This window comes from Campylobacter concisus (assembly GCF_902460705.1).
GTDB classification, from domain to species: domain Bacteria; phylum Campylobacterota; class Campylobacteria; order Campylobacterales; family Campylobacteraceae; genus Campylobacter_A; species Campylobacter_A concisus_Z.
In genome coordinates this window covers 561,872-615,768 of record NZ_CABPUP010000001.1, presented here as the reverse complement: position 1 = coordinate 615,768, position 53,897 = coordinate 561,872, and the positions used below count along the sequence as shown (strand labels likewise).

Annotated in this window: 50 protein-coding genes; 45 read left to right on the top strand and 5 right to left on the bottom strand. The window is 39.5% G+C overall.

All coding sequences use genetic code 11. The features are described from left to right. The 3 genes from F3G75_RS09275 to mraY all read right to left on the bottom strand — a co-directional run. A partial coding sequence (locus F3G75_RS09275; protein ID WP_188115378.1) for a hypothetical protein occupies positions 1 to 1,703 on the bottom strand: 1,703 nt, incomplete at its 3' end. Positions 1,704 to 1,847: 144 nt separating this feature from the next. Next, on the bottom strand, positions 1,848 to 3,065 hold the full coding sequence (gene murD / locus F3G75_RS02995; RefSeq protein WP_149716502.1) for a UDP-N-acetylmuramoyl-L-alanine--D-glutamate ligase: 1,218 nt from the start codon (positions 3,063 to 3,065) through the stop codon (positions 1,848 to 1,850). A gap of 8 nt (positions 3,066 to 3,073) precedes the next feature. Then, positions 3,074 to 4,138: a phospho-N-acetylmuramoyl-pentapeptide-transferase gene (gene mraY, locus F3G75_RS02990; protein ID WP_149716501.1), complete on the bottom strand. Its 1,065-nt coding sequence runs from the start codon at positions 4,136 to 4,138 to the stop codon at positions 3,074 to 3,076. Positions 4,139 to 4,217: 79 nt separating this feature from the next. On the opposite strand from mraY, the gene gpmI reads away from it, so the two are divergent. From gpmI to argS, 6 genes are read left to right on the top strand one after another with little or no spacing between them, the layout of a single operon-like run. Further along, positions 4,218 to 5,681, top strand: coding sequence for a 2,3-bisphosphoglycerate-independent phosphoglycerate mutase (gpmI, locus tag F3G75_RS02985; protein WP_149716500.1), 1,464 nt, complete (start codon positions 4,218 to 4,220; stop codon positions 5,679 to 5,681). Between the two features lie 4 nt (positions 5,682 to 5,685). After that, entirely contained in the window at positions 5,686 to 6,447 is a 762-nt protein-coding gene (fliR, locus tag F3G75_RS02980; protein ID WP_149716499.1) for a flagellar biosynthetic protein FliR, read from the top strand. A 57-nt stretch (positions 6,448 to 6,504) separates the two neighbouring features. Further along, positions 6,505 to 7,947 (top strand): Highly acidic protein, encoded by a 1,443-nt coding sequence (locus F3G75_RS02975; protein ID WP_149716498.1) that lies wholly within the window; start codon positions 6,505 to 6,507, stop codon positions 7,945 to 7,947. Further along, the gene (gene gmk / locus F3G75_RS02970; RefSeq protein WP_054197076.1) at positions 7,948 to 8,559 is read left to right on the top strand and encodes a guanylate kinase; all 612 of its coding nucleotides are present in this window, start codon (positions 7,948 to 7,950) and stop codon (positions 8,557 to 8,559) included. It abuts the gene before it with no gap. A 50-nt stretch (positions 8,560 to 8,609) separates the two neighbouring features. Next, complete coding sequence (tatA, locus tag F3G75_RS02965; protein ID WP_103648773.1) at positions 8,610 to 8,831, top strand: twin-arginine translocase TatA/TatE family subunit; 222 nt, start codon at positions 8,610 to 8,612, stop codon at positions 8,829 to 8,831. A gap of 9 nt (positions 8,832 to 8,840) precedes the next feature. Beyond that, a complete protein-coding gene (gene argS, locus F3G75_RS02960; RefSeq protein WP_149716497.1) occupies positions 8,841 to 10,424 on the top strand; it encodes an arginine--tRNA ligase in 1,584 nt (527 codons plus the stop codon). Between the two features lie 91 nt (positions 10,425 to 10,515). Here argS and F3G75_RS02955 read toward each other — a convergent pair whose 3' ends face one another. Continuing rightward, positions 10,516 to 11,451 (bottom strand): sugar transferase, encoded by a 936-nt coding sequence (locus F3G75_RS02955; protein WP_149716496.1) that lies wholly within the window; start codon positions 11,449 to 11,451, stop codon positions 10,516 to 10,518. A gap of 103 nt (positions 11,452 to 11,554) precedes the next feature. Here F3G75_RS02955 and F3G75_RS02950 point away from each other — a divergent pair, with 103 nt between their 5' ends. Then, a complete protein-coding gene (locus tag F3G75_RS02950; protein ID WP_149716495.1) occupies positions 11,555 to 12,538 on the top strand; it encodes a YeiH family protein in 984 nt (327 codons plus the stop codon). On the opposite strand, the gene nadD is transcribed toward F3G75_RS02950, so the two are convergent. Next, positions 12,522 to 13,403 carry a nicotinate (nicotinamide) nucleotide adenylyltransferase gene (nadD, locus tag F3G75_RS02945; protein WP_149716494.1) on the bottom strand — a complete coding sequence of 294 codons (882 nt, stop codon included), beginning with the start codon at positions 13,401 to 13,403 and terminating at the stop codon, positions 12,522 to 12,524. The genes F3G75_RS02950 and nadD overlap by 17 nt on opposite strands. Positions 13,404 to 13,482: 79 nt before the next feature. Between nadD and gap the strand changes: the two genes are divergently transcribed. The 38 genes from gap (at position 13,483) to F3G75_RS02760 (ending at position 53,680) form a co-directional block, all read left to right on the top strand. Then, positions 13,483 to 14,481 (top strand): type I glyceraldehyde-3-phosphate dehydrogenase, encoded by a 999-nt coding sequence (gene gap / locus F3G75_RS02940; RefSeq protein ID WP_149716493.1) that lies wholly within the window; start codon positions 13,483 to 13,485, stop codon positions 14,479 to 14,481. Positions 14,482 to 14,497: 16 nt separating this feature from the next. Further along, the gene (locus F3G75_RS02935) at positions 14,498 to 15,700 is read left to right on the top strand and encodes a phosphoglycerate kinase (RefSeq protein ID WP_149716492.1); all 1,203 of its coding nucleotides are present in this window, start codon (positions 14,498 to 14,500) and stop codon (positions 15,698 to 15,700) included. Then, positions 15,697 to 16,374 (top strand): triose-phosphate isomerase, encoded by a 678-nt coding sequence (locus F3G75_RS02930; protein WP_149716491.1) that lies wholly within the window; start codon positions 15,697 to 15,699, stop codon positions 16,372 to 16,374. Before F3G75_RS02935 ends, F3G75_RS02930 begins: the two co-directional genes overlap by 4 nt. Before the next feature lie 250 nt (positions 16,375 to 16,624). Then, positions 16,625 to 17,443, top strand: coding sequence for an enoyl-ACP reductase FabI (fabI, locus tag F3G75_RS02925; protein WP_149716490.1), 819 nt, complete (start codon positions 16,625 to 16,627; stop codon positions 17,441 to 17,443). Positions 17,444 to 17,640: 197 nt separating this feature from the next. Then, positions 17,641 to 17,808: a DUF2625 family protein gene (locus F3G75_RS09395; RefSeq protein ID WP_307774188.1), complete on the top strand. Its 168-nt coding sequence runs from the start codon at positions 17,641 to 17,643 to the stop codon at positions 17,806 to 17,808. Positions 17,809 to 17,878: 70 nt separating this feature from the next. Beyond that, positions 17,879 to 18,034 (top strand): hypothetical protein, encoded by a 156-nt coding sequence (locus F3G75_RS09390; protein WP_223154433.1) that lies wholly within the window; start codon positions 17,879 to 17,881, stop codon positions 18,032 to 18,034. 555 nt (positions 18,035 to 18,589) lie between these two features. Continuing rightward, positions 18,590 to 20,605 carry a TonB-dependent receptor domain-containing protein gene (locus tag F3G75_RS02915; RefSeq protein WP_149716489.1) on the top strand — a complete coding sequence of 672 codons (2,016 nt, stop codon included), beginning with the start codon at positions 18,590 to 18,592 and terminating at the stop codon, positions 20,603 to 20,605. 128 nt (positions 20,606 to 20,733) lie between these two features. Then, on the top strand, positions 20,734 to 22,080 hold the full coding sequence (locus tag F3G75_RS02910) for an FAD-dependent oxidoreductase (protein WP_149716488.1): 1,347 nt from the start codon (positions 20,734 to 20,736) through the stop codon (positions 22,078 to 22,080). A gap of 37 nt (positions 22,081 to 22,117) precedes the next feature. Beyond that, on the top strand, positions 22,118 to 22,795 hold the full coding sequence (locus F3G75_RS02905; protein ID WP_149716487.1) for a DUF4272 domain-containing protein: 678 nt from the start codon (positions 22,118 to 22,120) through the stop codon (positions 22,793 to 22,795). A gap of 45 nt (positions 22,796 to 22,840) precedes the next feature. Then, complete coding sequence (locus tag F3G75_RS02900; protein WP_149716486.1) at positions 22,841 to 23,899, top strand: NAD-dependent epimerase; 1,059 nt, start codon at positions 22,841 to 22,843, stop codon at positions 23,897 to 23,899. 9 nt (positions 23,900 to 23,908) lie between these two features. Next, positions 23,909 to 24,487 (top strand): DNA-3-methyladenine glycosylase I, encoded by a 579-nt coding sequence (locus F3G75_RS02895; protein ID WP_149716485.1) that lies wholly within the window; start codon positions 23,909 to 23,911, stop codon positions 24,485 to 24,487. Further along, on the top strand, positions 24,487 to 25,335 hold the full coding sequence (locus F3G75_RS02890; protein ID WP_149716640.1) for a DNA ligase: 849 nt from the start codon (positions 24,487 to 24,489) through the stop codon (positions 25,333 to 25,335). The genes F3G75_RS02895 and F3G75_RS02890 overlap by 1 nt, the downstream gene beginning before the upstream one ends. Before the next feature lie 80 nt (positions 25,336 to 25,415). Continuing rightward, entirely contained in the window at positions 25,416 to 26,399 is a 984-nt protein-coding gene (gene galE, locus F3G75_RS02885; RefSeq protein ID WP_149716484.1) for a UDP-glucose 4-epimerase GalE, read from the top strand. A gap of 8 nt (positions 26,400 to 26,407) precedes the next feature. Next, the gene (locus tag F3G75_RS02880; protein WP_149716483.1) at positions 26,408 to 27,730 is read left to right on the top strand and encodes a UDP-glucose dehydrogenase family protein; all 1,323 of its coding nucleotides are present in this window, start codon (positions 26,408 to 26,410) and stop codon (positions 27,728 to 27,730) included. Further along, positions 27,727 to 28,170, top strand: a complete 444-nt coding sequence (locus F3G75_RS02875; protein ID WP_149716482.1) for an ecotin family protein — start codon at positions 27,727 to 27,729, stop codon at positions 28,168 to 28,170. The genes F3G75_RS02880 and F3G75_RS02875 overlap by 4 nt, the downstream gene beginning before the upstream one ends. Continuing rightward, positions 28,167 to 29,399, top strand: a complete 1,233-nt coding sequence (locus tag F3G75_RS02870) for a nucleotide sugar dehydrogenase (protein ID WP_149716481.1) — start codon at positions 28,167 to 28,169, stop codon at positions 29,397 to 29,399. The genes F3G75_RS02875 and F3G75_RS02870 overlap by 4 nt, the downstream gene beginning before the upstream one ends. An 8-nt stretch (positions 29,400 to 29,407) precedes the next feature. Next, the gene (locus F3G75_RS02865; protein ID WP_149716480.1) at positions 29,408 to 31,534 is read left to right on the top strand and encodes an STT3 domain-containing protein; all 2,127 of its coding nucleotides are present in this window, start codon (positions 29,408 to 29,410) and stop codon (positions 31,532 to 31,534) included. Next, on the top strand, positions 31,534 to 33,051 hold the full coding sequence (locus F3G75_RS02860) for an MATE family efflux transporter (protein ID WP_149716479.1): 1,518 nt from the start codon (positions 31,534 to 31,536) through the stop codon (positions 33,049 to 33,051). Before F3G75_RS02865 ends, F3G75_RS02860 begins: the two co-directional genes overlap by 1 nt. After that, complete coding sequence (locus F3G75_RS02855) at positions 33,052 to 33,813, top strand: glycosyltransferase family 25 protein (protein WP_149716478.1); 762 nt, start codon at positions 33,052 to 33,054, stop codon at positions 33,811 to 33,813. Beyond that, positions 33,814 to 34,746, top strand: coding sequence for a glycosyltransferase family 2 protein (locus tag F3G75_RS02850; protein ID WP_149716477.1), 933 nt, complete (start codon positions 33,814 to 33,816; stop codon positions 34,744 to 34,746). Next, positions 34,743 to 35,801, top strand: a complete 1,059-nt coding sequence (locus tag F3G75_RS02845; RefSeq protein ID WP_149716476.1) for a glycosyltransferase — start codon at positions 34,743 to 34,745, stop codon at positions 35,799 to 35,801. Before F3G75_RS02850 ends, F3G75_RS02845 begins: the two co-directional genes overlap by 4 nt. After that, on the top strand, positions 35,798 to 36,841 hold the full coding sequence (locus F3G75_RS02840) for a glycosyltransferase (RefSeq protein WP_149716475.1): 1,044 nt from the start codon (positions 35,798 to 35,800) through the stop codon (positions 36,839 to 36,841). Before F3G75_RS02845 ends, F3G75_RS02840 begins: the two co-directional genes overlap by 4 nt. Further along, on the top strand, positions 36,838 to 37,962 hold the full coding sequence (gene pglJ, locus F3G75_RS02835; RefSeq protein ID WP_149716474.1) for an N-acetylgalactosamine-N,N'-diacetylbacillosaminyl-diphospho-undecaprenol 4-alpha-N-acetylgalactosaminyltransferase: 1,125 nt from the start codon (positions 36,838 to 36,840) through the stop codon (positions 37,960 to 37,962). Before F3G75_RS02840 ends, pglJ begins: the two co-directional genes overlap by 4 nt. Further along, a complete protein-coding gene (locus F3G75_RS02830; RefSeq protein WP_149716473.1) occupies positions 37,955 to 40,054 on the top strand; it encodes an STT3 domain-containing protein in 2,100 nt (699 codons plus the stop codon). Before pglJ ends, F3G75_RS02830 begins: the two co-directional genes overlap by 8 nt. A 2-nt stretch (positions 40,055 to 40,056) precedes the next feature. Beyond that, positions 40,057 to 41,172 (top strand): N,N'-diacetylbacillosaminyl-diphospho-undecaprenol alpha-1,3-N-acetylgalactosaminyltransferase, encoded by a 1,116-nt coding sequence (gene pglA, locus F3G75_RS02825; protein ID WP_149716472.1) that lies wholly within the window; start codon positions 40,057 to 40,059, stop codon positions 41,170 to 41,172. After that, positions 41,165 to 41,770 carry an undecaprenyl phosphate N,N'-diacetylbacillosamine 1-phosphate transferase gene (pglC, locus tag F3G75_RS02820; RefSeq protein WP_021091777.1) on the top strand — a complete coding sequence of 202 codons (606 nt, stop codon included), beginning with the start codon at positions 41,165 to 41,167 and terminating at the stop codon, positions 41,768 to 41,770. Before pglA ends, pglC begins: the two co-directional genes overlap by 8 nt. Further along, positions 41,757 to 42,347 carry a UDP-N-acetylbacillosamine N-acetyltransferase gene (gene pglD / locus F3G75_RS02815; protein ID WP_149716471.1) on the top strand — a complete coding sequence of 197 codons (591 nt, stop codon included), beginning with the start codon at positions 41,757 to 41,759 and terminating at the stop codon, positions 42,345 to 42,347. Before pglC ends, pglD begins: the two co-directional genes overlap by 14 nt. 48 nt (positions 42,348 to 42,395) lie before the next feature. Further along, entirely contained in the window at positions 42,396 to 43,487 is a 1,092-nt protein-coding gene (gene pglE, locus F3G75_RS02810) for a UDP-N-acetylbacillosamine transaminase (protein ID WP_149716470.1), read from the top strand. Beyond that, entirely contained in the window at positions 43,488 to 45,269 is a 1,782-nt protein-coding gene (gene pglF / locus F3G75_RS02805) for a UDP-N-acetylglucosamine 4,6-dehydratase (configuration-retaining) (RefSeq protein WP_149716469.1), read from the top strand. 2 nt (positions 45,270 to 45,271) lie between these two features. Next, positions 45,272 to 46,168, top strand: a complete 897-nt coding sequence (locus tag F3G75_RS02800) for a PDC sensor domain-containing protein (RefSeq protein ID WP_149716468.1) — start codon at positions 45,272 to 45,274, stop codon at positions 46,166 to 46,168. Next, complete coding sequence (hisH, locus tag F3G75_RS02795; RefSeq protein WP_149716467.1) at positions 46,165 to 46,776, top strand: imidazole glycerol phosphate synthase subunit HisH; 612 nt, start codon at positions 46,165 to 46,167, stop codon at positions 46,774 to 46,776. Before F3G75_RS02800 ends, hisH begins: the two co-directional genes overlap by 4 nt. After that, positions 46,776 to 47,486, top strand: coding sequence for a 1-(5-phosphoribosyl)-5-[(5-phosphoribosylamino)methylideneamino]imidazole-4-carboxamide isomerase (gene hisA, locus F3G75_RS02790; RefSeq protein WP_087579121.1), 711 nt, complete (start codon positions 46,776 to 46,778; stop codon positions 47,484 to 47,486). Before hisH ends, hisA begins: the two co-directional genes overlap by 1 nt. A 63-nt stretch (positions 47,487 to 47,549) precedes the next feature. Beyond that, entirely contained in the window at positions 47,550 to 47,915 is a 366-nt protein-coding gene (locus F3G75_RS02785) for a chemotaxis response regulator CheY (protein ID WP_002939933.1), read from the top strand. Beyond that, positions 47,915 to 48,748 (top strand): 50S ribosomal protein L11 methyltransferase, encoded by an 834-nt coding sequence (locus F3G75_RS02780; RefSeq protein ID WP_149716466.1) that lies wholly within the window; start codon positions 47,915 to 47,917, stop codon positions 48,746 to 48,748. Before F3G75_RS02785 ends, F3G75_RS02780 begins: the two co-directional genes overlap by 1 nt. Then, complete coding sequence (gene ftsH, locus F3G75_RS02775; RefSeq protein ID WP_149716465.1) at positions 48,741 to 50,666, top strand: ATP-dependent zinc metalloprotease FtsH; 1,926 nt, start codon at positions 48,741 to 48,743, stop codon at positions 50,664 to 50,666. Before F3G75_RS02780 ends, ftsH begins: the two co-directional genes overlap by 8 nt. Before the next feature lie 2 nt (positions 50,667 to 50,668). Further along, on the top strand, positions 50,669 to 51,295 hold the full coding sequence (locus tag F3G75_RS02770; protein WP_149716464.1) for a phosphatidylserine decarboxylase: 627 nt from the start codon (positions 50,669 to 50,671) through the stop codon (positions 51,293 to 51,295). Continuing rightward, positions 51,288 to 52,019 carry a CDP-diacylglycerol--serine O-phosphatidyltransferase gene (gene pssA, locus F3G75_RS02765; protein WP_072594435.1) on the top strand — a complete coding sequence of 244 codons (732 nt, stop codon included), beginning with the start codon at positions 51,288 to 51,290 and terminating at the stop codon, positions 52,017 to 52,019. The genes F3G75_RS02770 and pssA overlap by 8 nt, the downstream gene beginning before the upstream one ends. A 146-nt stretch (positions 52,020 to 52,165) precedes the next feature. Next, complete coding sequence (locus tag F3G75_RS02760; RefSeq protein WP_107824507.1) at positions 52,166 to 53,680, top strand: 2-isopropylmalate synthase; 1,515 nt, start codon at positions 52,166 to 52,168, stop codon at positions 53,678 to 53,680. Positions 53,681 to 53,897 lie beyond the last annotated feature (217 nt).

Sequence of the window (53,897 nt, the reverse complement as noted above, 5' to 3'; positions counted from 1 at the left end):
CTTTTATCAAAGCAGTGATGAAGATATATCTTATCTATATCTTCACTTGCCTTACCATCTTCGTTTTCAATGATGAGATTGTTTATTGTAAGAGTAAGACCTGAACTTGATGCTGATGTAGGCACTACATTATTACCATGTGCTAGACGAAGCTTTATATCAAACATAGCCGAGTCTTTATCATCTCTTAGGGTAAAGTTATTCTCTTTGGCAAAATTTAATAAAGAGAAATTTAGGTGTTTGTTTTTGGACGTTTGGTCTTCAAAGTACTTCATGCTTATAACGCCATCTTCTAGTTTATACTCTATATCATCGCTATTTTGCTTTATACTAGTAAAGGTAGCACCATTTATCTTATCTTCTTCATTTTTGTTTTCTTGATAGAGCATTACCGTATCTTTGCTCTTTGCATTTTTAAATTTTATCTCTTCATTTTTACTATCTTCATAAGAGTTAAATTTAAAGTCAGTAAGTATTAGCTCGCATAAATTTACCTTGCCATAGTTTGGCCTACTAGAATTTAGCTCTTTTGGATTTAGCTCACTGCAATCAAATGGAGTCTGACTAGCTAGTACAACGGTAAATTCGCTCTTTTTAGGCTGAAAGACTCTAATAGGAGTTGTCATCTTCCTTGGGCATAGCAAGAGTATATTTTCTTGTTTGTAAAATTCCTCCTCTCTTTGCCTTAAGAGCTTATTTATTCTTGAAGTGTTTGAAGCATTTGAGCTGATTAAATTTACGCAGTATATGTTTTCAAGGCTAAAGGTCTTTGTACTTTGAGTGCTTAATAAAGAATTTATCTTTGTAACAAATAGCTGAAATAATGCCTCACATTTTGATGTATCTGGTGCGTTTAAATTTGATCTATTTTCTTGAAGCTTCATAAATTCTAAATGAGTGACGTTTTGGATAATCTCTTTATTGTTTTGATTTTTTGATTTATATTTTGCTTTGGATATATTTAAATGACTAAAAACATCTATGCACTCGGCAAAATTAACATTTTGCTCATCGCTTTCATAAAGCCCAAACTGATTTGAAATTTTTTCTCGCAAAAGAGATGTTTTATTGCTTGCCTCATCGCTAAAGCTCTCATATGCTAGCCAAAACCAGGCCTTAAAACGATTTTTGCTTTTGATGTAGCTTGCTAGGGATGGATCAATATTGCTTTTCTTGCTGATATAAAGAAGTGCTAAAAGCGCGACATGCTCTCTTGAAATTTGGTTATTTTGTGTATCTGAAGTAAGTGAAAGGGCTTGTAAATTTTTAAGTGGAGAGTTGTTTAATTTTTGATTTATCTCTTGGATTAGCGGCGTAAGCTTTTGCTCCAAGATGGCATTTAGCTGATCTTCCGAGCTAAATTCAAACTCAGGTAAAGTATCGGCACCTCCAGACTTTGCATAAGCCCCTTTTGCGGCATCATTTATCTTTTTAAAAAGTTCATCTGTGTCTATCTTTTCTATGGTAGTCTTACTTGTGGTGTTAGCAATAGTTTGCTTGATATCTTTTATGACTTTGTCTTTGTTGTTTTTATAAATTTGAGCACAAATAAGTTCTATATCATCTTTTAGGCTAAAGCCATATCCAATAAGTAGTTTGTTGTTAGATATAAATGGTCTGCTTATGTCATTGTCATATGAAAATTTTATAATATCTATTAAATTTCTTTTAAAATTTACATCATTTCTGGGCGTTAGAGGCATTAAACTTCCTTGGAAATTTTTGCTAAATATTAGCACAAACTTAAAAAGTATTCAACAATAAAACTTTATAGTAAAAATTTATGTCAAAAACACAAATTTGCATGTTTTTATTTTTGACAAGGCTACTTAAAAGGGCTTGTAAATTTAAAGCGCCTTTATAAACTCTTTAAATTTATCGCCTCGCTCGGCATAGCTCTTAAACTGATCAAGACTTGCAGCTGCCGGGCTTAGAAGCGCTATCTCGCTAGTCTTTAGCTCTTTATTTATCTCATTGACAGCATTTTGTAAAAAATCGCATTTTAAAGCCGGTATGCCAAATTTAGTCGCTAATTTCATGAGTTTGTCACTATTTGAGCCAATGGCGTAAATTTTTACTCTTAAACTCTTTAAGTCTTCAAAAAGTGGCGTCATATCAACACCCTTATCATCGCCACCAAGTATTAGATGTATGAAATGATCTTTGTAGCGTTTAACAGCTTGTATGCTCGCGTCTATGTTAGTCGCTTTTGTGTCATTGACCCAGACTCTGCCATTTTTATCATTAAATTCTTCGAGCTTGTTTGCTTCTATAACAAATGTATTTAAAAGCTCCACGTCGCAGTGGTCAAATAAAATTTTCTCCACTGCAAGTGCTAGCAGTGCATCAAGCAAAAATGGCGTTTTGAAATTTATATCATCTACGCTTACACCGCAAAATTTAGCCAGATCGCTCTCGTCTTTGTAAGCGATCACTTTTGCTCTTGTTGGCGTATTGGCGTAAATTTCAGGTACGATTGCCACGCTACTTTCACTCATGCTAACAAGTGGCTTTAGCTTAGCCTTTTCGTATTCGCTCATATTGCCATGCCAGCTTAGATGGTCTGGAGTGATCGGCAAAAGCACATAGATGCCAGGTGTAGCGCGGTTTGTGTAGTGCAGGGTAAATGAGCTAGTCTCAAGTATCCAAATTTTAGCGTGCGGATCTAAATTTGCTAGTGCGATACCAACATTACCGCCCATTACCGAGCCCTTGCTCTCTAGCAAATGCTGCGTCATCTTTGTGGTCGTAGTCTTGCCGTTTGTGCCGCTTATCCAGACGTTAAATGGCAAATGTGCCTTATAAATTTCATAAAAATAGTCATATTCGCTAACTAAATTTTTAGCTTTTTTAATAAGCTCGTGGTGAGGCGGAATGCCCGGGCTTGTTATCTCTAGACCGCTTTTTGCTGGATCAAATTCGCTAACTGGCAAAAGAGCATTGCCAAACTCATCTTTTGAAATTTCACTAAATTTATCATCATAGATATCCCAAAGGCCGTCCTTTATGAAATTTTTAGCGATCGCCTTTATCGTGCCACCGTAGCCAAATAGTGATTTTCTCATGGCTTTCCTTATCTGATCTTTAGCGCAGTTAGTGCGATTAGGTTTGCTAAAAGCGCGATGATCCAAAAGCGCACGATGATCTTATTTTCAGCCCAGCCCTTTATCTCAAAATGGTGATGTATAGGCGCCATGAGAAAAATTCTGCGTTTGAAAATTTTAAAGCTGCCTACCTGCAGAATGACGCTTAGGGTCTCAACAACAAATATAAGGCCGATGATGATGAGTAAGATTTCATTTTTGGTCGCAACGCCCATAAAACCGATATATGCTCCAACGCTTAAGCTACCGCTATCGCCCATAAAGACTTCGGCTGGATGGCAGTTAAACCATAAAAAGCCTATCAATGAGCCAATTAGGGCTGAAGAGACAACAACGCTTTCGCCAACGCCTATGATCTTTGGCAAGAGCAAATATGAGCTAAAGACAGCGTGTCCGCAGATGTAAGCAAAAACACCAAGTGTTAAAAGTGAAAATATCGATGGCACAGTAGCTAGCCCGTCAAGCCCGTCTGTTAAATTTACTGAATTTGAAGCAGCGACTATGACCAGTGTCCAAAAGAAAATGGCAAAAATTTTTAAATCTAAAATAGGTTGCTTAAAAAAAGGTAGATAAAACTCGGTGCTAAGCTCGTGACTTGCATATAAAAAAACAGAAATTACAAAGGCTATTAAAAACTGAAAAAAAAGCTTTGCTTTTGGGCTTAGGCCAGCGTGATTTTTGGCACCTAAAATTTTGCTGTAATCATCCTTGTAACCAAGCAGCGTAAAGCCAACTAGGCAAAAGAGCGATATTAAGACAAATGCGTTATCAAGCCTTGCGCAAATTATCGTGGAAAGTACGGCTGTGAAGACAAAGACAAGTCCGCCCATGGTCGGCGTTTTGGCCTTTTTTTGGTGAGTTTGCGGGGCAAGCTCGTAGATAGGCTGGGCGGCGTTTTTTGCCTTTGCCCAAGCGATAAATTTGGGCATCAAATAAGTTGTGAGCGCAAAAGCGATGAAAAAAGCGATACCAGCACGAACGGTGATGTATTGAAAGATATTAAAATTTAAAATTTCATAGATATAGTAAAACATGAGAGCCTTTATTTTTAAAAAAAGCAATTTTAGTATAATGGCCTTAAAAATTATCTAAAATTAAGGATAAATTTTCAAAATGAGTCAAAAAACTATTTTAATAATAACTGATGGTATTGGATTTAATAAAAGCGGTAAATTTAACGCATTTGAGGCGGCTAAAAAGCCAAATTACGAGAAATTTTTTAAAGAAATTCCAAACTCGCTCATAAAAACCTCTGGAAACGCTGTGGGACTACCTGAAGGGCAGATGGGAAACAGCGAAGTAGGGCACATGTGCATAGGAAGTGGGCGAGTTTTGTATCAAAATTTGGTCAAAATTTCACGCAGCTTCGCTGACGGCTCGATATCAGAAAATGAAGCCCTAAAAGCTCTTTTTAAAAAGTGTAAAAAAATTCACGTCATAGGGCTTTATAGCGATGGCGGCGTGCACTCACATATGGAGCATTTTGATGGCATGTGCGAGCTTGCTAGCAAAAATGGCTGCGAGGTTTTTGCCCACGCTATCACCGATGGACGCGACGTTAGCCCAAATAGTGGTATAAATTTTATAAAAAGTTTGGAAGCTAAATTTAAGGTAGCTACCGTTTGTGGGAGATTTTATGCGATGGATAGAGATAAACGCTGGGAGCGCGTAAAAGAAGCCTATGATAGCTTGGTAAATGGAGCAAATTTAAGCAGCTTATCGCCTAGCGAATATCTACAAAAAAGCTACGATGAGGGCGTGACAGATGAGTTTGTAAAGCCAGTAAGCTTTAATGGCTTTAAAGGCATAGGCGAAGATGACGGCGTGATCGTAATAAATTTTAGAAATGATAGAGCAAGAGAAATTTGCCAGGCTCTGGGCGAAGAGAAATTTAGCGAGTTTGAGCGACCTTTTGCTATCAAAAATCTAATTACTATGACCGAATACGACGCAAATTTTAAATTTGAAGTGCTCTTTAAAAATGAAAAGATAAAAAACACCTTAAGCGAGGTTATAGCAGCGGCTGGATTAAGGCAGCTTCATACGGCTGAGACTGAAAAATACGCCCATGTAACATTTTTCTTTAACGGCGGTATCGAGGAGTTAGCCAGCAACGAAACGAGGGTGCTCATCCCTAGCCCAAAGGTTAAAACCTACGACGAGAAGCCAGAGATGAGCGCAGCAGAAGTTTGCAAAGCCGTGCTAAAAGGTATGGATGACGAGCAAGACTTCATCGTGGTAAATTTCGCAAATGGCGATATGGTGGGGCACACTGGCAACTATGAGGCCGCAATCAAAGCAGTAGAGGCAGTAGATACGGCTCTTGGAGAAATTTACACTAAAGCAAAAGAGAAAAACTACGCAATGATCATCACGAGCGATCACGGAAACTGCGAAGAGATGCGCGATAGCAGTGGTGAGCTACTGACAAACCACACGACCTACGACGTCTTTTGTTTTGTGATGGCTGATGGCGTAAAAAAAGTAAAAAACGGCGGTCTAAACAATATTGCTCCTAGTGTTTTAAAGATTATGGGGCTTGAAATCCCAGCTGAGATGGACGAGGCGTTAATATAAAATAATGGAGCTAGTCGAGTTTTTTGGAGCTGATAAAGTCATAATCTTTATGCTCCTTTTTGCACGTCTTAGTGGGCTTATCGTATTTTTTCCATTCTTTTCTCACAATCAAATCCCGCTTAGCGTAAAAACTTTGCTAGTTTTTGCTCTTTGTATTGTGCTTTTTCCATTATCTCACGCTCATGAGCATGCTATAAATTTTTTGATCATGGAAATTTTAAGTGAGGCTATGCTCGGACTTTGCGCTGGGCTTTTGCTAAATATCGTTTTTGCAATACTTCAAATGGCTGGCGAGCAGATCTCGATGATTATGGGTTTTTCGATGGCTTCAGTGCTTGATCCACAAACCGGTACAAATTCACCAGTGATCGCAAATATTTTAAATTTTATCGCGCTTCTTGCATTTTTGATGCTTGATGGGCACCATTTAATATTACAGTTTTATTCCATTTCACTTTCTGCTATACCGCTTGGAGATTTTTATCCAAGGAGTGGTGTGATGAGCTACACCCTAAAGCTTTTTGGCAATCTTTTTATGTTTGGATTTGTTCTAGCTTTTCCTATTATTGCGCTTTCTATACTTTCGGATGCTATTTTTGGCATGCTTATGAAAACTATGCCACAATTTAACCTATTGGTCGTTGGTTATCCTATTAAGGTAAGTATTGGCTTTTCGGTTTTGATAGCTATTTTAGCTGGCATTATAAAAATCATAACTGATATGATGGTGCAGATTTTAAACGATATGCCAGCACTATTTTTTTAAGTAAATAGCAATGAAATTTATCATAGAATACAGCCTCAAGCTCTTCAAGGAGGGATCATGAAAGTTGCACTTGTAAACAAAAACCCAGCAGTTTCTCGCCTTATAACGTTAAGTTTAAATAAGCTAGGCATAGAATATAGCGAATTTGACGATATTAATAGTGTTGGAGATCAATTTGATTATATTATCATCGATAGTGATATGGATAGCAGTGATGTTAATTTAAATCAAAAGATAATGTATCTAGCACCTAGAGGCGGTGAGAAGCCTGACTTTGCCGATGTTGTGCTTGAAAAGCCCTTTTTACCAACAGAATTTATTAGTTTGTTTGAACAAAACAAAGATACTGACAATGATAAAGAACTTGAGCTTGGACTAGATGAGTCTGCAGATTTTAATGACTTTGACGAAAGTAATAAAAACTTTGATGATTTAGAAAATTTTGAGCTTCCAGAAATTGATATGGGTCTTGAAAATTTAGCAAAAGAAGATGATGAGGCAGATAAATTTGATAATGAGGCTTTAGATGATGAGTTTTTAAAAGAGGAGCTAAGTGAACTAGAGACCGAGGATTTAAAGGATAAAGATATCAGTTTTAATGAAACAGACACTGAACTCATAGATGATGATATTATAAATGACATAGCTAGCAAATATATGGCTGATTCAGAAGATATAGATAAATCCTTAGAACAAAATAATGAGCCGCCTATGGTAAAAGAAGAGCATAGCAACGACTTTGATGAGCTTAGTTCGCTTGTGGATGAGATAGATGATATGGGCGAGAGCGACTTGGCAGATGAAGAGGCTAAAAACGAACTTGATAAAATGGTCGAGCAAAATTCTCAAAATTTAGAAACTACCGAGCTTAATGAAGAATTTGTAGATGATATAAGCCAAAGTAAAAAAGAGCTCAGCGAGATTGAGTCTTTGGATAAAGAGCTAAACGAAGAAGCTAGTGAAGATAGTGAAAATTTTGATGAGCTAGAGACTAATTTTGGTAGTGATGAAAATTTTGAGCCTGAAAGCAGCGAGGCAAATTTGATAGATGAAGCTAGTCAAAATTTAGAGGAAGATATAGATGAAGAATCTACTAAAGAAGCAGAGGAAATTTCTTTGGGCGAAGATATAAACCTTGAAAAAGAGCCAACTAAAGAATATCATGAAGAAATTTCTGAAGAAGTCCTTGCTCAAGAAGATCTAGGCATGGTAGATGAGGTATTTGAGGAAGAAAATTTTAAAGAAGAGACGTTGGGTAGCCCAAATTTTGATGTAGTATCTATTGAAGAAATAGATGAAAGTACGATGCAAGCAGCATTTGGATTAAATAATGCACCACAAACTAGCTCATGCGATGAAACAAAAATCGATGCTGACTATAAAGAAGAGCTAACCAAAAAGATCACAAAACATGTCCATGAGTCGTTAAATGAAAGCTCGCTAAGAGATGTGCTAAAAGATATGAACATAAAGATAAATATAAGTTTTGAGGAAAAGTAGTTGCAAGGACAAATTTTAGTAGTTTCTGGGCCTAGCGGAAGTGGGAAAAGTACGCTTTTGGGCCGTCTTTTAAAGGAAGAGAAGGATCTTTATTTTTCTATTTCAAGCACGACAAGGGCAAAAAGAGAAGGTGAAGTCGATGGAGTGGATTACTATTTTATAAAAGAAGATGAGTTTAAAAGTGGCATAGAAAAGGGCGAATTTTTAGAATGGGCGCAGGTGCATAAAAACTATTATGGAACGAGTCTAAAGCCTGTTTTGGCAGCACTTGAGGCTGGTAAGATAGTGATATTTGACATCGACGTGCAAGGCTTTCACATCGCACTTGAAAAATTTAGAAGCTACATAACCTCAGTTTTTATCACGACTGCAAATAAAAAAGAGCTTAAAAAACGCTTAAAAAACCGCGGAACTGATAGCGACGAAACGATAGAAAATCGCCTAATGAACGCAGTTGGTGAGATGGAGCACATCTTAGAATATGATTATTTTTTGGTAAATGATGACATTGAAAAGAGTTATAAAGGCCTAAAATCAATTCTTAGAGCGATGAGGCTAAAAAGCACGAAAATAGACTTAAGACGCGTTATTGATGAGTGGATAGATTGCTAGAAATTCAGGAATTTATGATAAGATTTTGAAAAATTTATTGAGGAGAAAAAATGGGTTCTTTTAGTATTGGTCACTGGCTAGTTGTTTTAGCGATTATTGTTTTACTTTTTGGAGCGAAGAAGATCCCAGAACTTGCAAAAGGACTAGGCAAAGGCATAAAGACTTTTAAAGCCGAGATGGAAGATACAATACCTGAAAAAAGTGAGAAAGTCGAGCATAAAGAAGAGAATGCCGATAGTCAAAAAATAGAAGAAACAACTAAAAACGCATAGGTTTTAGAGTTGAAAAATAAAATAAAAGCTGAAATTTCAAAGATTTTAGAGCATGAATTTGTGCTTGAAAAGCCAAAAGATAAAAATTTAGCCCACTATGCAACGCCACTTTTTAGCCTAGCAAAGGAGCTAAGAAAGTCGCCAGCCGTGATAGCTAGCGAGTTTGCCGATAAATTTAGTGATAGCAAAATAGTTGAAGCTAGTGCAGTAAATGGCTACTTAAATTTCAAGCTAAAAAGCGAGTTTTTAGATGAAATTTCAAGGCAAATTTTGCTAGATAGCGAAAATTTTGCAAAAGAAGATGCGAAAAAAGATAGCTATTTAATAGAATACATAAGTGCAAATCCAACTGGACCACTTCACATCGGACACGTTAGAGGCGCAGTTTATGGCGATACTTTGGCAAGACTTGGTAAAAGACTTGGCTATGCTATCTCGACAGAATACTATATAAACGATGCTGGTAATCAAATCGACCTACTTGGCACTTCGATATCGCTTGCGGCAAAAGAGCAGCTTTTCAACGAAAGCGTCGTCTATCCAGAGAAATACTACAGAGGCGATTATATTTTAGATATTGCTAGGCTTGCAAATGAGAAATTTGGCAAGGAAATTTTTTATGACGAGAGCAGAAACCTTGAGCTTGCCGAGTTTGGCAAGGATATCGTGCTTGAAATCATTAAAAAAGATTTAGCAGATGTTGGGATATTCATAGAGAGCTGGGCTAGTGAGAAGGCTCTTTATGACGGCCTAGAGCCAACTATAAACAAGCTAAAACGCTCAAATCAAATGTATGAAAAAGAGGGTACTACTTATATCGCTTCAACCACGCTTGGCGATGATAACGATAGGGTCGTAGTTAGAAATGACGGCAGACCAACATATCTAGCTGGCGACATTATCTATCATAATGCTAAATTTGAGAAAAATTTCGATCACTACATAAACATTTGGGGTGCAGATCACCATGGATATATCGCAAGGCTAAAGGCTGCGATAAATTTCCTTGGATACGATGAAAACAAGCTTGAAGTGATACTTATGCAGATGGTTAGCCTGCTAAAAGATGGCAAGCCATACAAGATGAGCAAGCGTGCTGGTAATGCTGTACTGATGAGCGATATCGTAAGTGAGATCGGTGCTGAGGCGCTTAGATTTATCTTTATAAGCAAGGCAAATACGAGTAGTTTGGAATTTGATGTGGATGAGCTTAAAAAAGAGGATAGCTCAAATCCTATCTTTTACATAAACTACGCTCACGCTAGGATAAATCAAATCTTCGCAAAGGCTGGAAAAAGCGTTTGTGACGTGATAAATGCTGACTTTGAATGCCTAGATGAAAATGCTAAAAATTTACTTTTTGAAGCACTGATTTTACCTGAAATTTTAGATGATGCTTTTATCTCAAGGCAGCTTCAAAAGATCCCAGACTATCTGAAGTCGCTGGCTGCTAGCTTTCATAAATTTTATAATGAAAACCGTGTGGTTGGAAACGAAAACGAAGATAGCTTGCTAAAAGTTTTTGCGGTTGTCGCTATCTCGATAAAAACAGCATTTAATATAATGGGAATTACAGCTAAAGATAGAATGTAGAATTTACATATTTTGGCTAAAAGCAACAAAATTAAATTTGAAAAAAAATGTTTATTTAAAAATATCTCAAACTCATGATGCTCTTGAGAATTTAAACGCCTTTTTTCTCAAATACAATCGCAATAGTTTTTACTATGATCTTTATCTCTAGCCAAATCGACCAGTGTTTTATGTAGTAAAGATCATACATTAGTTTTTGTTTGGCGTCGTGTGTATTTGAGCCATAAGGGTAGTTTACCTGTGCCCAGCCGGTAATCCCAGGACGGACGATATGGCGTTCATTGTAGTAAGGAATCTCTTTTTCAAAGAAATTTATCCAGTGCCTTCGCTCAGGCCTTGGACCTATCAGATGCATTTGTCCTCGAAAGACGTTTATACACTGTGGCACCTCGTCTATACGAGTTTTGCGCATAAATTCGCCAAACTCAAATACTCTCTCGTCATTTTCGCTAGCAAATTTTGCTCCATCTTTCTCGGCATCTTCCATCATCGAACGAAATTTGATGCACTCAAATTCCTTGTTGTCTAGCCCAACTCTACTTTGTAAAAAGTAAAGGCTTCCGGGTGATTGCACGTCTATCTTTCTTTTTACATAAAATTTTAGACCAAAAAGCAAGATAAAAAGTACCAAACAGCTAGCATAATCGATCATTCGCTTCAGTGCGTAATCAAAGGCACCATAAGGCCTTATCTCATCTAAAAAATTAAGATTTTCCCCATTTTCTGGGATATAACATTTGTGTAGGTAAATTTCTAAAAAATTCTCTACATTTAAAAATTTTATCTTTTTATACTTCGTTTTAAACTGCAAAAGCGTGAGAAATCTCACCAGTTTGCCATCAACTGGCTTTGCAGTATTTAGCACGATCAGCCTTTGATCGCCTGATTTTATGAGATTTTCTAGTGCGCTTCGCAAGGCTTTTGCGTCGCTATTTTCATGGGATAAAAAATTCACCTGGCCAAATTTCTTTCTAAGCTTTTCTAGTTCTAGGCTGGTAAAAGCATATTTTTCGCCAAGGATGATCATAGTCCTATCCCTTTATCTTTATTTTAAATTTGCATTATAAAATTCGTCTAATTATACCCAAACGTGCTAATTGCATTTTTAAAAAAAGAGTTAAGGTTAAAATATGTCTCACAAATTTCTTACCGTACTTGTTTTAGCACTCATATGCGTCATTTCTTTTGCACTCTCAAACACACTTCTAGCTAAATTTCACACCAGCCCGCTCATCATCTCTATCATTTTAGGCGCCATTTTTGCAAATCTTTTTACCAAACAAACTCAAATTTTAAAAAGTAGTGGCGTCGTAGCGATCGCTGGGAAGCAAATTTTAAGGCTAGGCATCATACTTTTTGGCTTTAACATAAGCCTTAGCGAGATCGCAAGTGTCGGCACTCTAGGCATGATATACGCAGCTTTTATGGTCTTTGCGACCTTTTGCTTTGCGCTTTTTGCCGCTAAAGCTTTGGGGCTTAGCAAGGATAGTGCCGTGCTCATTGGCTCAGGGGCAAGTATATGCGGTGCAGCTGCTGTTATGGCCACGCAAAATGAGATAAAATCAGACGCAAACAAGCTTGCTATCGCCATTTGCACGGTGGTGCTTTTTGGGACGATTGGTATGTTTATCTATCCATTTATCGCTAAATTTTTAGCTCTCACGCCACACCAAACCGGCTTTTTTATCGGCGGCTCACTTCACGAAGTAGCCCATGTAGTGGCAGCCTCAGCAGCATTTGACGGCACAGCAAGCAGCACTGCCGTCATTATAAAAATGCTTCGCGTCATCATGCTTGTGCCATTTTTGTTTTTGCTAAATTTCTTAAATTTAAGCCAAAATAGCGGTGGCTCAAAGCTAAAGAGTATCCCTTGGTTTGCGCTATTTTTCCTAGTGGCGATATGCGTTAGATCTTTGCCATTTTTCCCTGAAAATTTGGTGCAAATTTTAAAGCTGGTTGCTAGCATCTGCCTTTGCGTCGCGATGTGTGCTTTGGGATTTGGGATAGATAGGAGTATATTTAAAGCGACGGGCAAAAAGCCATTTTTGCTAGCATTTTTTATATTTTTATGGCTTATTTGCTCTTCGCTTATTTTTGTTAAGACTCTTTGCTAGTTTTTAGCTTTTGCAAAAACTCTTCGATGTTGTATTTTGCTCGATAAGCTGGGCTTAAAAGATGTACTAAGATGTCGCCAAGGTCCATCACGATCCAATCAGGCGAACTCTCAGTGCCTATAAATTTTTCTCCAAGAGGTTTAAGTTCCTCTTTTAGATCCTCGCTCAGTGAGTAAGCATGCCTCTCACCAAGCGTAGTAGCGATAACTACGGCCTTTACGAAATAATCATCTCCACTCATATCAAACACTTGTATCTCTTCAGCCTTTTTTGCGTCTAAAACCTTAACTATACTTTCGGTGCGCTCTTGCATCGATCTCTCTTGCATTTTGTATCCTTGGTAAAAATTTATAATCTCATCTTTTATCTCGCTAGGCAGCTCATCAAGCCCTTTTTGGTGCCTGATTTGCGATGAGCTAACATCCACATGCACGTCCATTTTTTGTAAATTACGTGGAATTTCTATGTGATTGCGCTTGGCGATCACAAACTGCACTAAATTTTTTAGCTCCTCGTAGCCATGCCACTTATCAAGCGTAGCTAGGTGGTCCGCGCCTATTATGAGAGAAAATTTCTCTATCTTGAATTTCTGATACAAATACTTAACCGTCTCTATGGTAGGCACTGGACGAGCTAAATTTATCTCATAGTCTGAGATCTCGACCTTCTCTAGGCCGCCCCAAATTTCTCTTATCCACTTTAAGCGAAGCTCTGGCGGAGCTGAAAATTCGCTCTTAAAAGGACTTATAAAAGTTGGCATGATGATGAGCTTGTCGATATCAAGGCCGCTTAGTGCCATTTTTACAATGCTATCGTGTCCTAAATGAACCGGATCAAAGCTCCCGCCAAAAAGTGCTAACTTCATCTATTAAAGTGCCTTGTTTATATTTGTTTTAAAATTCTTTTTTGTAGAATTAGGCGTAATTATATCAAAAGGAGCTAAGATGTCAGTTAAAGTAGCAATCAACGGTTTTGGACGTATCGGAAGGTGTGCCGCTCGTATTATTTTAGAGCGAGACGACGTTGAGCTTGTTGCTATCAACGACACGGCGACGCGCGACATGACGCGCTATCTGCTCAAATACGATAGCGTGCACGGCGAATTTAAGCAAGACGTTAAGGTGATAAGCGACGATTTTATAGAAGTAAACGGCAAAAAGATAAGAGTTTTTTCAACAAGAGATCTAAACGAGCTTAGCTACGCTGACTACGGCGTAGACGTGGTTTTGGAGTGTACGGGCAAGTTTTTAACCACCGAAAAATGCGAGCCCTATCTAGCTTGCGGCATCAAAAAAGTCGTCATGAGCGCTCCGGCTAAAGACGACACGGCGACCTTTGTAGTCGGCGTAAACGACGATAAATACGCAGGCGAAGCGATCGTCTCAAACGCAAGCTGCACCACAAACGGCCTAGCTCCCGTCGCAAAGGTGCTAAACGATAAATTCGGCATCGTAAAAGGGCTCATGACCACGATCCACGCCTACACAAACGGCCAAAGCTTGGTTGATGTAAAGGCCAAAGACTTCCGCCGCTCGCGCGCTGCGGCCCTAAATATCGGGCCTACGACCACCGGAGCGGCAAAAGCGATCGCAAAAGTACTTCCCGATCTAAGCGGCAAGATGCACGGTCAAGCAGTGCGCGTGCCAGTGGCAAATGTCTCAATGGTCGATCTAACGGCGGTTTTAAAAAGACCTGCTAGCAAAGAGGAGATAAACGAGGCGTTTAGAGCGGCTGCTGAGTCGAATTTGAAGGGAATTTTATTCGTCGATGATGATTATAGAGTGAGCAGCGACTTTTGCACGAGCGCATATAGCAGTATCGTAGCGAGCGACACTACGCAGGTCATCGCTGATGATATGGTGAAGGTCTTTGCGTGGTACGACAACGAGTGGGGCTACTCGACAAGGCTTGTGGATCTAGCTAAGATCGTGGCTACGAAGTAAATTTAAAGGGTTAAAAATGAGTGAAATTTTATCGATCAACGACCTTGAGCTCGGCGGCGCGAAAGTATTTGTCAGGTGCGATTTTAACGTGCCGATGGACGAGTTTTTAAACATCACCGACGACCGCCGCATACGCTCGGCGATACCAACTATCCGCTACTGCCTGGATAACGGCTGCAGCGTGGTTTTAGTTAGTCACTTGGGGCGACCTAAAAACGGCTTTGAGGAGAAATTTTCGCTGCGAGGCGTGGCAAAGAGGCTTTCAAGGCTGCTTGATAGAGACGTGATATTTGCTGAGGACGTCGTCGGCGCGGACGCCAAAGCCAAAGTCGCCGCACTAAAACCGGGCGAAATTTTACTTCTTGAAAATTTGCGCTTTGAAAAGGGCGAAACCAAAAACGACGAAGCTTTGGCAAAAGAGCTTTCAGAATTTGGCGAATTTTACATAAACGACGCATTTGGCGTCTGCCACAGGGCTCACGCATCGGTCGAGGCGATCACTAAATTTTACGACGAGAAGCACAAGGCGGCGGGATTTTTGTTGCAAAAAGAGATAAATTTCGCTCAAAATCTCATCAAACACCCTGCGCGTCCATTCGTGGCGGTCGTGGGCGGCAGCAAGGTAAGCGGCAAACTGCAAGCCTTGCATAACCTTCTGCCACGCGTAGATAAGCTCATAATTGGCGGTGGCATGGCATTTACGTTTCTAAAATCTCTCGGCGAAAATATCGGAAATTCGCTTCTTGAAGAAGACCTCATCGAGGATGCGCGCGAAATTTTGCGCAAGGGCAGGGAGCTTGGCGTTAAAATTTACCTGCCAGTAGACGTCGTTGCGGCTCAGACGTTTTCTGCCGAAAGTGCGGTGAAATTCGTCCCAGCGCAAGAAATACCTAGCGGCTGGATGGGGTTAGATATCGGACCGGCGTCGATTAGGCTCTTTAAAGAGGTCATCGCCGACGCGCAAACCATCTGGTGGAACGGGCCGATGGGCGTTTTTGAGATGGATAAATTTAGCAAAGGTAGTATCAAAATGAGCCACGCTATCATCGACACACACGCGACTACGGTCGTTGGCGGCGGCGATACGGCCGACGTCGTCGAGCGCGCGGGAGATGCCGACGAGATGACCTTTATCTCGACCGGAGGCGGCGCGAGCTTGGAGCTTATCGAGGGCAAGGAGCTGCCAGGCATAAAACCGCTTAGAAAGGCTGTGGAGTGAGGTTTTTAGCAAATTTAAAATGCAATCACACGAGAGCGAGCTTTGCTAAATACGCTGAAATTTTAGACGCAAATTTAAGCGCAAATGACGACGTGACGGTATTTCCTCCGTTTAGCGCGCTTGATCTTACGGCTCATAAATTTAAACTCGGCGCGCAAAATTTCTACCCTTGCGAAAGTGGCGCTCACACCGGCGAGATCGGCAAGGCGATGCTGGACGAGTTTGGCGTAAAAAGTGTGCTGATCGGGCACTCCGAACGGCGCGAGCTTGGCGAGAGCGAGGAGCTTTTGCGAGCTAAATTTGATTTCGCAGTAAAGGCGGGCTGGCAGATTGTCTACTGCATCGGCGAAAATTTGAGCGTAAACGAAGCAGGTCACACAAAGGAGTTTCTAGCGAATCAGCTAAAAAATATCGACCTTGGTTACGAGCAGCTGTTGATCGCCTACGAGCCAATTTGGGCGATAGGCACGGGCAAGAGCGCGAGCGCAGAGCAGATAGAGGAGATTTTAAATTTCATCCGCGAGCAGACGAGCACGCCGCTGCTTTACGGAGGTAGCGTAAATGCCGCAAATATCGGCGGGATTGCTGGGATAGCAAACTGCGACGGAGTGTTAGTAGGTACGGCGAGCTGGGACGCAACGAAGTTTTTGGAGCTTATACGCGTCGTCTCGTGAGCGTCTTTTAATGAGTTGGAAATTTTAAGTCTGCGACAGGCTACTTGCCTAGTCTCGGGATTAAATTTACTGCGAAACATTTAAATCCGCCTAGCGATATTTCCGCTTATCGATTTATGTTTAGAATTTGACGTTTTGTTAAATTTGAATTGCAAAATTTTTAAGTCAAATTGCGAAGGATTTTTGAGATGATTTTTGGCGATTTTGCTAAAAAGCACTCAAAAGCCAAGCAAATTTTAAAGGAGAAGTAATGATTTTAAAAGGCAAAAAAGGCCTCATCGTCGGCGTCGCTAACGCTAAATCCATCGCTTACGGCATCGCCGAAGCTTGTCACGCCCAGGGTGCGCAGATGGCGTTTACCTACCTAAACGATGCGCTAAAAAAACGTGTAGAGCCAATCGCAGAGGAGTTTGGTAGCAAATTTGTTTACGAACTTGATGTGAATAATCAGGCACATTTAGATGGGCTTGCGGGTCAAATCAAAAAAGATCTTGGCGAGATCGATTTTATCGTGCATGCAGTGGCTTATGCACCAAAAGAAGCGCTAGAAGGCGAGTTTGTAAACACGACAAAAGAGGCATTTGATATAGCGATGGGAACTAGTGTGTACTCGCTACTAAGCCTTACTCGTGCGGTCCTACCGGTGCTAAAAGAGGGTGGCTCAGTGCTTACTCTTACATACCTTGGTGGACCAAAATTTGTGCCACACTACAACGTCATGGGCGTTGCCAAAGCGGCACTTGAAAGCTCAGTTCGCTACCTAGCACACGACCTTGGTGCTAAAAATATCCGTGTAAATGCGATCAGCGCAGGCCCAATTAAAACGCTTGCCGCAAGCGGAATAGGCGACTTTAGGATGATACTTCGTTACAACGAAGTAAATAGCCCGCTAAAACGCAACGTCACAACTGAAGATGTCGGCAACAGCGCTATGTATCTGCTTAGCGACCTAGCTAGTGGCGTAACAGGCGAAGTTCACTACGTAGACTGCGGCTATAACATCATGGGCATGGGTGACGTGGCTACCGACGCCGAGGGCAACACGATCCTAGCTTGGGACGCAAAATAATCTACTGATACAAATTTGGCGGGGCGACTCGCCAAACTCTTCTTTAAAATTTCACTAAATTTACCGCAAGGGCAGACAATATGAGCTTTAGATGAGCTTATAGACGCAATAGGCCAGGCTGGGCACTGATCAAGGAGTGGCTAAAAGAGGCTAATTAAATTTTGTTTCTTGATGAAAGCATGGTGTAAAGCGAGCTTTTGAGGCTTCAGGTAACTACTCGATCGTCGATTGGTGCGTTTGTTTATAGGTATGGTGGCATCGTGATGAATGGAGGTTGGCTGCACCTACTTGGTTCAGGATGTGAGCAGATGAAGCGCGGAATTTACAGCTTTAACCTTGGCAAAAACTTTAGCGAGGCAAGGTAGATGTCTAGCAATTTGTTCGTGGCAAACGATGTTTTGTATAAATTTTTAGTGATAAACGGTGGTGCCTTTGGTGGCAAAGCCGGCAATGTCTTTTACTGCATGCCAGACAAGCGGCAAATGGGAAGATGCGCAGCTTGGCTACTCGCAGTTTTTATACTGGGGCTATGCGGCGATATATCTAAATTTTGCTAGCTTTACTACTGGGATGACTGGCGTGAAGATGTGAAAAATTTTAGCCTTGATAGGATGATATTTGTACTACTGCCGATACTTTAGCAAGACACCAACATAAGTCTAAGGCTAAAAGATATGAAAAAAGATATTATTTGCATGAATGAATATTTCATTTTTGTATTCAATGGCGTCTAATAAATTTGCATGATACTTCTATTAGATCCAAGAGTTTTGCTCTATCTTATTTAAATTTTAAAATTTCTTCATAGTCTATCTAAGAGTGTTTATAAAAAAATTCTGAGCGCTAAAAAAGTAAAATTTATTTTAGATTTCTTAAGCCTTTTTTGATAAAAATTATCTATAAAATTTAAGAATTTTTCTATTAAAAATTAACCTTATTTACTACTTTGATAAAATTATTTAATTTAGTCCTTTATATCGGAATTTAATTAAATTAATGGACAATTAAAAATTTAAAAATAATTTATATTTTTGTCTAAAAACCCGAAAATTTACCCAAAATTTATATTTTAAATTATAATATTCAATCTCAAAATTATGTTATAAAATTAAAATAGTAACTTTAATAACCAAATTAGGAGGAAATATGAGATTTAAAAGCTTATTTAAACTCTCTCTTGCAGCAAGCATAGCAGTTTGTGCAAATGGGGCAGACGAGAGCGTATTAAGCGGAGTTGAGGTAACAAGTAGCAGTGGCGGATATGGAGTTGATGACATCAAAATTTCAACCAGAAATGCTGGCCTAGCAAAAGACGTGATGAGAGACATCCCTGGCGTTTACGTAGGCGGAACAAACGGTATGAATCAAAAAATTTACATGAGGGGCGTTAGTGACCGCGGCCTAAACATCACGATAGATGGTGCTAAACAAAACGGAAACACGTTTCACCACAACGCCGATTTACTAATCGACCCAGATCTTATAAAAGCCGTTGATGTCGAAGTTGGCTCAAGGTCAGTAGTAAATGGCTCAGGCGCACTTGGTGGCTCGGTCGCCTTTAAAACGGTTGACGCAAAAGACTTGCTTGATGATGGTGAGATCATCGGTGCAAAGATAAAGACTGGATACGCTTCAAACAACAGCGAATTTTCTCAAGGTCTTATGCTCTTTACTGCACCGGTTGAGGGACTTGACTTTATAGCCGCTATTAATCACAAAGACTACGACTATGGCAAAAGCGGCAATAAAAGAAAGATAGGTGGCGATGGAAACGACCTTAGCTATCTTTTAAAGCTTGGTTATAGCTTCCTTGATGCACATAGAATTTCTATCTCAAGAGAGCATAATGAATTTAAAGGTATTTATCCATTTAGAGCAGAATTTGGTAGCTGGCATAATGGAGCAAATGTCGATGACTACCGCAAATATGAGCGTGATACTACAACGCTAAAATACGAGTACAAACCAAGCAATCTTCTAAATTTAGATGTAACGGTATACAATACCGAGCATAAAAAAGATGACCCGGTCTTAAAAATTTTAGGCGTAAAAACAAACGGCATAAACGCAAAGGCTAAAAGTGTAGTCGAGAGTGGTGCTTTGACACAGACGCTTAGATACGGCGCTGAGTTTTATCAAAGTAAAAATTTTAATAAGCCAAACAACCACTACCCTGAAAAGGTAAATAACTACTCAATCTATGCAGAAGATGCGCTAAATTTTAACTCGCTAACTGTTACTCCAGGCATCAGATATACGCACCATGAGCTAAAAAGCTATGATGGCAGGGCTGGAAATGTAAAGAGCTACACCTATAAATTTAACGAATTTACCCCAGCGCTTGCGCTTGATTATGAGATCATTAAAGGCTTGCATGCGTTTGCAAGCTATGCGAGGGTCTTTAGAGGGCCTGACGTCATGGAGTCTATGATGGCGAGTGGAACTAGTAGGGGCAGGCCTTTAAGCTGGGCGGCAAATAAAGATCTAAAAGCGACAACTGGCAATAGCTATGAGACGGGCGTTAGATATCAAGGTGAAATAAGTGAAACTAGCTCGTACAGCCTCTCTGCAAAATACTTTATGACAAAATATAAAAATTTAATAGTAGATAACAACGCAGCAAATGGTGGCGTAAATCCAACCTTAGCTAGGATAAACGCTGGCGGGGCTGATATAAGCGGCGTTGAGCTACTTGCAAGGCTAAATTTAGACGCACTAAGCCTAGCTGCTAGCTACACTCATCAAAATGTAAAGTATAAAGATAGGGTAGCAAATCTAGCAAGGGGTGGATACTACACCTCAAACATCATCGGTTACCGAGATCAGGGCGACAAATATACATTTAATGCAGAGTATGCATTTTCAAGGATCGATACATTAATAGGCTACAATCTAATTTACTTTGCATCAAAAAATACCGTCTCAGCTGGCGATGATAAAAATGTCAAGATACCTAGCTATGCAGTTAGCGATATCTATGCTACCTATGCGCCAAGCAGTGGTAAATTTAAAGGACTAGAGATAAATGCTGGAATTTATAACCTATTTAACAAAGCATATGCTTCGCAGTCACAAAGGATGGCTGACTACACAGGCAACCAAAACACAATAGACTGGGAGTCAGGTAGAAATTTTAAGGTAAATATATCTTATAAATTTTAACTTCAAGGCAAGGTGAAAGCCTTGCCAAATTTCTCTTTTATATAAAAATTCTAGCTTTTTTAACTATGCTGTTTGTTTTAAAATTAATATAGTATCATTTTGGCGACTAAACTTTTTTGGGAGAAAAAATGAGGCAGAAGCACTTTGAAGTGGTAATTGTCGGAGCAGGCATTAGTGGGACGGCGCTCTTTTACGAGTTGGCTGCATTTAGCGATATAAAAAAGGTCGCACTTTTAGAAAAATATGACGGCGTGGCTACTCTAAATTCAAGCGGCAAAGGTAACTCACAAACCATTCATTGTGGCGATATCGAGACAAATTACACACTAGAAAAGGCAAAAAAAGTCTCTCGTGTGGCAAATATGCCAGTAAAATATGCTCTAAAATACAATCTTGATGGCAAGTATATGTTCGCTCATCAAAAGATGGCACTAGCTATCGGAGATGCCGAAGTAGAGCGTATGAAAGAGAGATATGAGAGTTTTAAAGAGCTTTTTCCTTACCTTGAAATTTATGACAAAGAGAAGTTAAAACAAATCGAGCCAAACGTCGTTTTTGACGCAAATGGTAATGAGAGGCCAGAAAACATCATCGCCATAGGCACGCAAAATGGGCAGTTTACGACGATGGACTTTGGCGGCTTAGCAAACTCACTTGTGCAAAATGCGCTAAATTTAGGCGCAGATGGCTATGAGATCAGCCTAAACTCAGAAGTAACTGATATAAAAAAGGCGGGCGATACATTTCACATAAAGATAAATGATGGCGAAGTAATCACCGCAAACTACGTTGTAGTAGATGCTGGAGGACACTCGCTATTTTTGGCTCACAAGATGGGTTATGGGCTTCATCTTAGCACATTGCCCGTTGCTGGAAGCTTTTATTTCGCAAAAAAACGCTTACTAAACGGCAAAGTCTATATGGTGCAAAACGATAAGCTACCATTTGCTGCGCTTCACGGCGATCCAGATATCCTAGCTAATGGCAACACTCGCTTTGGACCAACAGCCCTAGTCATACCAAAACTAGAGAGATACCACGGCTGTTCAAGCTTTTTTGACTTTTGTAAATGCCTAAAATTTGATAAAAACGTCTTTGAAGTCTTTACAAATCTCTTAAAAGATAGCGACATCAGATCTTATATTTTAAGAAATTTCTTATTTGAAGTGCCATTTATCAATAAAAAAGAATTTGTAAAAGATGCTAGAAAGATCGTACCAAGCCTAAGTGAAAACGATCTGAGCTATGCTGTAAATTTTGGCGGCGTAAGACCGCAAGTTATTGACCGTAATAAAAAGTGCCTTGAGCTTGGCGAGGGTAAGATAAGTACAGGCGATGGCATAAGTTTTAATATGACTCCAAGCCCTGGGGCTACGAGTTGCTTTGAAATAGCAAGAACTGATATGATCGAAGCCTGTAAATTTTTAGGTAAAAATTTTAACGAAGAGAAATTTAACGCTGAGTTTTTTGAATAAAAATGGGAGTGTTTGATATTTTAAAAAAGGTGCGGATATGCCAAAAACAGCGCAACAAAGAAAAGATGAGAGTATAAAAATTTTAAAAAAAGAGGGCGTGGCTGTGCTTGAGAGTCTGCCGCTAAGGTATGACAATAGTGAAGTTACTCCAAGAAGCGTTGATGAGATCATTGCTCGTGCGGTTTGCTCATTTACAGCGATTATGTGTGCTTGCACTATCCGTGATGAAGGCTCTTTGGGCAAAGAAAATATGGCATGGGCAAAGAGTTTTTTAGGTAATGCCTATGAAGGGCTAAGTGTAAAAGAAAAAGAGGTCGTTGAGGATAGAGCCGATATGAAAACAGTCGTAAATATGGGCTGGAAATATGAGTCGCTTTGGATCTTGCTTTGGGCGCTTGGCATTGCTGAAGATATAGGCCAGATGGATAAAATTTGCGACTGCGAGTTTGTGATGGATGTCTTTAGAGAGGGCGGACTCAAAAACCGCTCAAAACTTCGCAGTTTGGATGAAATTTTAAGCAAACTTGACCTAGTTTATCGCTACCACTGGGCGTGTGTAGATGCAAGGATAAATGGCAAAAAGCTTGCTGGACTTGACGAAGAGGTTGTTATGGAAAGACGTGCAGGGCTTGAGTGGCTATGTTGCAAAGGGCAAGAAAATGATGACATAAAGGCTGAATTTAACGCCTGGGATCATCCTGATCTAAATACGTAAATTTACATTTTTGCACTAAAATAAGCCAAAAATGAAAGGAAAAATATGAAAATTTTAGTAACTGGAACAGCTGGATTTATAGGATTTCACTTGGCAAATGCACTCATAAAAAGAGGCGATGATGTCGTCGGATATGACGTGATAAATGACTATTACGACGTAAATTTAAAGCTTGCACGCCTAAAAACGGCTGGCTTTGAGACTAGCGAGATAGATTATGGCAAGCTTATCACCTCAAAAACACATCCGAATTTAAAATTTATAAAAGCAGACCTCGCTGATGAAAAGACTATGAAAGAGCTTTTTAGCAAAGAAAAATTTGATGTAGTGGTAAATTTGGCTGCACAAGCTGGCGTTCGCTACTCGCTCATAAACCCAAAAGCTTACATCGATAGCAACATCACTGGCTTTGTGAATATCCTCGAGTGCTGCCGCCACAATGAGATCAAAAATTTAGTCTATGCAAGCTCTAGCTCGGTTTATGGCCTAAATGAAAATATGCCATTTTCTACGCACGAGGGGGTCAATCACCCTATAAGCCTCTACGCAGCGACTAAAAAGAGCAACGAGATGATGGCGCACACTTATAGCCATCTATTTAACGTGCCAACAACTGGACTTCGCTTTTTTACGGTGTATGGACCATGGGGACGCCCTGATATGGCGCTATTTTTGTTCGTTGATGCTGCGCTTAAAGATAAAACTATCGATGTTTTTAACTATGGCAAGATGAAGCGTGACTTTACCTACGTGGACGACATCGTAAAGGGCATCATTAAATGCATAGACAACCCTGCTAAGCCAAACCCAGCTTGGGATGCGAAACACCCAGATCCTGCCATTTCAAAAGCGCCTTTTAAGGTCTATAACATCGGCAATAATAGCCCTGTTGAGCTCATGGACTACATCAAGGCTGTTGAGATAAAGATTGGCCGTGAGATCAAGAAAAATTTTCTCCCACTCCAAGCAGGCGACGTGCCAGCAACATTTGCTGATGTGAGCGACTTGGTGGCTGACTTTGACTACAAGCCAAACACAAAAGTAAATGACGGCGTGGCTAAATTTGTCGAGTGGTATTGCGAGTTTTACGGAGTTAAGATTTAAGGGACGCAGATGAGGCGATGCGAATGGGCAAAAGGCGAGCTTGATATAGCTTACCACGATAATGAGTGGGGCAAAGCCATAAAAGATGATAGAAAATTTTTCGAAATGATAGTTCTGGAGGGCTTTCAGGCGGGACTTTCGTGGCATGGAGTGCTTCAAAAAAGAGAGGCCATGAGAGAGGCGTTTGATGGCTTTGATCCAGAGAAGATCAAGCATTACGGCGAGGCTGAGATAGCGAAATTTATGCAAAACGAGAGATTGATCCGCAACAAGTTAAAACTAAAATCGCTTTCTGCAAACGCCATTGCATTTTTATCCGTAACGCAAGAATTTGGCAGCTTTTATGACTATTTGTGGGGATATTTGTTAAGAAAATTTGATTCCAAATTTGACGGCAAGCAGATCATAAATCACTATCAAGATATCAAACAAGTGCCAGCCACTACGCCTATGTCAGACTTTGTGGCAAAGGAGCTAAAAAAGCGAGGGTTTAAATTTCTAGGCTCTGTTAGCACCTATGCATTTTTGCAAAGTGTGGGCGTTGTAGATGATCATATGGATTATTGTTTTTGCAAGGCAAAAGCTTGATTAGAATAATTTTTGCGGTTTTACTCCTTTTAAATTTTGCATTTTCTCTTGATTTGCTGCGCCTTAGCGAGTATAAAGATCAAAATGTCAGTGGCTGGCTAGCTAGCGAGAAGCTTGATGGCGTACGTGCCTACTGGGATGGAGAGAATTTACTCTCAAGACAGGGCAAAAAGCTGAATGCACCGCGAAGTTTTACTAAAAATTTCCCAAAATTTGCACTCGATGGCGAGCTTTACGCAAAGGAGCTTAAATTTGAAGAAATTCAAGCAACAGTGATGGATAAAGTACCAGATGAAAAAGCTTGGCATAGGCTTAAATTTCACGTTTTTGACGTGCCTGAGGCAAGTGGTGGCTTGCTTGATAGGCTTGAAGTTTTGGCTAAATTTCTAAAAAATAAGCCAAATGAAAATTTGATCATCATAAAACAAATAAAAATACGAGATAACGCTCAATTTTTAAAATTCACAGAGGACATTATTGTAAAAGGCGGAGAGGGAGCAGTCGTGCGTGAGCCAAATGCGCCGTACGAGCGAAAACGAAGTAAAAATGCGTTTAAATTTAAAAAATTTAAAGATGCCGAGTGTGAAGTAATCGCTATAAATAAAGGCAGCGGCAAATACGCTAATCTTGCTGGCTCGCTCACTTGCAGGGCGCTTGGCGGCAAAGATGACGAAGAAAAAGCTGGTGAGCCAAAATCTGGCACTATCTTTAAAATAGGCTCAGGACTAAGCGATGAAAAGCGCCAAAATCCTCCAAAGATAGGCTCTATCATCACATATAAATTTCAAAATTTAACTGCTAATGGCAAGCCAAGATTTCCAATATTTTTAAGGGTTAGAGAAGATTAAAATTTATTCAAAAGCCTTGCTTTACTTTTGCTTTACCCTATTTTTGATAAAATTAACCATTTTTTACGAAAGGCTTAAACTTGAAAATTTTAGTAACAGGTGGTGCTGGATACATCGGCAGCCACGTAGTAAAAGCACTTTTAAAGCAAGGTAAAGATGAGATAACCATCATCGATAATCTCTGCAAGGGCTCACAAAAAGCACTTGAGGCGCTCCAAAAAATCGGAAATTTTAAATTTATAAATGCAAATTTAGAAGATGATCTAAGTGAAATTTTTGAAAGTGGCAAATTTGATGCGATCATCCATTTTGCAGCGTTTATCGAGGTTTTTGAGAGTATGAGCGAGCCGCTAAAATACTATCTAAACAACACCGCAAACGTCGCAAGGGTGCTAAAATACGCAAAAACTTACAATGTAAATAAATTTATATTTAGCTCAACTGCCGCAGTTTACGGTGAGCCAGATGTGGCAGAAGTTAGTGAAACAACGCCTACAAATCCAATAAATCCATACGGTAGAAGCAAACTTATGAGCGAGCAGATCATTAAAGATTATGCTGCTTCAAATGAAAATTTCAAATTTGCAATACTTCGCTACTTTAATGTCGCAGGAGCGGATGAGGAGGGGCTTATCGGTCAAAACTATCCAAACGCTACGCACCTTATCAAAGTAGCCGTGCAAACTATACTTGGCAAGCGTGAGAGCATGGGTATCTTTGGCGATGACTACGCGACAAAAGATGGTACATGCGTTAGAGATTACATTCACGTTAGCGACCTAGCAGACGCTCACATAAACGCACTTGAATATATCAGCCAAAATGGCAGCGAAACTTTTAACGTGGGATACGGTAGAGGATTTAGCGTAAAAGAGGTCATCGAGACCGCAAAAGAGGTGAGTGGGGTAAATTTTAAAGTGCTAAATGCACCAAGAAGGAACGGCGACCCAGCCATCCTTATCTCAAACGCAAGCAAACTACGCTCGCTAACAAACTGGAAGCCAAAAAGAGACGATCTAGCACTCATCATAAAAACTGCCCTTGAGTGGGAAAAGAAAATTTAAGGATAAGCATGAAAGTAGCTGTGATTGGGACTGGATATGTTGGGCTAGTGAGTGGCGCATGCTTTGCTAAAATGGGCAACAGCGTGATCTGCGTCGATGTCGATGAAAAAAAGATCGAAGCGCTAAAAAACGGTGTCGTGCCGATATATGAGCCAGGGCTTGCTGATATCGTGAGCGAGTGCTACAAAAATGGCTCGCTTAAATTTAGCACGCAGATAACTGAGGCGCTAGAGTATGCAGATGTGCTATTTATCGCAGTTGGCACACCTATGGGAGCTGATGGACAGGCGGATTTAAAATATGTGCTTTCAGTTGCTAAATCTATCGGAGAAAATTTAAGCAAACCGCTAATCGTAGTCGATAAATCAACCGTTCCAGTAGGCACTGGAGCTAAGGTGTATGAGGTGATTGAGGCTGAGCTTAAAAAGAGAAATGTAGAGGTTAAATTTGAAGTAGTCTCAAACCCAGAGTTTTTAAAAGAGGGCGCAGCAGTCGAGGACTTTTTAAAGCCAGACCGCGTAGTTATCGGAGCTAGCAGCGAGTGGGGCTTTAGCGTGATGAGAGAGCTTTATGAGCCATTTATGAAAAATCACGACAGGCTCATTTGTATGGATGTAAAGTCAGCCGAGATGACAAAATACGCTGCAAATTCGATGCTGGCAACCAAAATAAGCTTTATAAACGAGATAGCAAATATCTGCGAACGTGTGGGCGCTGATGTAAATTTGGTAAGAAAGGGCATCGGCAGCGACTCAAGGATCGGATATAGCTTCATCTACCCAGGCTGCGGATATGGTGGTAGCTGCTTTCCAAAAGATGTCGAGGCGCTCATCTACACAGCTAGGCAAAATGGCTTTGAGCCAGAGCTTTTAAACGCGGTCGAGTCAAGAAATAAGGCTCAAAAAAGAGTGCTTTTTGATAAAATTTACAACTTCTTTGGCGGCGATCTAAAGGGCAAGACGATTGCGCTTTGGGGGCTTGCGTTTAAGCCAAACACAGACGATATGAGAGAGGCTAGCTCGCTAACTTTGATAAAACTTTTAGACGAAGCTGGCGCAAAAGTGGTGGCGTATGATCCAAAATCAAGCGAAGAAGCTAAAAAATATATGCCAAATTTAGATGTAAAATATGCTAAAAATAAATATGACGCTCTTAATGGCGCCGATGCTATGGTGCTTGTAACCGAGTGGAGTGAGTTTAGATCGCCTGATTTTATGGAGATCAAAGAGAGGCTAAAAAATGCCGTTATATTTGACGGACGTAACCAATACAACGCTAAAATTTTAGCTGAGCATGGATTTAAGTATTTTCAAATCGGAGTAAAGGCATGAGAAAAATTTTACTTTTTATCGCAGCTTGCATGCTTCCCTTTGCACTTTTGGCAGGCGAAAATGCGACTAAAACCGAGGAAAATATTTTTGAGCTACCTATCTCAAAGATGCCGCCTGATTATTTTAAATACGAAGTCGCGTTTTTTAAAGAAATAGAAATCGACTGCAACTTCGCCTTTTTGCTAGGCGGAAAGCTCGAGGAAAAAGAGGACGCGAGCGGGGTTTATTACGAATTTAGCGGCGGAGATGAGCTAGCGCAAACGATGGTGCTCTGCAAGGACGGAAGAAAGAAAAAGAGGTGGGTTTATTATGAATTTACTAAAATTTTACCAGGCGTTAGCCCTATTAGGATCATAACTCCAAAAGGTGTAAGTGCGGAAATAAGAATGTATGAACGCGTAAAAAAGATAGAAGCAAAAAAGAAAGGAAAAAGTAAATGAAAATAGCAGTAGTAGGACTTGGATATGTGGGACTTCCACTAGCAGCAGCTTTTAGCGAAAAGTACGAAGTAGTAGGCTTTGATGTAAATGCAAAACGTATAGAAGAGCTTAAAAGTGGCTATGATAGAACGCTTGAACTTAGCAACGAGCAGATGAAAAAAGCAATCGATAATGGCATGAAATTTAGCCTAAATTTAGATGATATTAGAAGTTGCAACTTCTTTATCGTAACCGTCCCCACTCCAATAGATAAAAACAAGCGCCCTGATCTAACTCCAGTCGTAAAAGCGACTGAGAGTGTGGCAAAAGTGCTTAAAAAGGGCGATATCGTCGTGTATGAAAGCACCGTTTATCCAGGCGTTACAGAAGAAATTTGCGTGCCACTTCTTGAAAAAAGTGGGCTTAAATTTAACAAAGACTTCTTCTGCGGCTACTCACCAGAGCGTATAAATCCAGGTGATAAAGAGCACACTGTTACAAAGATCAAAAAGATCACAAGTGGCTCAACCCCAGAGATCGCTGACAAGGTTGATGAAATTTATCGCTCGATCATCACAGCTGGCACTCATAAGGCCTCAAGTATCAAGGTAGCCGAGGCTGCAAAGGTCATCGAAAACACTCAACGTGATATAAATATCGCCTTTATAAACGAGCTTGCGATGCTGTTTGAAAAGCTTCACATCAACACTATCGACGTGCTTGAGGCTGCAGGTACTAAGTGGAATTTCTTAAATTTCCGCCCAGGTCTAGTTGGTGGGCACTGCATCGGCGTAGATCCATACTACCTCACTCACAAAGCTCAAGAGGTAGGCTATCATCCTGAAATGATCCTAGCAGGCCGCCGTATCAACGATGATATGGGCAGATACGCAGCTGATCAGGTTATAAAACTAATGATAAGAAAAGGCGTGCTTATCAACAAAGCGCGCGTGCTTGTTCTTGGTATGACATTTAAAGAAAACTGCCCAGATATAAGAAATTCTCGCGTTATAGACGTAGTTGATGAGTTAAAAGACTTTGACTGCAAGGTCGATGTGACTGATCCTTGGGCTGATAGTGCTGAGGTAAAACACGAGTACGGTTTTGATCTAGTAAAAGAGTATAACCTAGATGACTACGACTGCATCGTGATCGCCGTAGCTCACAATGAGTTTAAAAAGCTAAATTTAAAAGGCCATTTAGTTTACGATATAAAAAATATCTACCCAGAGGCTGACGCTAGGCTGTAAGGAATTTAGTGCACAAAGTAAGCGTAAATTGTAAAATTTTACTTATATTTCTGGCTGCTTATCTGTTTGGATTTGCGGCTAGGATGCTCTGGGTATTGTGGGCAAAGGATATGCCAGAGTTTTACTTTAATGGCGAATTTATGCTTACGACAAATGACGCATATTATTACGCAGAGGGCGCTAGAGATATGCTGGCTGGCTTTCATCAGCAAAATGACTTTAGCCCCTTTAATCACCCAATCTCAACCATAGTTTTTTATATTTGCAAAATTTTTCCTTTTAAGATCGAAAGCGTGATGTTTTACATGAGTATCTTTTTAGCTCCTCTTATTGCACTTCCAGTCATTTTAATATCAAATGAGTTTAAGGCGCTAAAAGCTGGGGCTGTGGCAGCGTTTATGAGCGTTATCTTGCCAAGCTATCTTTCAAGGACATCGCCTGGATATTTTGATAGCGACATGTTAAATGTCACATTTGCGCTTTTTATCATCTATTTTTTGATCAGGCTTTTAAACACAAATGAACAAAAATTTATCGTTTTGCCGAGCCTTTTTGTATCGCTTTATCTTTGGTGGTATCAAAGCTCATATGCACTTATTTTAAGTATTTTCTTTATGATTTTACTATATACGCTAGTTTTTATGCGAGATAGATTGCAAAATTATCAAGCGATATTTTTTATATTTATAAGCATTGTAAGCTCAAATGTTTTTACTAAAGATCCACTAATAGCAAATAAAATTTTGATTTTAAATTTAGCAGTTATTGCTTTATTTTTCTCTCTTTTTTGCAAATATAAAAATTTACTCTCAGCTAGAAATTTAGCCATTTTTCTTACTTTAATGCTAGCTATTTTTATCTATTTTGGTAGTTTTGATTTCATTACCTCAAAAATGGGTATTTATGTTTTTAAAGGCAATGAAATTCTTAGCGATAAATTTCACTTTATAAATGAGCATAATTTCATCAGCGAAGTAAAAAGTGCTAGCCATTTGTATTTTATATATTTCATGTCAGGAAATATTCTTATATTACTGGCAGCTATTATTGGATACTTGCTACTTTGCTTTAAATTTCGTCCATTTTTACTTACATTGCCAATGCTTGGACTTGGACTCCTCTCTTTTTTTAGCGGAGTTAGATTTGTTATGTACGTAACACCACTTGTTGCGCTTGGTTTTGGGTATTTCTTGCATTTTTTTTTAAATTTATTTGATCTTAGAAAATCTATTAAAAATTTATCATTTTTAGTTTTTGCCGTAGCCGCTCTTGCTATAAATTTAGATTTTGCTTATTCATATAGGCCAAAGACTGTAATTAGCCGTGATGAAGCAGTAGCGCTTGATGGGCTCAAAAAGGTCACAAAGCGCGATGATTATGTATTTTCATGGTGGGATTACGGGTATGCTATAAGATATTTTGCTGATGTTATGACTTTAAACGATCCTGGTAGACAAGGTGGCGAAAATAATTATTTTGTTAGCCTTGCTTTGAGAAAAGATGAGACATTTTCGGCTAGACTTGCAAGAGTGGCAGTTACGTATAATGACATCTCGCTTGGGCAAAATATAAGGCCAATAGATAAAATTTTAAAAGACTACAACACAAGCGATATAAATACTTTTTTGAGCCAGCTTGAGAGTGAAAATTTTTCTCAGCCGGTGGCAAAGAAGGCGGTTTATTACTATCTTGTGCCTAATATGATTGACATTGCACCAAATATCTTTAGATATAGCTATATCGACATTACAACTGGTAAAAGGCAAAAAGAGTATTTTTATCATGTTAGTGCATTAAATGGCGTTAGCGAAGCTGGTATCGACCTTGGAGATGGTTATACTTTGCCTACAAATGAACAAAAATTTATCATGCATAACGGTGAGAAAATAGCTATAAAATCATTTTATAAGGTAAAAGGATCTGGAAGAGATTTGCGAATAGATGAAAAAATCGTAGATGAAAATGCTAAAATTTATGTCATTTTTTTGGAAGATTATGCGCGGATATTGTTGCTTGATGAAAATGCTTTTAACTCATCTCTTGTGCAGCTTTTTATATTTGAGCGAGCAGACGAGCGATACTTTGAGCCATTTGTCATCTCAAGTGGTGTAAAAATTTATAGGTTAAAAGTCTAATGCTGATCAATCTAATAAGCTCAATCGTCGTTTTTGTCGTATCAATGGGCATAAATTTCTTTCTTACGCCATTTATCTTAAAAAGTCTTGGCAACGAGGCATTTGGCTTTGTGGGGCTTAGTAACGCCATCGTAAGCTACGCAGCGGTCGTGAGTGTAGCCATAAACTCGGTCAGTGGGCGCTTTGTCGCTCATGCGTGGCACAAAAAAGATCTAAGCCTTGCAAACACCTACTACTCATCAGTGCTTGTTGTAAATATCTTTTTTTGCGCCGTTGTCGTGGTGCTTAGCTCTGTTTTCATACTAAATTTGCAAAGCTTTTTAAACGTCCCTGAAAATTTACTCTTTGATGTGAGAATGACCCTTGTTTTTTACTTTATAAATTTCTGTGTCGGCCTATTTAACGGTGTCTTGACGGTTTGTGCCTTTGTGACAAATAAGCTCTACCTACTCTCCATCAGAAACGCCATCTCAAGCGCGATCCTAGCAGCTCTCATCGTGGCGCTCTTTTTCTTTTTTAATCCGTTCATTTTATACATCGCCATTTCAGCGCTAGTTGCTAGCCTTTTTGTCTTTTTTAGCACCATTTTTATGTCAGCTCGCATCACGCCAGAGCTAAAATTTAGCCTTAGTAAATTTGACTTTTCTAAGATCAAAGAGCTTTTAAGCTCTGGCATTTGGAACAGCTTTAATGCGCTAAACCGCATACTTTTAACAGGCATGGACCTATTTATCTGCAACATTTTTGTAAGTGCAAACGCCACTGGCCTTCTTTCAGTCGCCAAGGCCGCCCCTATCATACTGGAGAGCTTCGTAGCGCAGCTTAGTGGTATCTTTGCGCCAAAATTTGTCGAGCTTTACTCTAAAAATTTGATCACAGACCTCATAAAAGAGGCTAAATTTTCGATGAAGGTGATCGCCTTTGTGATGAGCGCTCCGGCCGCATTTTTCGTCGTTTTTGGGCTTGATTTTTACACGCTTTGGCTACCTTTTAAGAGCGCAGATGAGGTCAAATTTATCTACAACGTCTCGATGATAACGCTAGTGCCGATCGTCTTTATCAGCTTTGTTTTTTCGCTTTTTAACCTTGATAGCGCGACAAACAAGCTTCGCCGACCAGCCATTGCCAACACTATCCTTGGCGTTAGCACGATCATAGCGCAGATCGCACTGCTTAAATTTAGTGACTACGGAGTTTATGGCATCGTCATCGTCGCAGCCGTTTTTTATAGCATAAGAATTCTCGGCTTTGACCTCATAAATGCCGCCTTAAATTTAGAGGTAAAACTCACCACGTTTTACGGGGTTTATTTTAAAAATTTAGCCGTTTTTGCGCTCTGCGTGCTTGCGATGTTTGCCTGCAAGGACTTTGTGAGCCTAGATAACTGGCTAAAATTTGCTATCTTTGCTGCGATCTACGCCGGCGCAGCTTATGTTTTGGGATATTTTTTATTTTTTAATGCTTACGAGCGAGACATAGTCTGGCGTAAAATTTTAAAAAAATTTAAAAGGTCTTAAATGAATGAAATTTATCTGATCTCTTTGGCTAAAGACACCAAAAGACGCGAGCTTTTGCAGCAGAAATTTAGCTCTTATGATAGCTTTAAGCTAATAGACGCAGTTGATGGCAGGGAGCTAAACGCAAGGGAGTACTATAAGATTATTTCGCCATCATTTAAAGCTTACGGCAAGGTTTTAAGTCCAGCAGAGGTTGGCTGCTCGCTCTCGCATGTGAAGACCTACGAGGCATTTTTGGCAAGTGAGGCTAAATTTGCCCTCATCTTTGAAGACGACGTGATAGGGAGTGATCTGGCCATAAAAGAGGCCTTTTTAGCAGCTAGTAAGATGCCTGAAAATAGTGTGCTGATATGCGGCATGCAAGATGGGCTGGAGGGCAGGTTTAGCGCCTTTGGCAAAAAGGTGGATACTAGCCTAAGTAGGCCACTTTGGCAGGTTTCTAAGCACTCATTTTCAAGCATTTATAGAGCAGGGGCTTATGTGCTAACTAAAAAAAGTGCTAAAAATTTGCTTGAAATTCACAAACGTGCGCTTTGCACGACCGATGTTTGGGACTATTTGCTCGGCGTTAATGATATGCAGATGTATTTTTGCGACCTTTTTGCGCATCCAACTGATCTTAGTGGCTCAAACATCGAGGGTGAGCGCCTTGAGAGGGGATACAGCGCAAATTTAAAGGCCTATATAAAAACAATTAAATTTATACTTTTCTCACGGCTTGAAAAGCTTCAGGGCTATGAGAGAATTTTTAAAAGGGGCTAAATGAGCGAGCCATTAATCAGCATAGTAACAGCTACCTACAAGCGTCCAGAGCTTTTAAAAAAGGCCATAAAAAGCGCTCTAGCTCAAAGCTATAAAAATTTAGAAATAGTTGTAACCGATGACGGCGATGACGAGAGTGCGAGTGAAATTTGCAAGAGTTTTAACGACGCTAGGATCAAATTTGTAAAAAACAGCGCTCACAAAAAGAGCCCAAATGGCAACAAAAATAACGGCTTTGACAACGCAACAGGCGAGTTTGTCTGCTTGCTTGACGATGACGATGAGCTTTTACCTGAGGCGATTGCTGAGTGCTATGAAATTTTAAAAAGTGGCGAGTATTCGTGCGTTTTTGCAGACGCGATCTGTGAAAAAGATGGCGTGATGACCGAGATGATAGCTGGTAGAAGCCCATATAACAAGAGTGGGGCGATGAGTAAGGTTGATTATCATTGCGGGCGGATAAATGGCGAGTATTTTAAGCTTTTTTCGCGTGAATTTATAGACGGCTTTAGGTTTGATGAGAGTAGTTTTGGCGGCGAAAATGAGCTTTATATCCGCTTTTTTGAAAAAAATGTCTTCTATCTTAAAAAGCCACTTTATATCTACCGTATCGCAAGAAGCGATAGTGTGACGTTAAATGCCGGCAAACACGCGCTAAATGTGGCAAACGCTTACATCAAAACAGCAAATTTACACTACGACATTGCTATAAAAAATGAGCCAAAATTTTTAGCTATGCAGTATAAAAATGCCGCTTACTACGCCAAAATAGCAGGTGAATATGGCTTGATGCTAAGCTGCATTTTTAAAAGTCTTAGCATTAAATTTAGTAAAGAAGCGTTTATTTTTTTACTGCTTAGCCCGCTTCCAAGTGGCATTTTACCAGCACTCTCAAGGCTTAGAGTGAAGATAAAACAAAGGTTTGGCGTATGAGGATATTATTTGTCACATCAACGCTTAGAAGTGGCGGTGCGGAGCGAGTTTGCGCGGTGATCGCATCAAGATTTAGCATGGATCATGATGTAAGCCTTGTTAAATTTGACAAGGACGAGCCATTTTACGAGCTGGCAAGTGGCGTGAAGCTCATAAATTTAGGCGTTGGGGCTGATGAGCTTGGCTTGGTTGGAAATTTAAAAAAGAGAGTTTCAAAGGTGCTTGCCTTAAGAGCGCTCATACAAGAGGGCAAATTTGACGCTGTGATATCGTTTTTAGACGCCGTAAATACCTTGGTGCTCTTTAGTTCAACCGGTCTAAAAACGCCTATAATTATAAGCGAGCACACAAACTATCTTGCGCCAAAAAGAGCCATTTTTAAGGTACTAAGACGCCTTAGCTACCCATTTGCAAATGCACTTAGCGTCTTAAGCGACGAAGATCTTGGCTACTACTCTAAATTTTGCAAAAATGTGATGAAAATTTATAACCCACTCTTTGAAAAGGCCTGCGACGAGAGCCTTATCAAAGAAAATTTGATCATATTTGTTGGCAGGCTAAATAAGATAAAAAACTGCGAAATGTTTGTAAGAGTGGCTGCAAACTTAAAGCAAAGTAGCTATAAATTTGCCGTTACTGGAGATGGTGGCGAGAGGGCAAATTTAGAAAATTTAGCTAAAAGCTTGGGCGCTGAGGTAGAGTTTTTAGGCAATGTTAGCGACATCGCCTCGCTTTATAAAAGGGCAAAGGTGCTGCTCTCTTGCTCAAATTTCGAGGGTCTTGGAAACACTTTGATAGAGGCGATAAACTACGACTGTGTGCGGGTTGCGACAAGAACTAGCGGGGCAAAAGAGCTTATAAGAGATGGCTTTGATGGCTTGCTTTGCGAGATAAATGACGCTAAGCAGATGAGCGAAAAACTTGCAAATTTGCTGCAAGATGAAGCAAAAATGGGCGAATTTGCCAAAAATGCAAGGAATAGACTTGATGAGTTTAGCGTGGAGCAAATTTATAAAAAATGGCTAGAGCTTTTAAGGCTTGGAGGTGTGAAGTGAAAATTCTTTTTGTCATCGCGGCTCTTAGAAATGGTGGAGCTGAGCGAGTGCTAAACGTGCTTGCAAATGAGCTTTGCAAAGACAATGAGATCACTATCGCCCTGCTTGAAGAGGACCTTGGACTTTATAAATTTAATGAAAAAATAAATATCATAAATCTTAACGTCACTGGTTCAGGTATCGCTTTAAAATTTAAAAAAATCCTCGCCCTTAGAGCGCTTTTAAAAGAGCAAAAAGCTGATCTTATAATGAGCTTTATCGACTGGACAAACGTCGCTTGTGTGCTGGCAAATGCTGGTCTAAGGAGCAAACTAATAGCAACCGAGCATCACGAGCATAGCTACTTAAAAAGCAAGGTCGCAAGCGCTATGCGTGATCTTGCCTATAAATTTGTAGATGGCCTAAGCCTGCTAAGTAAAAATGACTACGACTACTATAAATTTGCCAAAAACCGCGAGGTCATCCACAATCCACTTTTTATCGATGTGCCTGAAATTTGCGAGAAGCAAAACGTTATCTTAAGCGTGGCTAGGCTGGAGGCGGTAAAGGGCTATGATATCTATTTTGAGGCGCTTAGCAAGGTGGATAAGAACTTGCTTGATGGCTGGGAGATAAAGATCGCAGGTAGTGGTAGGCAAGAAGCCGAGCTAAAGCAAATGGCGTCAAATTTAGGGCTTAACGTCAAATTTTTAGGTCATATTAGCGACGTTAGCAAGCTTTATAGTGAGGCAAAAATTTTTACTCTTAGCTCAAGAAGCGAGGGACTTTCAAATGTGCTAATCGAATCAGGCGCTTTTGGTTGCGCTAGGCTAAGTAGCGACACTGTGGGCGCAAGAGAGCTTATAAATGACGGCATAGACGGGCTTATCTTTAAAAATGGCGATGCAAATGATCTAAAAGATAAGCTTGAAATGCTTTTAAAAGATGAAAATTTAAGGCAAAAACTATCAAGAAACGCCAGCGAAAGTGCAAATTTATTTAGCAAAGAAAATATCATCAAGCAGTGGCGAGAATTTATAAAAAAGGTTGTTGATAAGTGAAAAAATTAGCCGTTTTTTTATACTCGATGGGACCTGGCGGGGCTGAGCGAAATGTGGCAAATTTACTGCCATTTTTGGTTAAGCGTTATGAAGTTCATCTCATCTTGATGAGCAAGGTCATCGCTTATGAGATCCCAAGCGAGGTGCAGATCCACTTTATAGAAAATAGCGATCCTTACGAGAGCGGGCTAAAGAAGCTTGCAAGGCTCTTTTTGGCGATGCCAATGCTTGCCTTTAAGTATAAAAAGCTTTGTCAAAACTTAGACATCGATACGCAGTTTGTGCTGATGAACCGCCCTTGCTATATCGCTGCAATAGCTAGAATTTTGGGCTTTAAAAAGAGGCTAGTTATCAGCGAGCGAAGCTGTCCATCTATCTTATATAAAAACGATCTAAGCGGCAGGGTTAATAAATTTTTACTCACTCATCTTTATAAAAAGGCTGATCTCATCCTTGCAAATGCACTTGGCAACAAAGAGGATCTGGTACAAAATTTTGGCATGAGTGAGGCAAAAACAAAGGTGCTTTATAACGCCCTTGATCTAAAAACTATAAATTTGCTAAAAGATGAGCCACTTGATGGCGATTTTAAGCCATTTTTCATAAACATCGGCCGCCTTGATAGCGGTAAAAATCAAGCCATGCTGATAAAAATAATCGCCTCTATTAATGACCCTCGTGCAACGCTTGGAATTTTAGGCAAAGGGCCCTTAAAAGATGAACTTCAAAATTTGATAGATAAGCTCAATGTCGGTGAGCGAGTAAAGCTTCTTGGCACTGATAAAAATCCATTTAAACATATAAAAAATGCTTCTTGCTTGCTTTGTGCTTCGCGTTTTGAGGGCTTTTCAAATGTCCTTTTAGAGACGCTAGCGTGCGAAAAAACTATCATCTCAACTGAGCACAAGAGCGGCGCAAAGGAGCTTTTGGGCGAGAGTGAGTTTGGTATTTTGGTACCAGTTGATGACGAAAATGCGATGAAAGAGGCGATGATAAAGGTGCTTAATGCGCCTGAAATAAGGCAAAATTTTGAAAATGTTGCGTATAATCGGGCTAAATTTTTTGATAGTGAAAATATAGCGAGCAAGCTTATAAATTTTTTGGAAAATCCTAATGAATAGAAATTTGTTTTTTAAAAATTACTCTTTATATTTGATGATATTTATCGCAGTCCTTTTTAGTGTGATTTGTAGGCTTTACTGGGTCTTTTGGGCGAGTGAATATCCAGTCTTTTTCTGGAACAACGAGCTGATGATCAGCACAAACGACGGCTACGCATTTGCCGAGGGTGCAAGGGACATGCTGGCTGGCTTTCACCAAGAAAACGACCTTAGCTACTACGGCTATCCGCTCTCAACGCTTACTTACTGGATCGTGAAATTTCTAGGTGTCAAGCTTGAGACGGCGATGATTTATATGAGCGTATTTTTCTCATCGCTTGTCGCTGTGCCAGTTATCTTAATCGCAAATGAGTATAAGCTAAAATTTGCTGGCTTTATCGCCGCACTTCTTGCAGTGGTCGCAAATAGCTACTACAACCGCACGATGGCAGGATACTACGACACCGACATGCTCATTATCCCACTTAGTGTCTTTGTCGTTTGGGGGCTTGTTAGAGTGCTTGAGAAAAAGGATGCAAAGAGCCTAATAATCGCGCCTTTGAGCGTGCTTATTTACATGTGGTGGTATGCGAGCGCCTTTTCGCTTATTAGCATTTTAACTGGGCTATTTTTACTTTACACGCTCATTTTTGATAGGAAAAACCCACTTTTTTATCTTGAAATTTCACTGCTTTTACTTGCTATCTCAAACCTTGATCTTACTCTTAAATTTATCGTTGTCATCGCTATTTATGCGTTTTGTCTTTTTAAAAAAGAGGTGATGAATTTAAAATTTGCTCTTGGTATTTTGGCAGTTGTTTTTATTGTTTTTGTAATTCGTGGCGGACTAAATCCGATAATCTTTCAGCTTAAATTTTACGTCTTTAGGGATGCGCCTGAAGTTGGAGGCATGAGCTTTCACTTTTTTAATGTCAATCAAACTATCCAAGAGTCAAGCGTCGTTGATTTTACGCTATTTTGCGAGAGGATCAGCGCAAATGTCATCACGTTTTTGATCTCGCTTGCTGGCGTCGCTCTTTTTTGCTACAAGCACCGCTCATTTGCAGTCTCGCTTGGCATGCTCGCACTTGGCTTTTTAGCCTTTAAAAGCGGCCTTAGATTTACCATTTACGCCGTGCCTATCATGGCGCTTGGCTTTGGCTACTTAGTAGAGTTTGTACTTGCAAATTTAAAGCTAAAAGGGGCTGTTTTAAATCTTATAAGAGCGTTCATAGCGGCTCTCGTGCTTGCTCCAGCGCTCATTCACATCTATGGCTACAAGGCTGAGCCAGTCTTTGTAAATAAAGAGGTTGAAATTTTAAATAAGCTAAAAGGCATCGCAGGACGCGAGGACTACGTGGTTGCGTGGTGGGACTATGGATATCCGATCAGATATTACAGCGATGTTAAGACGCTCATTGACGGCGGAAAGCACCTTGGACGTGAAAATTTTGCCGTGAGCTTTGCGCTTGGAAGCGACGAGATGAGCTCGGCAAATATGGCAAGGCTTGATGTTGAGTACACAGAGCGAAATTTCAAGGAGAGATTTAACGGCAACTTGGCTCAAATTTTAAAAGAGAGAAACGCAAGCATTGATCAGTTTTTTAGTGATATAAAAGAGGCGAATTTTAGCCTGCCAGCAAAGACTAGGGATATTTACTACTACTTGCCAGATAGGATGCTTAGTATTTTTCCGACCATTTTGCAATTTAGTAAGATCGATCTAAAAAGTGGTAAAAATTTAAACAACGGACTTTTTATCGTCACAAGAGCGATCTCACAAAACGAAAATGGCATCAGGCTAAGTGGTGGATTTACTCTAACAAGTGATGTCACAAATTTGATCTATGAAAATAACGTCTTGCCGCTAAGATCTTTCATAGAGACTGATTATAACGAGGCTGGCAAGCTAAATGTCAAAGAGTATAAAAATAACGAAAGCTCAAATATTTCTGTCATTTTTATGAGGGATTACGGTAGGTTTATCATCCTTGATGAGAGTATTTTAGATAGCACTTATATACAGCTTTTTGTGCTTGAAAGGTACGATCCAAAAATTTTTGAACCAGTCATACTTGACGGGGCGGCAAAAATTTATAAACTAAAGAGGTAAAAATGGCAAAGATAGGGTTTTTAAGCCACGCTGACATGAGCATACACTTTTTTAGACGACCTATTATGCAAGCTTTAAAAGATATGGGGCATGAGGTTTTTGCTATCGCTCCAAAAGGAAATTTTACTGATGAGCTTGCTAAAAGCTTTCACTCTGTCACTTACGAGCTTGATAAGGCTAGCCTAAATCCACTAACTGTGATAAATAACTCCAAAAAACTATCTCAAATTTTACGTGAGCTAAATTTAGACCTGCTGCAAACTGGCGCTCACAAGTCAAATGTCTTTGGCACGTTTGCCGCTAAAAACGCTGGCATAAAGCACGTGATAAATTTGGTTGAAGGGCTTGGTAGCTTTTATATCGATGATGATATTAAGACGAAGGCTGTGCGTTTTGTCATGGAGAGCCTTTATAAGCTCTCTTTTGCAAAAGCTGATGCTTGCATCTTCGTAAATGACGCAGATCCAGACTATCTGATTTCTAGAAATTTGATAGATAAAAGCAAAGTGTATCGCATAAAAAGTGTCGGCGTGGATACTGCTAAATTTGACCCAGCTATCACGCAGGCGGCTGATCTTGGCGATAAAAAGGTGATTCTCATGATCGCAAGAGCTATGTGGCACAAGGGTGTTCGAGAATTTTACGAGGCAGCTGAAATTTTAAATGGCTATAAAAACTGCGAATTTGTCTTTGTGGGCGAGGGTTTTGCTGGTAATAAATCAACCGCAGATGAAAGCTTTTTAAAAGGTGGCAAGGTGCGATATCTTGGCGCTAGAAACGACATACCACAGCTTTTAAAGGCTTCTTATTTGCTGGCACTCCCTAGCTATAAAGAGGGCTTTCCAAGAACGGTTTTAGAGGCGATGAGTATGGCTAAAGCAGTCGTTGCTAGCGATGTGACAGGCTGCAACGAAGCAGTAAAGGATGGCTACAACGGGCTTTTATGCAAAGTAAAAGACGCAAATGATCTTGCTGACAAGATAAAAATTTTGCTTGATGGTGAGGAGCTTTGTGCTAGACTTGGTCAAAATGGCAGGGATTGGGCAGTTAGCGAGTTTGACGAGAAGCAAATCGCAAAAAGATATATAGAAATTTATAGGAAATTTATAGATGTATAGAAATTTTTTAAAGAGGGTGATTGATATTTTGGGGGCTTTGTTTTTGCTCATTTTAACGTCACCTATCATCATAGCAACGGCGATTTTTATCTATTTTAAAGTAAGCCGTGATGTTATTTTCACGCAGGCAAGACCAGGTCTTAATGAGAAAATTTTTAAAATTTATAAATTTAAGACGATGAGCGATGAGCGTGACGCAAATGGCGAGCTCTTGCCAGATGAGCAGCGTCTTGGTAGATTTGGTAAGCTAATCCGTTCGCTTAGCCTCGATGAGCTACCACAGCTATTTAACGTGCTAAAGGGCGACATGAGCTTCATTGGGCCAAGGCCGCTTTTAGTTGAGTATCTGCCTATTTATAACGAAACGCAAAAGCACCGCCACGACGTACGTCCAGGTATCACAGGGCTAGCGCAAGTAAATGGCAGAAACGCCATAAGCTGGGAGAAAAAATTTGAGTACGACGTCTATTACGCTAAAAATTTAAGCTTTATGCTTGATGTAAAGATCGCCTTACAAACCATCGAAAAGGTGTTAAAACGAAGTGGCGTCAGCAAAGAGGGGCAGGCGACGACGGAGAAATTTAATGGCAAAAACTAAGAAAATTTACATCTACGGAGCGAGCGGTCATGGTCTTGTAGTGGCTGATATCGCTAGAAGCAACGGCTATGATGAGATAGTTTTTTTAGATGACGCTAGCGAGCGTAAATTTAGCCCAGAGCTTGAAAAAGCTGACATTGTAATATCCATTGGCGACAATAAAACAAGGCAAAAAATCAGCCAAAAAGTAGAGGCTGCTGGCTTTGATATAGTAAATTTGATCCATAAAAGTGCGGTTGTGAGCGAAAGTGCTGTGATAGAAAAAGGCGTAGTTGTCATGCCAAATGCCGTTATAAACGCAAAAGCTCACATAAAAGAGGGCGCTATTATAAACTCTGGCACTGTGATAGAGCATGAGTGCGTGATAGGTAAATTTGCTCACATCAGCCCAAATGCAGCCCTTGCTGGAAATGTGAGCGTGGGCGAATTTACGCATGTTGGTATTGGCTCAAGCGTTATTCAAGGTATAAGTATCGGCAGCAGCTGTGTCATTGGTGCTGGAAGTGTGGTTGTAAGAGATATAAAGAACGGCACAAAGGCTTACGGCGTGCCAGCATGCGAGCGCGCTAAGATATAAATTTAAAAATAAGTGCTAAAATCGCCAAAAAATCACGAAAGGGATGAAATGGATAGGGTTTTTTTATCTCCACCAAATATGAGCGGAAAAGAGCAAGAATATATAAAAAAAGTTTTTGAAAGCAACTATATAGCGCCACTTGGCGAGTATGTAAATAAATTTGAAGAAAGTATAAAAAGCTACACCGGAGCAAAAGATGCTCTTGCACTAAGCGCTGGAACGGCTGCGCTTCACCTAGCACTTCGCGTCCTTGGCGTAAAAGAGGGTGATTTTGTACTAGCTTCTAGCTTTACTTTCATGGCTTCAGTCTCGCCTATACTTTATGAAAAAGCAACTCCAGTATTCATAGACTGCGATGAGAGTTGGAATTTAAGCCCAGAGCTACTAAAAAAAGCGATATCAAATTTACCTAAAAAGCCAAAGGCATTAGTCGTTACTCATCTTTACGGTCAAGCTTCAAAGATGAAAGAAATTTGCGAAATTTGCCAAAACGAGGGCATCGCTTTGGTTGAAGATGCAGCTGAAGCACTTGGCGGATTTTACGGCGGTAAGGCGCTTGGCACATTTGGCGTGATGGGCGCATATAGTTTTAACGGCAACAAGATCATCACTACTTCAGGCGGCGGTATGCTAGTTGGCGACAAGGAATTTGTAGAAAAAGCTAGATTCTACAGCACTCAAGCTAGAGAGCCTTTGCTTCACTATGAGCACAAAGACTATGGCTACAACTATCGCTTAAGCAACGTGCTAGGCGCTATTGGCGTGGCACAGATGGAAGTTTTAGAAAAAAGAGTCGAGCAAAAGAGAAGAGTCTTTGAAATTTATGAAAAAGAGCTTGGCGATATTTTAGAATTTATGCCAGAGCTAGCAGATTCTCGTGGCAACAGATGGCTCACAACTGGCGTTTTTGCCAAAAAAGATGCACATTTAAAAGTTATCAAAGCACTAGCTGATGAAAATATTGAGAGCCGCCCACTTTGGAAGCCTATGCATTTACAGCCTGTCTTTAAGGGTGCGTTAAGCTTTATCAATGGATATAGCGAAGATCTATTTTCAAGAGGAATTTGCTTGCCAAGTGGCAGCGATATGAGCGAGCAGACACAAGAAAGAGTGATAAAAATAGTCAAGGAAAATGCTTAAATGTTTCATGCAACGAAGTTAAAAAGGCTCGTATTTTTCCTTCTTGGCGATGTTTTTATATTTATCTTTTCGATATATGTGGCTTATCTTTTAAGATTTAACGCCGATATCCCAGATATCTATGTACAAGGGCTTTTTGTAACGGCTGGATTTTTGATCGTATTTAAGCTCTTTTTTATGTGGATGTTTAAAATTTACAAGGTACCGTGGAGGTTTTTTGGATTAAACGAAGCAAGAAAAATTTTCCTAGCTCACGTTTGCTCAGCGGTTTTATTTACGATCGTTTTTTTTATCATTCAAGATTTTTTAAATCCATATCCAAGAAGCGTTATTTTCATTGATCTTCTTATTTCATGCTTACTTGTTGGGCTTTTAAGAATTTCAAAACGCATGGTGCTAGACTTTTCAAACAAACCTCACAAAGGCGAGCCTTGTGTTGTTATAGGTGCAACGTCAAAAGCGCTTCACGTCTTGCGTGGCTTAAAGCAGGGCTATCTTGACTACTACGCAGTTGGCGTGGTAGATGGCAGAAGTGACCTTGTTGGCACATATTGTGATGGATTTTTAGTTCAAGATAAAAAAGATATACCAAGCCTTATAAAAGACTACGACGCAAAGACTGCTATCATCGCACTAGCACTTGATCAAGACGAGCTTCAAGCATTAGTTGATGAGCTGAGCGGATATGGCATAAGAGATATGAAACTCTTTTCGCTTATCGAAAATGAGCCGATCAAGGATATCTCGATCGAAGACTTGCTCGCTAGAAAGCCAAAAGATTTAAACCCAGAGGCTATTTCAAATTTTTTAAAAGATAAAAGAGTACTTGTCACTGGAGCCGGAGGCAGTATAGGAAGTGAAATTTGTAAGCAGTGCTTGAAATATGGCGTAAGTGAGCTTATAATGGTTGAACACAGCGAGTTTAACCTTTATAAAATAGGCGAAGATACAAGAGATAAAAGAACTGTTAGCAAGCTTGTAAATATCACAAATTTAAAAGACTTTGAAGAGGTTTTTGAGGAATTTAGACCAGAGATTGTCATTCACGCTGCAGCTTACAAACACGTGCCACTTTGCGAGCTAAATCCTCGCTCAGCAGTTGAAAACAACATCCTTGGCACAAAAAATGCAGTCGATCTTTCTAAAAAATATGGCGTTAAGAAATTTGTCATGATCTCATCAGACAAGGCTGTGCGCCCAACAAACATAATGGGTACAACTAAGCGTGTTTGCGAGCTTTACGCACTAAATTCAAATGAAGCAGGTGTATGCGAGATAGTTTGTGTTCGCTTTGGTAACGTCCTTGGCTCAAGTGGCTCTGTCATACCTAAATTTAAAGCGCAGATCGCTGCAAATAAGCCACTAAGCGTCACTCACCCAGAGATCACAAGATACTTTATGCTTACATCTGAAGCTTGTCAACTAGTCCTTCAAGCGGCCTCCATTGCAAAAGGTGGAGAGCTTTTTGTGCTTGACATGGGCGAGCCTGTTAAGATCGTTGATCTTGCTAAAAAGATGCTTCTTCTTTCAAACAAAGAGCATTTGGGTATAGAATTTGTAGGTCTTAGACCAGGTGAGAAGCTTTATGAAGAGCTACTTATCAACAAAGATGATGTGCAAACAAGATATGAATCGATCTTTGTGACACATTCAGAGCCTTACGATTTAGTGCTTTTAAACTCGCAGATAAGTGAGCTTTTGCAGCTTGAGGATAATGAGATCGCACCTGCACTTAAAAAGATCGTTCCTGAGTTCAATCACGCATTAAATTTAAAAGGTTAAATTTGGTTATAAAAGATATTAAGAGATTTAGTGATACGAGATATAAGGCAAGGGCGTATATTTGTTATTTATTTAGTAGAAATTTGCCAAATAGACTGCCTGGAGTTTGTTTGGAGAACATAAAAGCTGGCTTTGATAAGATTAGCCACGAGATAGAAAATTTTGATGCATTGTATATTTTAGACGAAAATGGCGTGCAGATCGAAGACTCGATCAGTCTAAATGAAAAATACAAGATCCCAAAGGGTGAAAACCGTGCAAATAAGGCATACTACTATACCGCAGTGCGTGAGAAAAGGTGTGTTTTAAGTGATCCTTATCCGTCAAGTCTAAATGGAAATTTATGCGTCACGGCAAGTGTGCCTATCTATAATGAAAAAAATGAGCTTAAATTTATTGCCTGCATCGACATTAGCTTAGAAAACATCCTAAAAATGGTCGATGGTGGCTTTGTTGAGGAGCATTTTGGTAGATTTTTAAAGACTGTTTACACACTATTTTGTGCCTCACTTTTTATGATCTGTGCGTTTTTGTTTTGGCATGGCGTGAAGAGCTTTATCTCAAAAAGTATCGAGCATATAAATGTCGAAGAAATTTTTGAATCAACCATCATTTTAACGCTGGCTCTTGCCATTTTTGATCTTGTTAAGACGATATTTGAAGAAGAGGTTTTAGGTAAAAATCACGAAGAAAATAGCGTTATTTATAAGACGATGGTTAGATTTATCGGCTCAATTATCATCGCACTTGCGATCGAGGCGCTTATGCTAGTCTTTAAATTTGCTATCACCGCACCTGAAAATATCATAAATGCTATCTATCTAATAGGCGGCGTGGCGATGCTAATGGCGGCACTTAGCTTTTATCTTTTTAGCGTAAAAAGGCAAGAGAACAGATGACCGCTATTATTGATTATGGTGCGGGTAATATCAAAAGCGTGATAAATGCTTTTAAATTTCTTGGACATGAGTGCGTTTTAGTAAGTGATCCTGAGAATTTAAAAGAGTACTCTCACATCGTTTTACCAGGCGTTGGAGCTTTTGGTGAGGCGATGACAAAGCTAAAAAATAACGGCATGGACGAAGCCGTAAAAGGAGCTGTAAAAAGCGGCAAAGCTTTTATTGGTATTTGCCTTGGTATGCAGCTTTTATTTGAGCGAAGCTTCGAGTTTGGCGAGCATAAGGGACTTTCTCTTTTGCCCGGCGAGGTCGTAAAATTTAATGAAACTAATTTCGATAAGCCATTAAAGATACCTCACATTGGCTGGAACGCTTTGGAATTTAAGCAAAATAGCCCATTAAATTTAGGACTAAAAGAGCTTGAGTATTTATATTTTGTGCACAGCTATCACGTGGTTTGTGATGATAAATTTGCACTGGCAAAAACAACTTATGGCTATGAATTTACAAGTGCGGTTTGGCATGAAAATATCTTTGGCTTTCAGCCTCATCCAGAAAAAAGTCATGAAGCTGGACTTAAAATTTTAGAGAATTTTGCGAGGTTATGATGGAAATTTTTCCAGCGATTGATTTAAAAGAGGGACAAGCAGTTAGACTAAGCAAAGGTCTTATGCAAAGTGCAAAAATTTATAGCAACGAGCCAAGTGAACTTGCTAAGAAATTTGAAGATTATGGCGCAAAATGGCTTCATGTGGTTGATTTAGACGGTGCATTTGCTGGAGAGACGATAAATTTTAAAACAATTGAAAAAATTACAAAGGCTACAAATTTAAGCGTCCAAGTAGGTGGTGGCATAAGAGATGAAGAGCGAATAAAACGCTATTTAGACCTTGGAGTTAGCAGAGTGATCCTTGGCTCAGTAGCTCTTAGAGATCCAGAATTTACAGCAAAAATGGCTGAAATTTATAGAGTTGTAGTCGGCATTGACGCAAAAGATGGCTACGTGGCCGTGCAAGGTTGGGGCGAGATCTCAAATATAAAAGCAGTCGATCTTGCAAGAAAATTTGCAGATGTTGGCGTGGAAGCTGTGATTTGTACCGATATTAACAAGGATGGAATGCTTGGCGGAGTTAATGTTGAGTTTAGCTTGCAAATAGCTAGAAATAGCAAGCTTGAGACGATAGCAAGTGGTGGCGTGAGTGATATAAATGATATTTTGATGCTAAAAGCTACAAATGAGATTAGTGGCGTAATAGTTGGGAAAGCCTACTATGAGGGGTTGCTTGACCTAAAAGAGGCCTTTAAACTACTTAGATAGCGTTAAAGCTTTTATAAATTTAAATTAGCTAGAATAGGGCAATTTTTACTAAAAGGATATTATGTGAAGATTTTGGTTGTAGATGATAGTTCAACAATGAGAAGAATCATAAAAAATACTTTACAAAGGTTAGGACATCAAGAAATTCTTGAGGCTGAGCACGGTCTTGAGGCCTGGAATATCTTAACTCAAAATGAAGGTATCGAAGTTCTTATCACTGATTGGAACATGCCTGAGATGAATGGCCTTGAGCTTGTTAAAAAGGTAAGGGCTGAGCAAAAGTATGTTGATATGCCTATCATAATGGTAACAACAGAGGGCGGAAAAGCCGAAGTTATAACAGCTTTAAAAGCAGGTGTTAATAACTACATCGTTAAACCTTTTACGCCACAAGTTTTAAAAGAGAAGCTTGAAGACGTTCTTGGTTAATGAAAGATAAATTCTACGAATTAAGCATAAAAACATCAAATTTTTATGATGAAATTTTAGAGCTAGTTTTCTCTTTTGGAGTCACCTGTGTTGAAGAGCTAGATCACGAGATCATCATCAGGGAAGAGTATGATCTAAAAGATATAGCTTGGGGTATTGAAGAGTATGCAAAAGGGCTCTCTAGTGTTCGTAAAATTTCAAATGATTTAAAAATTTCTCTTAATTTAAAAGAAAATAAAGACTGGCTAGGTGAATATAAAAAGGCAGTTAAGCCTATTTTGGTTGATAAAATTTATGTTAGACCTAGCTGGGAAGAGCCACTTAATGGCGTAACAAATATCATAATCGACCCAGCTCTAGCCTTTGGCTCAGGGCACCATGAAAGCACAAATTCTTGCTTGCAGCTTTTACAAAAATATGCAAAAAGTGGCAATACTACTTTAGACGTGGGCTGCGGAAGTGGAATTTTAAGTATTGCCCTGGCAAAGCTTGGCTGTAAGGTCGATGCTTGTGATACAGACGAGCAAGCCACGCAAAGCTCAATTAGCAACGCCGAGTTAAATGAGATTAAATTTAATAAAATTTGGATAGGCTCTATCGCGAATTTAGAGCAAAAATATGACATTGTCGTAGCAAATATCATTGCTGATGTCATTTTTATGCTCTCAAATGACTTAAAAAAATCGCTTAAAAAAGGCGGCTACTTGGTATTGTCAGGAATTTTAAACAAATACGAAGATAGGATTAAAGATACGTTTAAGGATTTGGAGCTAATTGAGATAAAACAAAGTAACGATTGGAGTAGCTTTGTTTATAAGGAAATAGATGAATAACCAAAATAATAACCAAAATAATGGCAACAATAACGGTTTTTTTAATAAAAATCCTATTTTCATTTTTGCTATTTTTGCAATAGTTATAGTTTTAGCTTTTAGAAGCTTTAGTGGAGACGGACTAGGTGGCTCTTTTGGGCTAAATAGCAATGCCCAGAGTAAAATGGTAGCTTATTCTGAGTTTAAAGATATGTTAAAAAATAAGCAGCTAAATGAGGTTGCCATCTCAGAAACTACCATAAAAGGCATAGGTAGTGACAAAACTATCTATCTTGCAAAACGTATAAATGATCCAACGCTCATTGGTATACTTGAGCAAAATGGCATAACTTATAGCGTTTATAGCGAAAATAACTGGTTTGGTGATCTTATATTTTCATGGATCATCCCGGTATTTATATTTTTTGCCATTTGGATGTTTATTGCTAGTCGTATGCAAAAGAATATTGGCGGTGGCATACTTGGTATAGGAAGTGCAAAAAAACTTATAAATTCTGAAAAGCCAAAAGTTAAATTTGACGATGTCGCAGGTGTCGAAGAGGCAAAAGAAGAGGTTCAAGAGATAGTTGATTATCTAAAAAGTCCTGATAAATATCTAAGACTTGGGGCAAAAATTCCAAAAGGAATTTTGCTAGTTGGCCCTCCAGGTACAGGTAAAACACTTCTTGCAAGAGCAGTTGCAGGCGAGGCTAGTGTGCCATTTTTCTCTATGTCAGCATCAAGCTTTATAGAGATGTTTGTCGGTGTTGGCGCAAGTAGGGTTAGAGATCTTTTTGAAAATGCTAAAAAAGAGGCTCCAGCGATCGTTTTTATAGATGAGATCGATGCGATCGGTAAAAGTAGAAATTCTGGTCCGATGGGCGGCAATGACGAGAGAGAGCAAACGCTAAATCAGCTTCTTTCTGAGATGGACGGCTTTGATGCGGATAAATCACCAGTCATTGTTATAGCAGCTACAAATAGACCTGAAGTTTTAGATGCTGCGCTTTTGAGGCCAGGTAGATTTGATAGGCAAGTGCTTGTTGATAAGCCTGATTTTAAAGGACGCTGCGACATTTTAAAAGTTCACATGAAAGATGTAAAGATCGGTAAGGATGTAAATATCGAAGATATTGCAAGGCTTACGACTGGTTTAGCTGGTGCTGATCTTGAAAATATCATAAATGAGGCAGCACTTCTTGCAGGACGTAAGTCAAAGACCTTTGTCGAGCAGGCTGATCTTGTGGAGGCTGTCGAGAGATCGATCGCTGGACTTGAGAAAAAGTCTCGCCGCGTAAATCCAAAAGAAAAAAGGATCGTCACTTATCATGAGTGCGGTCACGCCTTGATAGCTGAACTAACAAAAGGTGCAAAAAGGGTAACAAAAGTCTCAGTCGTACCACGTGGTCTTGCGGCACTTGGCTATACTCTAAACACGCCTGAAGAGAATAAATTTATGATGCAAAAGCATGAGCTGATAGCAGAAGTAGATGTGCTTTTGGCTGGTAGAGCTGCTGAAGAGGTGTTTATTAAAGAAATTTCAACCGGGGCTAGCAACGACCTAGAGCGTGCGACTGATATCATAAAAGCTATGGTTAGTATGTATGGTATGAGCGATGTTGCCGGTCTTATGGTGCTTGAAAAGCAACGCGCGACATTTTTAAATGGTGGTCAAAGTATCAAAGATTACAGTGATAAGATGGCTGAGAAGGTTGATGAGTTTGTAAAAACGCTTCTTCATGAAAGATACACTGCTGTGCTTGGTTTGCTTGAAATTTATAAAGGCGCTATTGAAAATATGGTATCAGCACTTTATGAAGAAGAAACAATCGAAGGAAAAAGAGTTAGAGAGATCATTAAAAACTACGAGATCGAAAATAGTTTAGAGACCAGGCTTGTAGAGACCGAAGAAGACGAAAAGAGTAAAAAAGAGGAATAAAAATGAGTGGCTATATCGCGAAAGCAGGATATAAATTTATATTATTTTTTCTAATTTTATTTGTTTTATCTTTGCTATTTGGGATATTGCCACTACTTTTTGCTATTTTACTTTTTTTGGGGCTTTATTTTTTTAGAGATCCTGAGAGAGAGCCATTTTCTGATGATAAATTGGCTTTACTATCGCCGATTGATGGTAAGATAAAAGAGATCAGTGCTTCAAATTTTAATAATAATGAAGTAGCTAAGATCGTCATAAAAAAATCTTTTTTTGATGTTGGTACATTAAGGGCTGTAAGTGATGTAAAAGTAGCTGAAATACGAAAAAGACATGGCTTATTTTTGTGCCAGGCTATGAAAATTTCAGAATTTTTAAATGAAAGAGCGATTATTCACTTTGAAAAAGAGAACATAAAATTTGTTATGAAAATTATAGCTGGAGCTTTAAGTCGAAGTTTAGAAATTTCAAATGTTACTAGCCTGAAAGCATCTAGAAAATTTGGTTTTTTAGGAAGTGGCGAGGTGATTTTATACCTACCAAGAGAGACTAAAATATGTGTAAGTGTCGGAGAAAGCGTAAAGGCTGCTTCGCTTTTGGGATATTTTGAAGAGGGAAAAAGAGATGAATAACATACAAAAGATGCAACTAATGTATATCTTGCCAAATTTATTTACAGCAGCTAGTGCTTTTTTGGGTGTTATTAGCATTATTTCATCTATTCAAGGTAACTATTTTAAAGCCATTATTTATATAATCTTATCGCTTATTTTAGATGGACTTGATGGACGTGTGGCTAGACTTACAAAGACAACTAGCAAATTTGGCGTAGAGTTTGATAGTCTTGCAGATCTTGTTGCTTTTGGTGTAGCGCCAGCGATTTTATTTTATTTGACTATTGGTAAAAATTTTGGCAGATTTGGAGCACTTATAGCTGCTATGTTTGTAGTTTTTGGAGCTATTAGGCTTGCTCGCTTCAATGTCACTACTGGCACATATGAGCCAAATGTTTTTATCGGACTTCCTATTCCATCAGCAGCTATTGTGAGCGTACTTTGGGTTGGTATTTATATCGACTATACTTTTTTAGAGGGATTTGAGTGGTGCTTGATGTTACTTGAAGCTACTTTGGCAGCTTTAATGGTTAGCAACATTCGCTATCCGAGCTTTAAAAAAATAAATTTAAAACAAACCCACGTGATAAGAATTTTAGTAGCTCTTGTAGTTGCGTTTTCGATGCTTTATCTATATCCATTTGAAAGCGCGACTTTGGTTATGAGCGTCTATATGCTTTATGGCATAGTAAGAGCCACTATAATGTTTAGTAAAAATTCCAAAAAAAAGGAGAGCGAATGAGCGAAAATGGCGTCATAAAATCACGTAAATTTTTACCTAAAATCGAAATCAAAAACTCTCTACTGCTGCTACTTAGGTAGCAAATTTCTCTTTACTTAACTCATCAAATTTAAAATTTAAATATAAAAAAATAAAAAAGGACAAAAATGGATAAGAATAAAATTATAATCTTTGATACAACTTTAAGAGATGGCGAGCAAAGCCCTGGTGCATCGATGAATACAGCCGAAAAACTACAGATCGCACTTCAGCTTGAAAGGCTTGGCGTGGATGTTATGGAGGCGGGATTTGCAGCAGCAAGCCCAGGGGACTTTGATGCGGTAAATCAAATAGCAAAGCAAGCCTCAAATATCACGGTTTGCTCTCTTGCACGTGCAGTTGAGCGTGATATAAAGGCAGCTGGCGAGGCATTGGCTCCAGCTAAAAATAAGAGAATTCATACATTTATAGCGACAAGCCCAATTCATATGGAGTACAAGCTAAAAATGAGCCCAGATGAAGTAATAAAACGTGCAATCGAGTCTATAAAATACGCAAAAACCTTTTGCGATGATGTGGAGTTTAGCTGCGAGGACGCTTGTAGAAGTGAAATGAGCTTTTTAAAAGAAATTTGTGATGCTGCCATAAATGCGGGTGCAAAAACTTTAAATATCCCTGATACGGTTGGTTATTTATATCCTGAAGAGATAACTGCTCGCATTAGTGAAATAGTAAAATTTGTAGGCGATAGAGCAATAATCTCTGTGCATAATCACAATGACTTAGGCATGGCTACGGCAAACTCGTTAGCGGCTATAAAAGCTGGTGCAAGGCAGGTCGAAGGTACGATAAATGGCATAGGTGAGCGTGCTGGAAATGCTGCGCTTGAAGAGATCGTGATGGCTATCAAAACCCGCCAAGACGTCTTTGCTCCATTTTATACAGATATTATCTCAAAAGAAATTTATCCAACTTCAAGACTGATCGCTAGTATTATAGGCATTGAGCCTCAACCAAACAAAGCTATCGTTGGTAAAAACGCATTTGCTCATGAGAGTGGCATACATCAAGACGGCGTGCTAAAACACAAAGAGACCTATGAGATAATTAGCGCTGAGAGCATAGGCCTTGAGAAAAATTCTCTCGTTCTAGGTAAGCATAGTGGTCGCCACGCATTTAAAGATAAGCTTGCTAGCCTTGGATTTGACCTTGATAGCGATGCTCTTAATAAGGCGTTTGAAAAATTTAAAGAGCTAGCTGATAAGAAAAAAGAGATATTTGATGATGATATTAGGGCTCTTGTGGCTGAAGAGATTACAAAAATTCCACAAGCTTATGAGATCACGGCTCTTCTTCAAAGTAGCGGCGGAAGCCTTGCGAGTGCTTCAATTAGTATAAAACACAATGATGAGATCATCAGTGACTCAGCTCTAGGAAATGGTACCGCTGATGCGATATTTAAGGTAGTTGATCGCATTAGTGGCATTAGTGGCACGCTAAAAGACTATAAAGTAGCGTCTGTTTCTCAAGGCAAGGATGCACTTGCAAAGGTTGATGTAAAGGTCGAGTTTGAGGGCAAAACGGCTGTAATAGGCCATGGACTTGACATAGATACTATGATGGCAAGCGCAAAAGCCTATGTTGGCGCACTAAATAGTTACCTTCGCATACATAAAAACTAGAATTTTAGCTGGCTGCTAAATTTGCAGCTGGCTACTTTAAATTTAATCCAAAAACTATATAAATTTTTTAAAATTTAAAGTCTTTATTTAAAAAAATAGATTTTACTATCTTTGCAAATTTTAAAATCTTACTCACTCGCCTTAGCAACTTACTAATTTTAGGGTTCATAAACATTCGCCACTAAATTTAGAAGCGTGATATGCTCGCTCATAAATT

Coding starts and splice junctions, on each gene's coding strand:
- murD (WP_149716502.1), bottom strand. CDS start 3,065: ATGAGAAAATCACTATTTGGCTACGGTGGCACGATAAAGGCGATCGCT.
- mraY (WP_149716501.1), bottom strand. CDS start 4,138: ATGTTTTACTATATCTATGAAATTTTAAATTTTAATATCTTTCAATAC.
- gpmI (WP_149716500.1), top strand. CDS start 4,218: ATGAGTCAAAAAACTATTTTAATAATAACTGATGGTATTGGATTTAAT.
- fliR (WP_149716499.1), top strand. CDS start 5,686: ATGGAGCTAGTCGAGTTTTTTGGAGCTGATAAAGTCATAATCTTTATG.
- F3G75_RS02975 (WP_149716498.1), top strand. CDS start 6,505: ATGAAAGTTGCACTTGTAAACAAAAACCCAGCAGTTTCTCGCCTTATA.
- tatA (WP_103648773.1), top strand. CDS start 8,610: ATGGGTTCTTTTAGTATTGGTCACTGGCTAGTTGTTTTAGCGATTATT.
- F3G75_RS02955 (WP_149716496.1), bottom strand. CDS start 11,451: ATGATCATCCTTGGCGAAAAATATGCTTTTACCAGCCTAGAACTAGAA.
- F3G75_RS02950 (WP_149716495.1), top strand. CDS start 11,555: ATGTCTCACAAATTTCTTACCGTACTTGTTTTAGCACTCATATGCGTC.
- nadD (WP_149716494.1), bottom strand. CDS start 13,403: ATGAAGTTAGCACTTTTTGGCGGGAGCTTTGATCCGGTTCATTTAGGA.
- gap (WP_149716493.1), top strand. CDS start 13,483: ATGTCAGTTAAAGTAGCAATCAACGGTTTTGGACGTATCGGAAGGTGT.
- F3G75_RS02935 (WP_149716492.1), top strand. CDS start 14,498: ATGAGTGAAATTTTATCGATCAACGACCTTGAGCTCGGCGGCGCGAAA.
- fabI (WP_149716490.1), top strand. CDS start 16,625: ATGATTTTAAAAGGCAAAAAAGGCCTCATCGTCGGCGTCGCTAACGCT.
- F3G75_RS02915 (WP_149716489.1), top strand. CDS start 18,590: ATGAGATTTAAAAGCTTATTTAAACTCTCTCTTGCAGCAAGCATAGCA.
- F3G75_RS02910 (WP_149716488.1), top strand. CDS start 20,734: ATGAGGCAGAAGCACTTTGAAGTGGTAATTGTCGGAGCAGGCATTAGT.
- F3G75_RS02905 (WP_149716487.1), top strand. CDS start 22,118: ATGCCAAAAACAGCGCAACAAAGAAAAGATGAGAGTATAAAAATTTTA.
- F3G75_RS02900 (WP_149716486.1), top strand. CDS start 22,841: ATGAAAATTTTAGTAACTGGAACAGCTGGATTTATAGGATTTCACTTG.
- F3G75_RS02895 (WP_149716485.1), top strand. CDS start 23,909: ATGAGGCGATGCGAATGGGCAAAAGGCGAGCTTGATATAGCTTACCAC.
- F3G75_RS02880 (WP_149716483.1), top strand. CDS start 26,408: ATGAAAGTAGCTGTGATTGGGACTGGATATGTTGGGCTAGTGAGTGGC.
- F3G75_RS02875 (WP_149716482.1), top strand. CDS start 27,727: ATGAGAAAAATTTTACTTTTTATCGCAGCTTGCATGCTTCCCTTTGCA.
- F3G75_RS02870 (WP_149716481.1), top strand. CDS start 28,167: ATGAAAATAGCAGTAGTAGGACTTGGATATGTGGGACTTCCACTAGCA.
- F3G75_RS02860 (WP_149716479.1), top strand. CDS start 31,534: ATGCTGATCAATCTAATAAGCTCAATCGTCGTTTTTGTCGTATCAATG.
- F3G75_RS02855 (WP_149716478.1), top strand. CDS start 33,052: ATGAATGAAATTTATCTGATCTCTTTGGCTAAAGACACCAAAAGACGC.
- F3G75_RS02850 (WP_149716477.1), top strand. CDS start 33,814: ATGAGCGAGCCATTAATCAGCATAGTAACAGCTACCTACAAGCGTCCA.
- F3G75_RS02845 (WP_149716476.1), top strand. CDS start 34,743: ATGAGGATATTATTTGTCACATCAACGCTTAGAAGTGGCGGTGCGGAG.
- F3G75_RS02830 (WP_149716473.1), top strand. CDS start 37,955: ATGAATAGAAATTTGTTTTTTAAAAATTACTCTTTATATTTGATGATA.
- pglA (WP_149716472.1), top strand. CDS start 40,057: ATGGCAAAGATAGGGTTTTTAAGCCACGCTGACATGAGCATACACTTT.
- pglC (WP_021091777.1), top strand. CDS start 41,165: ATGTATAGAAATTTTTTAAAGAGGGTGATTGATATTTTGGGGGCTTTG.
- pglD (WP_149716471.1), top strand. CDS start 41,757: ATGGCAAAAACTAAGAAAATTTACATCTACGGAGCGAGCGGTCATGGT.
- pglE (WP_149716470.1), top strand. CDS start 42,396: ATGGATAGGGTTTTTTTATCTCCACCAAATATGAGCGGAAAAGAGCAA.
- pglF (WP_149716469.1), top strand. CDS start 43,488: ATGTTTCATGCAACGAAGTTAAAAAGGCTCGTATTTTTCCTTCTTGGC.
- hisH (WP_149716467.1), top strand. CDS start 46,165: ATGACCGCTATTATTGATTATGGTGCGGGTAATATCAAAAGCGTGATA.
- hisA (WP_087579121.1), top strand. CDS start 46,776: ATGGAAATTTTTCCAGCGATTGATTTAAAAGAGGGACAAGCAGTTAGA.
- F3G75_RS02780 (WP_149716466.1), top strand. CDS start 47,915: ATGAAAGATAAATTCTACGAATTAAGCATAAAAACATCAAATTTTTAT.
- ftsH (WP_149716465.1), top strand. CDS start 48,741: ATGAATAACCAAAATAATAACCAAAATAATGGCAACAATAACGGTTTT.
- F3G75_RS02770 (WP_149716464.1), top strand. CDS start 50,669: ATGAGTGGCTATATCGCGAAAGCAGGATATAAATTTATATTATTTTTT.
- pssA (WP_072594435.1), top strand. CDS start 51,288: ATGAATAACATACAAAAGATGCAACTAATGTATATCTTGCCAAATTTA.
- F3G75_RS02760 (WP_107824507.1), top strand. CDS start 52,166: ATGGATAAGAATAAAATTATAATCTTTGATACAACTTTAAGAGATGGC.